The sequence below is a fragment of the Chloroflexota bacterium genome (assembly GCA_023475225.1).
Taxonomy (GTDB): Bacteria; Chloroflexota; UBA6077; order FW602-bin22; family JAMCVK01; genus JAMCVK01.
The window spans coordinates 1-57,671 of sequence record JAMCVK010000019.1; the positions used below are offsets into that span (position 1 = coordinate 1).

Here is a 57,671-nt window from a genome sequence, read left to right on the forward strand (position 1 = left end):
TCGGTGGCCGAGGATTGATAGCGCAGGTATTGCTCGATGAGGTGAATCCTGCCTGCGATCCTCTAGGTGCAAGCAATAAGTTAATCGTTGCTCCCGGTTTGCTTGGTGGCACACCCGTTTCCAGCGCGGGAAGGTTGTCGGTCGGCGCTAAGAGCCCCCTCACTGGTGGCATTAAAGAGAGTAACGCTGGTGGTGTCCTGGGACATAAGCTGGCACGGCTTGATATCCACGGCATTATCGTTGAAGGCACCCCTAAGACAGATCGAATGTATCTGCTCTTCCTAAGCAAGGATAGGGCCGAATTGCAACTGGCTGATGAGCTGAAAGGACTGGGTTGTTATGCCGTAGCCGAGCGGTTACGGTCACGCTACGGAGAAGATATTGGACTGGCTATAATTGGCCCCATTGCCGAGCTGGGTGGGGCAATCGCCGGTGTAGCTATCACGGATATCGAGGGCAGACCATCACGTTACGCTGCTCGTGGTGGGCTCGGTGCAGTTATGGCCGTTAAAGGATTGAAGGCTATCATTGTCGACGACCGTGGTGGGCACAGCCCATCCCTGGCAGATAGAGAGGCTTTTCGCCAGCTCAACCGGGAATTAGCCCGCTTGCTGCGGGAAAATCCGATCACCGGCGAATCCTATCCCAAATATGGTACGGCCGGTGTGCTCAGCTTAGTGAACGAGCGGGGCGGCTTACCGACACGGAATTTCAGTCAGGGCCGCTTCGAGCAAATGGAGCAGATCTGTGGCGAGACCCTGCACGACCTCATCCTCCAGAGGGATGGCGAAGGGCTGACTACGCACGGCTGCATGCCCGGCTGTATCATTCGCTGTTCCAATGTGGTTCCCGATGGGGATGGAAAGGAATCTATCTCCCCCCTTGAATTTGAGACACTGGGCATGTTGGGGAGCAACTGTGGCATAGGCGACATCGATGCTATCGCCGAACTGAACTATATTTGTAATGATCTCGGCATTGACACGATAGAGACAGGGGCAACCATCGGACTGGCCATGGAGGCAGGGGTAAGCAGGTTTGGCGATGTTCAGGGGGCCAAGTGGCTGCTCGAAGAGATAAGAAAGGGGACTACCCTCGGGCTGGTGCTACGCCAGGGGGCGGCCGTCACCGCTAAAGTCTTTGGGGTCAAGCGCATCCCAGTCGTCAAAGGACAGGCGATGGCCGCTTACGATCCGCGTACTATAAAGGGCAACGCCGTAACTTACGCCACCTCACCTATGGGCGCGGACCATACCGCCGGCAACACCATCCGCTTGAGGTGGGAGGGGCTGACAGCGACGGAGATCGTGGCTATGTCACGCAAGGCCCAGATAGCGGCGGCGGCTTACGACTCCCTCGGACTCTGTGTGTTCGTCGGGCCAGTCCTGAGCTCCCGTCCTGAGCTGACGATGGGCTTGTTCAAGGCCCGCTATGGTCTGGAGGTGGGGCCCGACTACTTCACTGATCTAGGGAAGCAGGTGCTTCGGATGGAGAAGGAATTCAACCGCCAAGCCGGACTCACGGCCGATGGACTGCCGGAGATCTTCACCTCTGAGCCGCTGCCTCCACTCAATGTGGTGTTCGACATTCCACCTGAGGAGCTGGCCAAGACGCTAGCCTTCACAGAAAGCTAGTACCCCTTGGGCGCGATAGGGTTAACCCCTTCGTTTTGGCCCGGAGTAGGGGCGAGCGGCCGGTCGCCCCTATCCTGTTAGCCGAGCATTCCCTGAGTGCGGCGGCTGTACACCTCGTCCAGAGCGCTACTCAAGTCACGTAGCTGGCTGGCACGTTCTTGTAGCTCAGCCGTCGCCTGCCGTATCCTATCTCCCTTGAGATCTCTATTAGCAATGACGAGTTGTACATTGGAGTAGAGACTGCTCATCTGGGCCAAGGTAGTCTCGATGGAGGCGGCTATGTCCTTCATCAGGCTGTCCAGCTTATCCAGGTCAGCCAGTTGCTGCTCTTGTGCGGCAGTCAGCTCCTCCTGCCCTCGTATTCTGGCCTCCAGGTGTAATCTCTCCCGGTCACCTTGCAATAGCGTATCGGTCTGGTAGCTCTCCAGGCGTTTGACCAGGCCAAAGATGGCCGCTACAGATTCATCCATCTGGCTGGTGATGGCCGCCAGGGTAGACTGTAATTCAGGCGAAGTCACCTGGCGGATCGCTCGACGGATGGCTGTCTGATAGGAGAGGGCACGATCGATCGTCTGGCGCATGCGACGAGTACGCAGCTGGCTGAGATCAATGCCAGCCGAGAGAGCCTCACGCATTCTCTCGGTGCTCTTGAAACTGTCGAACAGCATCAGGCCAACGGCGATCGTTCCAAAGATGAGCAAAGTGGTGAGGCAGATCAGATTTCGCTGGAAGAAGAACAGGGTGACCATAAGTCCCAGAAAGGTGATGAGGAGTGCGGTCAGCGTCTGCCAGCGCCGCAGGGCATAGAGAAAGACAGCCATCGGAACCTCCGTTGTTCAATGGTCTCGAAGAAGAAAGTTTGTTCTCCAGGTAGCCCGAAGCCTAGGCCTTCTTTAGACGCGCTTCCCTTTCAGCCAGCTGAGCCTCAATCTCATCGCTCTCCAGCAGGGCAGCGATGCGAGCATCGGTGGCGGTAGCAGCAGCCTCAACCCTGCCCTCGGCCAGCTCTGCCTCCTGCCGCGCCCGCTCCAGCATCTCTTCGGTGCGGGTGGTTCCAGGAGTGACCATATGGACACCCGCCTGGGCTTTATAGCGCAACTCGGCCGCCCGCTTTTGCTCCAGCAGCACCACCAGCTCTTCCCGCTTCGCCTTGGTCACCTCGATTTGAGTTTCCAGCCTGGCCCGCGCATCGGCCAGCTTTTGGACCTCGCCCTGCGCCTGCGCCAGATTCTCCTTGAGGTCCTCCAAAAGGCGTCTCTTGGTGTTGAGAAGCCCTTGCCTGGTCGCCGCCAGGCCCCGCTCGTTCTTCTCGAGGAGCCGATCGACCTCGCCGTCCAGATTAGCGCATTCAGCCTCCAGCTCCCCGATCTGGCGGGCGAGGGTCTTGACCCGTCCTCGCTCAACGCCCTCGGCCATCACCAGCGCATCCAGGGAGCCATTCATGCGATTGACGTACTCGTCAAACACAGCCACGCTGTTCAGGCTCAGGGCACGATCCAACAGGCTATTAACGTTGGCACTGACAAAAATACCGACCTTGTCCAAGATTGATTGATACGCTGGCATCTTGCCTCCTCCTCTTGAGAACTATTAATCGACCATCTTGCGCTAAGCCGCTGCGCTCCCACAACCGAGGGCGATAAGAGGATTATTCTAAGCCCCAATATAAATCACTAAAGGGGCTTTGTCAAAGAAGAAGTTGAATATCTTCATAATGGACTGACCTTGACAGGGAGGGGACGAGCTGATTATAATTGTAATTGCTGAAGGGAGAATGGGCCGCTAGCTCAATTGGCAGAGCAATTGACTCTTAATCAATCGGTTGCAGGTTCGAGTCCTGCGCGGCTCACCAAACGTAGAATTCAAGAGGAAAAGGCTGACCAGGCCTCTGGAAAGCCGCTAGTCAGTTGGTCTCTTATCCAGCCCCATCTTCGTTTCTTACCCCCTTTTTGCCAAGCTGTCAAGGTTTTTGTTGTCGCCCAGGTGGAATGATACCTTAAGTGTGCAGCAGAAATGATACCGTAAGCCCGATGGTGTAGCATCTCCATTAAAGGAGGTGCTGCTTTGTGAAGGAAAGAGATTGGCTCAAGGTGTTAGAGAGGCACAAGGTGCTTACATCGGCCAGGGAGAGACGGATAACTTAGAGACAAGCGGTGGAGAGCCTGTGCCCTTCCCAACGAGAGCCAATGGCAGATAACCTTTTAAATTCCAAAAACAATGGCTTTAAGGTATAATGAGCTCATAAATAGAGTGCAAGGTGCTATCTGACTTTGCGAAGAGATATTCAATGGCGACTCAAACAAAAGCTTATCAAAAATCAATTGAGCAACTGAAGAGGGAAATACTGTCCCGCATAGGCGATAGAATAGATTCCATCGTGCTGTACGGCTCTGCCGCAAGAGGTGAGTATCGCCCTCTGGAGAGCGACATAGACATCCTTGTCATTGCTGAGGATGATAACAGTTCTCTAAAGGCCGAAATCTCTTCGGTGATAGGCGAGATAGATCTGAGAAATGCAACAGCTACCAGCCTTGTTTACCTTTCCAGAAGCAATTTCAGGAGCTACCTTGGATGGGGCTCTCCTCTCCTTGAAAGCGTACTCGAGGAGGGTGTCATCCTCTATGACAACGGAACCTTCGAGCTAGTTCGTAGAAGCCTCGTTAAAGCGAGCAAATGAAGCTTTAAGGGGCGCAAGAATCCTGCTCAATGATGGTGAGCTTTTCGGAGCAGTATCAAGAGCCTACTATTGCGTTTTCCATGCGGCCAAGGCTGTCCTCTTTTCCAGAGGCATCACTGCCAAGAGCCACCCCGCTGTCAGGTCTCTGTTCGGCGAACACATCGTCAAACCCGGCATAATGGACAGGCGATTTGCCGACACACTAAGAGATGTTTTTAATGCGAGACAGCTTGGCGATTACGAGGTCTACGCTGAATTTGGCAGAGATGAGATCGAAGCACTTGTAAACCGTGCTGAGTACTTCCTGAACGCAGCCACCGATGTCTTAAAGAAAAGGGGACGAACTGCCAGAATCAGGTTCGTCTGGGGTCACCACTGATGAGGACCCGCTTAAGGCTTTGGATGGGAGATTACCTGAGGTGGGATGGATCGCTGACCGTCAACCGAAGGAATTCCAGGGCTGAGCGAAGTATCCAGTTAATGATGTCATTTATTGGGTATGACAGGGCAGGGTGAAACGGAAACAACTACCCTGCCCGGGCCGACTTTCCACCTCAATCCTTCCCCCCTGCATCTCCACCAGGTTCTTGGTGATGAAGAGGCCGAGCCCAACCCCCTCGATCACCCTGGTGTCCGACAAGCCAACACGGGAGAATGACTCAAAAAGTCTGGGTAAATCTTCCGCTGGAATGCCGATGCCCTGGTCGCAGACGCTGATTTCCACAAACGCCCCACTGTTCCCCAAACTCATGCCAGGCGGGAAGTCGGTTAGGGGACGAGCCATCACCGTTACCTCGCCCCCGGCCGGTGAATACTTGATGGCGTTTCCCACCAGATTGGTGAGGATCTGGAAGAGCCTGTCTTTGTCGGCCAAGACCAGGGGCAAATCCCCTGCTAAGGTAGCCTTAAGGGTATGCTTATCCGTCTGAGATCGAAAGACCTCTACGCAGCGATTGATAAGCGGCCGCAGGTCGAGTGGCTCTTTATGGAGCTCCACCTTGCCCGCTTCGAGGCGAGAGATATCCAGTAGATCGTTGATGATCCTAGTGAGTTGCTGCGCTTCCTGATGAATCGTCTCCAGCCAGAGCTGTTGTGTCTCCGCTGAGACCTGGCGCGTGAGTAAGAGTTCGCTGAAGCCGTTGATCACGGTCATGGGGGTGCGCAGCTCGTGGGAGACGATGGCCACGAGGTGATCTTTCGTACGGTTGAGCTCCTGGAGATAATGCTTGTGCGCCTCCTCTTTTATCCGCTGCTGCTCCATCTTGTACAGGAAATACAGGATCAGCATCGTGACTAGCGCTGTGGGTGCCTCGGTCAGGTCATACAGGAAGGTAAGGATGAGGGAATCGTGGGATAGAAAAACCCCCACCGCGGTATGGATGAGAAAGAATACTGGTATCAGGAGGAAGATAAGTTTGAACCCGGCGCTGCCTGCTCGTCTCAGCTTGAGATAGAGCCACAAGCCCAATCCAAGAGAGGCGAAACCTACTACCAGGTTCGCCAATTCGATCAGGTCTTGGGCATCATCCATTTATGGATTATCTCCCTCTATCGAGTCCGGCTTTTAGTAAGATTATACATCTTTCGCCATTAACCTTCTATAGGTTAGCGTTGCGGAATATTTTAAGGGCTTGCCAGAAGAGGTTCTCCCTAGACTCTTCCAGTTTTATCTTGCACGGGAAGATAGCTAGTTGTATACTACTGGATAGGGGAAGAGAGACCTGGATAGTCTGTAGGTAGCGATGCGTACCTTCAACTTGACTGTTGGTTTGATCTCGTCACTCATTGGGGTGGCTATGATTGTCGCCGTCCTTCATTATCAGCAACACTGGGGGCTGGCGCTTGGCTTTGTTTTGGCCGCAGTCTTTCTCGTCAACGGGCTGGTACGCCTGTGGAATGTCCGGCGGATGAGTCGGACGGATGAAGAGACGAAACGAGGGCGCTTGTAAGGGTACGTTAAGGGCAAGGAGCGAGAGACGATGGCTCAAGGGCAAAAGGATAGAAACCTTTTGCCTTTTATGGTTTGGGCTGGGACTATCCTCAGTAGGGGGGAGGATGAACGATGAAGGTACGTAGGGTTCTCGTGCCAGTCAGCGGAAATAGGATCGATGCTGAAGTAGTGCGCACGGCCTGCAACATGGCTAAGAATAATAAAGCTCATGTTTATGTGATCTATGTGATTGAGGTGAACCGGGCACTACCCCTTGACGCCGAGATCGAGCCGGAGAGTCAAAAGGGAGAACAACTTCTGGATCAGGCTATGCAGATCGCTGAGGAGGCAGACTTCGACGATATAGACACAGAGCTTCTCCAGTCTCGTGACGTCGGTTCGGCGATAGTGGACGAAGCAGCGGAGAGGAGTGCTGACATCATCATCATGGGCATCCCTTATAAGAAACGCTTTGGTGAGTTCAGTATTGGCCGAACGGCGAACTACGTTTTGAAAAACGCTCCTTGCTATGTTTGGGTCCTGAGAGAACAGATCAGTGAGTTGGAATAGATGGTCCACCGAAGCCGACCTTTGTTTATCCAGGTTTGTTTATCCAGGACTGTCTCGGGTTAAAGGAGGGATAAAGTGCGTATAATTATACTTGGTTGTGGAAGGGTTGGCGCCAGGCTGGCTGCCATGTTGGACAGTGAAGGACACGACGTGACCATCATTGATATGAATAGCGAGGCCTTCCGCCGCTTAGGACCAGGCTTCGCAGGCAAAGCTATCGTCGGCATCGGCATCGATGAGGATGTGCTCAAGCGGGCTGGCATCGAACACGCTGATGCCTTCGTGGCGGTCACCAATGGCGATAATACAAATATTATGGCCTCTCAGATGGCCAGCCTGATCTTCAAGGTGCCGAAGGTGGTCACGCGCATCTATGATCCCATTCGCGAGGACACTTATCACACACTCGGATTGGAAACAGTCTGTCCTACAACTATCGGCGCCAACGCTTTTAGGGAAGCCATCCTGAGTTCCTCTCAGCAACAACAGGGGATGAATGGTTAGATGCAGTCGCGTTTAAGGAGGTCACCTTGTATATCATAATCGGTGGAGGGGGAAAGGTAGGTTATTACCTGGCTAAGGCCCTGATAAATGAGGGTCATGAGGTACTGGTGATTGAAAAGAATAAGAGGAAGTGTGATTGGATCGCTGATGATTTAGGCAGTGTTGTGTTACAGGGTGACGCCTGTGAGGCACGGACCCTGGCCGAGGCAGGCACGAACCGAGCCGATGTCGTTGTCGCCGTCACCGGTGATGATGAGGATAACCTAGTGATTTGCCAGATGGCCAAGAAGAAATTCAATGCGCCGCGGGCAATCGCTAGAATCAATAATCCCAAGAACGAGCAGATCTTCAAGATTCTCGGCATCGATGCCACGGTCAGTAGCACAGAATTGATCAGGTCTCAAATTCAGGAGGAGATACCCCGGCCGTCCCTACTTCATTGCCTGAAGCTACGACACGCCGATCTGGAAGTTGTAGAGGCCACCGTGTCGCCCCATTCCCTCTCTGTCGGTAAGTCTCTGCGTGAATTGAGGTTATCCCAGGATTTCGTGGTTCCCTTACTTATCAGAGATGGTCAGCTAATTTTCCCCACGGGGCAGACAATCCTTCAGGCCGGAGACGAGGTCATCGTCTTCACCAAGACGGGAGGGGAGGGACTCATCCGGCGTTTACTAACAGAGGGGACGTAGAGTTAGCGGGATACAGAAGTCAATTGCTAGCCATCTCCCATTCAGGGATGAATTTTTGCCACTCAACATTGAGCTGCAGGTAAGGACGCAAGACGTAGTAAACTGATGCCCGGGGCTGATAGGGCAGGCGCAGGAGGCGCATCCTGGCCTCCTCCAACGTCTTTGAGCCCTTACGATGGTTACAGAACTTGCAGGCGCTGACCAGGTTCTCCCAAACGTGCTTGCCACCCCGATTGCGGGGGACGACGTGGTCGAGGGTTAGATCCCTGGTCTTTGTTCCACAATATTGACAGGTATAGTTATCCCGCAGGAAAACCTCCCGGCGGGATAGTTTTACCTTAGGTCGCGGTCGTTTAATCATATAGACCAACCTGATCACCGAAGGACGGGGGAACTCTCGCGAGGGCGTACGCAGCACGCCCAAGCCATGCTCAAGAACCTCCGCCTTGCCCCGGTTGATCAGGACGATCGCTCGCCTTGTGTTACAAATATTGAGGGGCTCATAATTTTGGTTGAGAACCAGAACCGATGAACCTATTTCACTGAACCCTATGGACATAGCAGTTCTCCTCGCTCATAATGATATTCGTTTCCCCAAGCCGCTGTCAAGAGGGTTTCAGCAGAAATTATGAACTTGATCATATGTGAGGTACAATAGCGACGATGCATCTGGAATCCTTGAACTCTTTCCTGCCTGAGCTCATTACTGAAATAGAGCAGAGCGTTCCCTACGCAGCTGCTCTGGCGACGGCCATTTCCGGCGTTAACATCTTTGTCGATAACCACGAGCAGCGCGTGACCCAACGTGATCCAACGAAGGGGATTGTCCTTACAGTTTATAATGGCCGCTATTTCCAGGAGTACGCTACCACCACCCTGGATAAGGATGCTTTGTGGCGAGAGGCCAGGGGCTGGGCCAAGGGACTGACCAGATTCGACGATGGCCCACCACTTGCCCCTGCCTCTTCCCTCAACCATCATTATGTTTCGCCAATCGAGACCGACCCGGCCAGCGTTGCCTTGTCGGAGAAGTTCGCTTTCGTCGTCGCCTACCAGGCCAGAGCCAGGGAGGTTGACCCGTGCCTCATTAACGCCCAGGTGTCATATAGGGAGGCTGCGGAGGAGAAGGTCTTCGCTGACCGTACCAGGCTCTTATCCCAGGTCTTGAGCCGCACGCTCCTCTCAACGATGCTCTTCGTCAGCGATGGGGTGCGCACGGAGTATGATTGGCGTGTGACTGGTGGGACGGTCGGCTACGAGATCACCCGAGGTCAGGAGGATAAAATAGGGGAACTCAAAGAGTCGGCGCTGGCTCTCCTCTCGGCCGAGCGGATCGAGCCGGGTCTTTACGAGGTCATCGCCTCCCCCGATGTGGCCGGGTTGATCGCGCATGAGAGTTTCGGGCACGGCGTTGAACTGGACATGTTTCTGAAGGGCAGGGCCAGGGCTCGCGAATATATAGGGAAAATGGTCGCCTCACCTTTGGTTGATATGTTCGATGATCCCACCCTAGCGGGGGCCTACGGCACTTACCATTTTGACGACGAGGGGCAACTGGCCAGCCCGACCCAGATCATTCGCGCTGGCATTTTAGAAAGAGGCATCAGTGATCTACATTCAGCCCTGGTGCTCGGTGTACCGCCGACCGGCAATGGTCGGCGGGAGAGCTTCGCTCGCAAAGCTTATGCCCGTATGTCTAATACCTATTTTGCCTCCGCTCAATCAAAGGTTGAGGAGATGATAAGGAGCATCGATAAGGGTGTCTATCTCTGTCGGGCCCACAGTGGTATGGAGGATCCTAAGGATTGGGGCATCCAGCTGGTGGTTCACTACGGCCGGGAAATAGTGAATGGGCAGTTGACCGGCAGGGTCTTCTCCCCCATTGTGGTCAGCGGTTATGTGCCTGACATGTTGCAAAGCATCTCGGCCGTCGGCGATGATTGCACCTTGAGCAGTGGTCTCTGTGGTAAAGGACATAAGGAATATGTCCCTGTAAGTTCAGGAGGCCCCCACTTGAGGTTGAAGGTGAGGTTGGGTTGATGCTGGAGAGGATTAAAGGTGTTCTGGCTCAACGGGCCGATGTACACGACTGGACGCTCCGCTGGCAGATGAAGAAGGGCATCCAGCTCTACCTTGTTGGTGATCAGACGGAGAACCTGCGGAGCATCAGCACAGAACGCATGGTTTTGGACGTCCATCACGACCACAATGGCTTTCGGGGCTCCTCGAGCTTCATCATATTGCCGGGCGAGCTGGACACGCTGGCGGCCAAATTGGACGAAGCCGTCTTTATGGCCTCGCTCAGTCGGAACCCTCCCTATACCTTGCCGAGGCCGGCCGCCTGCCCAGATGTAGCCACCCTTGATGAGAGCGTCGTCGCTGATCCACTGGCCGCAGCCTGGACGATTCGGGATTCATTACTAGAGGCGTTGGCGACGGGGCCCAGGGTGAAGGTAAGCAGCATTGAGCTCTTCCTCAATCAGGTGGATACTCGGCTGCACAATAGCCAAGGGATTGAGGCCATCAAAAGCGGCACCGAGGTGATGGTAGATTTCGTTCTCATCGCCGCGAACGGCCACGTTGAATCAGAGGTGCACCTCGCCTTAGAGCGCCGCCAAGTGGCGGATCTGGATCTTGAGCATATTGCCCGACGCTATGCTCAATATGCTCACGATAGTCTGGGAGCCGTTCTACCGAAGACCGGACGCTATGCGGTGCTTGTCAGCGATGAGACCCTGGAGAACCTCTTTGAACCCTTCCTTTTTCATGCCTCGGCCGCGGCTAAATATCGGCAAATGAGTCGCTTCGCCTTGGGGGAGAGTATCTTTGGGGATCGCATGGTACGGGGAGATAAGTTGACCCTGACCAGCGATGCCACCATACCCTATGGCGTGCGCACCAGATCCTTCGATGATGAGGGTGTAGCTGGTCAGCAGGTCTGCCTGATACGCGCTGGCCTCCTAGAAAGATATTGGGCTACCCAGCGTTATGCTGACTACTTGCAGATAGCGGCTACGGGACAGCTGGGCAACATTGTCGTTGCGCCCGGAAGCGTGCCCTTCGCCGAACTGCGAGAGGGCGAAGGGACCCTTTATCATATCGTAGCCTTTTCTGACCTCCAGCCCGATCCAGTCACCGCTAACTTCGCCGCGGAGATCAGGTTGGGCTATCGGATCGATGGCCATAGCGTGGAGGCGATCAAAGGTGGATCGGTGAGTGGTAACGTCTTTGAGGCCTTCAGCGACGCCCATCTTTCGTCAGAGACTATCATGGTTGGCGCCTATAAAGGGCCGAGGGCGATCAGGTTCAGGGACCTCACTGTTGCCGGCGTGTAAGCTGTGGTCAATACCGCTCGCAGAGTCTTCGACCTAGCAAATCCCCCTTCTCCCGTCCTTCTCCGAAGGACGGGAGAAGGGGGTAGGAGGGATGAGGGTCTCTTTTGGCCAGATTGTTGACCGCCGCCTCTTTATGTTAAAATTCGTCTGCTTGTATCCCAAATATAGAGATCAGATTTAGGAGGATCGATTGATGGCTGCAGTCAAACCATCTGAGAGCGCTTTCGATATCGCCCAGCAGCAGTTCGACATGGCCGCGGATTTGCTTCACCTGGATCCCAACTTTCGTCATGTTTTGCGCGTTTGTAAAAGGGAGCTCACTGTAAACTTCCCCGTCAGGATGGATAATGGGGATATAAAGATATTTACCGGTTATCGCGTCCAGCATAATATCAACAGGGGGCCGGCTAAGGGGGGTATCAGGTACAACCCAGATGTAACCCTCGATGAGGTCAAGGCGCTAGCCATGTGGATGACCTGGAAGTGTGCGGTGGTCGGCATCCCCTTCGGTGGAGCTAAGGGCGGGGTGGTCTGCGATCCCAAGAAGATGTCCCTGGCTGAGCTGGAAAACCTCACGCGCCGTTACACTACCGAGATCGCGCTTCTCTTGGGCCCAGATAGTGATATCCCGGCGCCAGATGTGAATACCAACCCGACTGTTATGGGTTGGATAATGGATACCTACTCCATGCATAAGGGTTACTCTGTGCCGGCCGTAGTCACCGGCAAACCCATCTCTATCGGTGGATCCCTCGGTCGGAACGAGGCTACGGCGCGAGGCTGCACCTTCGTCATCCGTGAAGCGGTCAGACACCTGGGGATGCAACTGGAGGGAGCACGGGTGGTGGTGCAGGGCTATGGAAATGCTGGCTGTATAGCGGCGCAGCTATTAAATGCAGAAGGATGCAGGATTATTGCCGTAAGCGATTCCCAGGGCGGTGTCCACAATCCGAAGGGTCTGGACCCGAACAAGGTGCTGCACTATAAGAAAGAGACTGGATCGGTGGTGGGTTTTCCGGGTGCTGAAGTGATCACCAATGCCACATTGTTAGACCTGCCGTGTGACATCCTTGTGCCAGCGGCCATCGAGGGACAGATTACGGGGCGTAATGCTGACGGCGTCAAGGCCAGGATCGTTGCCGAAGCCGCCAACGGTCCTACCAGCCCCGATGCCGATAGAATTCTGGATGAGCGGGGCATCTTCGTCATCCCAGACATTCTGGCCAACGCCGGTGGGGTGACAGTATCCTACTTCGAATGGGTGCAAGGCTTACAGTCCTTTTTCTGGTCGGAGGATGAGGTCAACGAGAGGCTCAAAGAAATCATGATCAGGAGCTTCTACGACGTGCTCCGCTCCTCTGAGTCCAGGAAAATCAATATGCGCATGGCCGCCTACATGCTGGCTATCTCGCGCGTGGCCGAGGCCACCAGAATTCGGGGGATCTATCCCTAGTCTCCCCTGAAGCCTCCCCCGTATGTCCTCTCCCCTTGGGTGTAGCCTTGGCAAGGCGGGTTCGGTCGAATTCTTCGACCGAACCCGCCTTCATAAAAATAGCCCAAGACGACATAATTTTTGTCTTCTTCACCACTGTCTCTATGTTATAATGCCTGAGAGCAAGGCTATCCCCAGGAGCGTTTTATGGCTGATTTCGCCCACTTGCATGTCCATTCAGAATACTCCCTGCTCGATGGTCTCGGACGAATTGACGCTCTGTTAAAACGAGCCAAGGAGTTGGGTATGGAGGCCATGGCCATCACGGACCATGGCGCGATGTATGCAGCGGTGGACTTCTACTCCGCGGCGAAGGGGCTGGGCCTCAGACCCATCATCGGGTGCGAAGTTTACGTTGCTCCTCATAGCCGTTTCGATAAGCGCTCTAAGCTGGACGCTAATCCCTATCACCTGGTACTCCTGGCCATGGATCACCTGGGGTATCACAATTTATTACAGCTGGCCACCAAGGCCCAGCTGGAGGGTTTTTACTATAGGCCGCGTGTTGATAAAGAATTACTGGCTCAACACAGGCAGGGACTGGTGGCCCTCAGCGCCTGCGGCTCAGGCGAAATTCCCCGTTATCTCCTCCAGGGAGATACTAAAGCAGCCTACGAAGCCGCCGCCTGGTACAACGAAGTATATGGAGCAGGCAATTTCTATCTCGAGCTACAAGAACATGATGTTCCGCAGCTGACAGCGATCAACAAGGAGCTAGTGCGACTCGGTCACAAGATGGGTATACCGTTAGTGGCTACGAATGATGTCCACTATGTCTACCCTGACGATGCCTATGCTCAGGAGATTCTGCTTTGCATCCAGACCAACACTACTATAGAGGATCCCAAGCGGATGCGTTTGGTCGGTAACTCCTACTATGTGCGCTCGCCTGAGGAGATGATAGCCATCTTTGCTGAGGTGCCTGAGGCGATCATCAATACCCGGGCCATCGTGGAACGTTGCGATCTCCAACTGCTGTTCGGCCGTCTTCACCTGCCGGAGTTCCCCATTCCGGAGGGATACACGCCAGATACTTATCTGGAGCAGCTTTGTCGAGAGGGTTTGCGCCGGCGTTACCAGCAAATCACCTCGCAGCTCGAAGAGCGTCTGCGCTATGAGCTCTCAGTTATCGAAAAGACGGGATTCGCCTTATATATCCTTATCGTAGCCGATTTTGTCGCCTACGCTAGAGAGCATGGAATCCTTTTCGGCCCGCGGGGATCAGCGGCGGGCAGCATTGTCTGTCACTGCCTGGGCATCAGCGATATCGACCCGGTGCAGAATAATCTGGTCTTTGAGCGCTTCCTCAATATTGAGCGTAAAGAGATGCCTGATATTGATATGGATTTTGCCGATGATCGGCGAGACGAGATGATCGAATATGTTACCAAAAAATATGGCCGTGACCACGTGGCCCAGATCATCACCTTTGGTACCCTCGGTGCTAAGGCAGCTATTCGAGACGTAGGACGGGCTCTAGGTATGCCCTATGGTGCGGTAGATAATATAGCTAAATTGATCCCCCCATTGCCGGTAGGCATCACTATTGAGCAGTCTCTGCGGGAGAGCCGCGAGTTGCAACAACTCTACGAAACCGACGAGTCCATCAAACAGCTGGTGGATACGGCGCGTAGTCTGGAGGGTGTTGCCCGTCATGCCTCTACCCATGCGGCTGGCATCGTTATCTCGCGTGACCCCCTTATCGAGCATGTCCCTCTCCAGCGGGCGGGCAAGGGTGATAGCACCATGATGACCCAGTACTCTATGAATAACCTGGCCAAGATTGGGCTGCTGAAGATGGACTTTCTGGGGCTAGCCAACCTGACGATCCTGGGGCGGACGACGGAGATCATCAAGCAGGTCAGGGGCACCCAGGTTGATCTACGTGAGATCCCCCCCGATGATAAAAAGGTTTTCGAGATGTTGAGCAGCGGGGAAACGATGGGTATCTTTCAGCTGGAGGGTGCCGGCATGCGTCGGTACATCAAGGAATTGAAGCCGACGAGCATTGACGATCTGGCGGCGATGGTGGCCCTCTATCGCCCCGGTCCGATGGCCCATATTCCCCGCTTCATCCGCAGCAAGGCTGGATTGGAGCAGATAGAGTATCCCCATGCGGCGCTCGAACCTATCCTGAGAGATACCTATGGGGTCATCGTCTACCAGGAGCAGGTCCTGCAAATCGTGCAGGCCATCGCTGGCTATACTTTGGGACAAGCCGATATCCTGCGGAAGGCCATGGGGAAGAAGATCGCCGAGGAGATGCGGAAGCAACGCGGTAATTTCATTGAGGGGGCGAAGAAAAGAGGGATCGATCGAGAGACAGCGGCCAGGATCTTCGATCTCATTGAGCCGTTCGCCGGCTATGCCTTCAATCGGGCCCATGCTTATTGTTATGCGATGGTTGCCTATCAAACTGCCTATCTGAAGACCCACTATCCCATAGAGTATATGGCCGCGGTCCTGAGTACGAGCATGGGCAACGCTGAGAAGGTGGCCGCAGCCATCGCCGAGTGCCACCGTATGGGGATAAAGGTGCGTCCGCCAGATATTAACCGAAGCATGGCAGGCTTCACTATTGAGGGTGACCAGCATGGCCGAGCCATCCGCTTCGGCCTGGCGGCTGTAAAGAATTTGGGCGAAGGTCCCACCCAGGCCATCATTGCTGCCAGAAACCAGGGTGGACCATTTAAGGCGGTGGATGATTTCTGTCAAAGAGTTGATACACACCTGATCAATAAACGAGCGTTGGAGAGCCTGATCAAGGCGGGAGTGATGGACTGTCTCGGGCGGCGCAGCCAGCTGCTGGCGGTTCTTGATCGGATGATCGGGGTTGGTCAACAGGCGCAGCGGGCCGTTCGGAATGGGCAGACCAGCCTCTTTGCTCTTCTGGGAGACGCCGGTGCAGTGGGTATCCTCTTACCAGATATTCCTGAGGTACCGATCAAAGAGAGGTTGGCCGGGGAGAAGGAGCTACTTGGCGTCTACATAACTGAACATCCGATGCAACGGGCAGCTATGGATTTGCAGGATACCATTACGGCCTTCTGTGGACAGATCAATGAAGAGTTCGTTGGACAGCGGGTCACCGTGGCCGGGGTCATCAATGGTGTAAGAACGTTACTGACGAAGAAGCGCGAGAGAATGGTGACTGCCAGGCTTGATGACCTCCAAGGTAGCATCGAGGTAGTCGCCTTCCCTAAGGTTTATGAGCGGACGCAGGATCTCTGGCAGGAAGATAACGTTGCTATCGTGCGGGGCCGTGTTGAATCCAGGGGTGAACGCATCCAGATAGTCTGTGAAGCAGTATCACTACATCAGCCTCAGGAAACCCAGGAACCGAGAGGGGCAGAGCCTCAAGCAGTGAAGACGAGCGATAACCAACTTACCTCTGTGGACCGGCAAATTTCAGCTGAAGCGGCATCGTCGTTGCTGTCAGAAAGCCTGAAGGCGTCTTCAACCCTGTCTGCGCGCAACACACAGGCGGGTGATGTTTCTGAATGGGCTCCTGCTCCGCAGAGGGATAGTCAAGGGGTGGATCGCCCCCGTTATCGATTATCGATAACTATAATCCGCAGTGGGGATAACGAACGTGATTTAAAGCTGCTCCAGGAGGTCTATGCGCTGCTGGAACACTACAGTGGTGGGGCGGATCAAGTGCACCTTTGTATTGCTGCCAATGGGCACGAGCGGGTGGAGCTTGAACTACCTAGCTTGACAATCAGATATAGCAATCAATTGCTGAACAAATTGAGCGGGTTGCTGGGACGTGAGTCCTTAATCATCGAGAAGATCGAAGCGGACAAGGGCTAGCTGAAAGATTAGCTCTAGTCACCATCGGAGGAGAGTCGTGCAAGGGCTGCTACTGCGTTGGCTCATCAATTTTGTGGCGGTGCTCATCGCGGCTTGGCTGTTGCCTGAGAGCATTCGCTATGCGAATTGGCAGGGCGTAGCCATCTTTGCCGCAGTACTGGCCTTACTCAACGCCTTTGTGAAGCCGGTAATCGCCTTGATAACATGCCCCATCAACCTGTTGACCTTGGGATTATTTACTCTGGTGATCAATGCCCTGTTGTTCTGGCTGGCGGCCTATCTATCGCGGGGCTCACTTGACGTCAGCGGTTTTGGGGCCGCCTTTTTGGGAGCACTCATCGTCAGCGTTGTCAGTTTTGTGATGACTCGAACGATCAGGTGAAGATGAATGGTACTTTTTTCCTATTAATTAGTTTCAATTTCTCTTCCCAGGGCTCAGTTTATCTGTTATAATGGGGAACGTTCCGTAAGGTAGGGAGGCGCTTCCCTCCAGACGGAGGCCGCAGACGTAAGGTCAGCCTACGCCACAGATAGCTCTTCGGCCTGCCGTGAACCTTTCCAACATCTTCAATCCGGGATCAAAACGAGTGAGGGGATAGATGAGCTTTTTGAAGTGGCTCTACCCAGGCATGCACATCAAGCGCTGGTTGCTGCTACTACTACTCGGGATAACCTTCATCAGCCTGGGCATCGCCTATCTGATGGCTCATTTGTATCGTTCGCAACCATTTCCAGAATTTGTGGCCGTCCTAACCTTGCAGTTCATCGATCGTCCGATTCGGGGCCTGCTCTTTATCGGCATTGGACTCCTCATCGCTGTTCTGGCTTTTCTGCGGCTCAATCGTTCTATGCTCTCGGCCCTTCTCCCGGACAGCAGCGAGCACATCGTTGAGAGGATCTATCAACACCATTATCTGAAACGTGGCCCGCGCGTAGTGGCCATCGGTGGGGGCACTGGGTTGTCTACGCTCCTGCGGGGGCTTAAGGAGTACACGGTTAATCTGACCGCTATCGTCACTGTCGCCGATGATGGGGGGAGCTCTGGTCGCTTGCGACGAGAGCTAGGTGTCTTGCCACCTGGCGACTTCCGCCAGTGCATCGTAGCTTTAGCCGATGTTGAGCCCCTGATGACGAAGCTTTTTCAATACCGCTTCAGCGAAGGGTCGGATCTTCAGGGACATAGCTTTGGTAACCTCTTCATCGTCGCTATGATGGCTATCACGGGGAGTTTTGAGCGAGCCATACGTGAGGTGAGCCGCGTTCTGGCCGTGCGTGGTCGGATTTTGCCCTCTACCCTGTCTGATGTCACCCTCTGCGCCGAATTGGAAGATGAGGCGCTGGTGGCGGGTGAATCTCAGGTCGGCCAGAGCCAGAAGCCGATTAAGCGCGCCTTTCTGCAGCCGCATCATGTGGCTGCCTATCCCGAGGCGATCCGAGCCATTCTTCAGTCTGAGATGATCGTTGTTGGTCCGGGTAGCCTACACACGAGCATTCTACCGAACCTGTTGGTCGGGGATGTCGTCGAGGCGATTAAGTCCTCTAAGGCAGTCAAGGTGTACGTCTGCAACGTAGCTACGGAGAAGGGTGAGACTGATGGGTTCTCGGCCAGCGATCACCTGCAGACCTTAGTCACTCATCTGAATGACAACATCTTCGATTACGTAATCGTCAATGACAACTTCGCCATTCGAACTTCGGCAGAACAGGAAGTCGATCTGGTAAGGCTGAATGGCGAGCTCGTCGGTGATCACTATAAGGTCCTGGCCGCGGATGTGATCGATGTGCATAATCCTCTGCACCACGACCCCAAGAAATTGGCTCGTTCTCTGATGCGCATTTATTACGATAGGGCCAACGTTCAAAATGGCCGCCGTAACCAGAAGGACAATGCAGCGAAGAAGGGATCGCCCGGAGAACGGAGCAACACGGGCAAGTCCCCTAGCCAATAAGCCATGTCCCTCCCCATTCAGCACCAAGCTGATCAGGCCAACCTGATCGCTTTCAAGGGACAATGGGCGATGCATTTAGAGCAGCCGTGACAGCGCAATGGATCGGTAGTGGGCGGTGCATACGGCTCCTCCTGGTAAATAGCCCTGGTTGGGCATGTCCGCTTGATAAAGCAGATACCCCCATAGCACTGTTCCGGCCGACACCTGGCTGGATCAATGATCGCTTGAGGCACCGATTCCTCCTTTTGTCCCCTCATGAGGCAATGCCAAGATCTTTAAGATTTAGCTCCTTCCCCAAGCAGCTTGGAGAAGCGCCCCACCATCTCGCTCTGGCTCATAGCGCCTGTCTTTACCCCTCGAATGACCCCGTCTCTATCAATGAAGAACGAAGTGGGGATGGCCTCAACGCGATACACATCGCCCACTTTCCCCGTTGTGTCCAGAAGCACGGGAAAGGTGAGGTGACGCTCAGCAACAAAGCTGGCCACCTTAGAGCGATCCTCACGTAGGTTCACAGCTAGAACGACCACACCTTTATCCCTGTACTCGCTGAAGAACGCCTCCAGGTCCGGCGTTTCAGCCCGACAGGGTGGACACCAGGTCGCCCATACATTCAGGAGGACGAGCTGGCCCTTGAAATCGCTCAAGCGCACCAATTTACCATCGAGGCTAGATAGAGCAAAATCAGGTGCGGCCTGGCCGACTAGCGGTCCCCTATCGACCTGACAGGAGATGACGAGAAGCACGATGCCAATAAGCACTGTTAGGAGGAGATAGTTATACTTCATGGTCATTCCTCATCTGATTGTTCAGATGGTTCCTCGATGATACGGTATCTGGTGGTGATATGGGCAGACTTGCCTAACGTGGCCATGCTGGAGCAGTATTTGGTGTTAGAGAGCTCGATGGCCTTCTTTACAGCCTCCTCCGCTACCCTTTTGCCGCGGATCACGTGCTCGACAGTGATGTCGGTATAGCGATGAGGATGCTCTGTGGCCTGTTCACCTTTAACTATAAGCTCATAGCCGCTGATCTCCTGTCGCATCCTGTGCAGAATAGAGATCACATCCATCCCTGTGCAGCCACCGAGAGATACTAGCAGCAACTCCATTGGTCGGAAGCCAGCGTTTTGGCCGCCCACCGCGGGGGCGGCATCCATCAAAAGGGAATGGCCCGAATGCGTGGCTATCCCCTCAAATTTCATACCCTCAATGAGCTTGACTCTGGCCTCATGTGTCATTTTGGTCTCCATCCTTTCTGAAATTGGGGCTGTTCTGTGCCCAAAAATCCTTGACATACGGATACCCCGTATGGTATTATAAACATTGTTCACCTTGGGTGTCAATATAAATCAAAAGTAAGCCCTTTGGCAATTGTTTCAGGGTGCCAGTGGTGCTTGAGCATGCGGTTAATGGCGAGAGGTGGAGCCTGTGGAACTGAGATTGACGGTTGGTTTGCTTGCAGGGGGAGCGTCTGAACGCTGACCTGCAATCCCTATGTCGGTGCTCTCTACGGGGCAGCCATAGGGTTGCTTATGGCCCTGGGTCAGGGTCATTGAACAGCGAAATTAATGAAGGAGGATAAGGGCATGCCTCTTTATGAATACAAATGTATGAATTGTGGGCAAAGGTTTGAGAGGGTTATCCGAAGCAACGAACCGGTCAAGATTGAATGTCCCGACTGTGGGAGCGAACGCGTACAACGGTTGGTCTCTGTTTTTGGCCGTTTCGGTTTCTCCACGCCCTATTCGGGCAATTGTAGCCCACCAACTGGTGGCTGAGGGATTTAGAGGGAAGACAGGTCGTCTTCCGCACTAGCCATCGAATCCACCTCCCCCGCAGGCAGGTCAAGGAGGGTGCCCCTCCTTGGAGGGTCCTAGGGCTCCGCCCTCGCCCCTACTTTCGCATTGCGGGAGAGGGGGATGAAGGGGGTGAGGACACTTTGCCATCAACCACAGAAATCAAAGAGAGATTGAAGAAGATTGAGGGACAGGTTAAGGGCTTGCAGAGGATGATCGATGAGAGGCGGCCGTGTGAGGAGATTCTAACGCAGTGCCTAGCAGCCTGTGCGGCACTGGACCAGGTGGCTGCTCAGGTCGTTTTGAATCACATCGAAGACTGCTTGGCTAATCGCCCTCTTGAGGAGGCCAAATCCTCTATAGGGCGTGCCCTTCAACTGCTCCGTCGGTTCCCTTAACCTGTCAGCCGAATCTGCCTTTAGGGTGCGCCGTGGCGCTCCAACAGGCATTTTGTCGCTATCTTCACCCCTAATACGCCGCACAAGGCCTAGATCCTCGACTTGTGTCTCGAGAACTGGTGCAGGTACGAAGCTTAACTAGAATAGCTCCTTTGCCTGCATCTAGGGAATCGAGGGCCTGTCCCAGTCGACCGCTATCTCCTCCCAGAAGGCGTTGGTGGTGGGCAGGCGTAGGGCCGGAGCGAGGGGTAGGCGTAAATAATGACACTTGATGACCGTGTTGGTCACTTTATGGGCAACGATGCAGATCAACTGTTGGTGATGCTTAGTGATGATCTCCTCTATAGCGGCGAGCACTCTTGCCTGTAGCTCAACCACGCTCTCTCCTCCGGGCAGATGGGTGTTAACCGGATCGCTGATCCAGCGTTGATAGAGGGCCGGGTAGCGGTCGATGATCTCCTCAAAGCGGAGTCCTTCCCATTCCCCTTGATTGATCTCATTCAGTCGTTCATCCTGGATCACTTCCAGGCCATGGGGGGCGGCGATGATCCTTGCTGTCTCATAGGCTCGTGCCAGGGCGCTGGAATAAACAGCGGCTATGGGCTGCTCCTGGAGCTGTTTGGCCACGCTGATGGACTGCTCTCGCCCCATTTCGTTCAAGGGTATGTCAGTCCGACCTTGATAACGGCCGGCCACATTCCAATCAGTCTGGCCGTGACGTACGAGTAGCAGCCGCGCCGCGTAATGCTTTGCGTCGCTCACGATATTCGCGCAGGGTGATGATGGGTGGCCGCTCGTAATCAGCAATTTCCTTCACTTCCAGGAAATAATCAGCTTCAGTCAGGGAACGAATCAGCTTCATGCTCTTATGGATATCCTCTAAGAGGCGCAGGCGATGTTTATCCTCCAGACGCTTGACAAGGATCTGAATGATGGCGAAAGACATCTGGCTCAACGCCGCCAGGGACTGGTTGCGATGAATCCGCTCCTGAAGATCGGATTGGGCGATGGCCTGCAGCCCGAACTTACTGAAGATATCGAGCAACAATCCGGTTTCCACACCATAGCCGGTAAAGAAGGGGACTCTCTCCAGAACAGTACGTCGTCCGGCATATTCCCCGGAAAGGGGCTGGATGATGCCCGAGAGCTCAGGGAAGAACAGGTTGAATAAGGGCCGGGCGGTAAGCTCAGTGACCCGCCCGCCACCCGTGGCCCAGACCTTTCGCCCATACTTAAGGGGACGGCGGTAAAATCCCTTCACAAAGCTGATCTTAGGCTCCTTCAGCAAAGGGCCAATGATGCCATAGACGAATCCAGGGTGGATGTTCTCAATATCCGTATCTATCCAGGCGATGATGTCCCCCTTCAATATGTAGAGGCTCTTCCAGAGGGCTTCGCCCTTCCCCCGATAGGAGCCATATTCGGACAGTATATCCTGGTGTAGGTAGACAGGAAGGCCAAGACGGGTGGCGATGCGCACAGTAGCGTCAGTGGAGCCTGAATCGATGACGACGATCTCATCAAGGAGGGGATACCTCTCCATGAACTCGCTTTTCATCGTGTGGATGATGTTCCCGATCGTTTTCTCCTCGTTAAGCGCTGGCAGGCCCAGACTAATGGTCAGTCCCTGCTTCTGTTTGAGCTCAATTAGGCGGGAGATGTCGCTGAATTCTCGGCTGTGGAAGGTATTTTCGGCAAACCACTTATCAACCATCGTGGATAGACGTTGTCCGGCCGATTGCGCTGCTTCGGTCTGCTCGACCCGCCGGCGATAGATGGCTAAATCCAGCGGCCGACGCGTCTTGACGATCAGGATAGGCTTATCTGTGCGGCGGGCGACTGTTTCGGCGATCGGGCCCAGAGCGGAGGGGGTATGGCCAAAGCGGGCGGTAGCCCCCATGATGATGATGTCATGGTAGCGTGCTTCCTCCAGAATATCATCCTCGATGGAGCCAGTGGTGGATGGCCTGGCCCGCATCTCGACGGGTAGGTCTCTCAACAGCTCACGGAAGGCCAGGAAGGGCTGGTCACCGAATGTTTGTCCTATGGCTTCCCCGGCCGGCCCACCGACCGTATGCGTTATGGTGATCCTAGCGGAAAACTTGGATGCCAGAGCGATGGCCAGGCGAAGGGACAGCTCGGCGTAGGGGCCGCCTCTCACCGGGAGGAGTATTTTGCGACACGATGCCAGCCCCTTGCCCTTAACTACGACGACGTCGCAGGGAGGGTTTCGCATGATCTCATCTATGGTAGTTCCGTAGATCTTTTCTGGCGTGGTCGTGAATCCTCGCCAGCCTAGCAGTAGCAATTGGCAACCCTCTTCGATGGCCGTGTCAACGATGCCCTGCCAGATCTGATGAGAGACACGAACCATCAGGCGGAGGTCAACTTGATCCTCCAGCATCTCTATTATTTTATCGAGTGAAGCCCTGTATTCACGGGCCAGAGCAGCGCCTTCGCTGAGCGATTTCTCCTCCGGTACTTCTACTATCCCCAGCGCCAGTATGCGGCCCTGCCGTCCTTGAAGCATAGCCGTAGCCACGGCCAGGAGCTCCGGGGCCATCTGGAGGTCAGCGATGGTCACTAATATGCGGTAATCATCGCTCTTCTGTAGCACAATATCCTTCCCGAACCAAAGGTTCGATCCTCTCGCGGAAGATCACTGACCAATTATAGCCTTGTCTCACCCGCTTGGACAAGCGTTGGGATTGATCATCTTTGACGAAAGTGATGAGGCGCTCGGCGATGGCTTTGGGGTCATCATTCAGGGCGAAGTAATAGACATCGTTCTGTCCGACTTCTTTGAAAGGGGCGATATCCGAGCAGAAAACGGGTAGGCGAACCAGGCCCGCCTCCAGGATAGGGATGCCGAAGCCCTCCTGGGCACTGGGGAAAAAGAGGAGATCGGCGAGGGCGAAGAGATCGCTCATCACTCGATCGCTCACGGCCAAAGGCCGACCTCTGGCATCCTTCTCTTCGCAGAGAAAGACTACCTCCGCAGTCAGCCCCAGATCGTGCCGTAGGGAACGCAGGGACTCCAGGTAATCGGTCGAGCGCACGTTATGCGGTCCAGGCGGCCCGGTGATGAGCATCTTGGCCCGGTATCCCAGGGACTTGATGGCGGCCATCACCTTGATAGCCAGCTCGATATTCTTGCGTTTGGTGATACGGGCGGGCAAAAGGAGTACCAGGTCCTGGGAAAGGAGATGGTGATTCTCCACGATCCGTTTGGTGGTTGCTCCTAACTTGAGAAACCTGGCCGGGTGAACACCATTGGGCACGAAGTGCAGACGTTTGGATTCGACGCCGAATAGTGCGGCCAATTGCTCCAGCCGCTGTTTGGAGACCACTGCGTAGGTAACGCCTTTCCAGGGACGTTTGAGGAGGGTCCAGGGGAAGGCCTCCCGCATCAGGGGGATATAGAGTGGATTCATCCAGGAGAGGTCATGGCACCAGCCGATGAGGCGTGGTTTGCCTTGTTCCTCATTGATGGCATGTAAGGCCGCGGTCAGGGGCAGGTTGAAGTGTAGAGAGAGCGCATTGTGCACGATGCAAACATCCAAGTCGGCCAGCTCGCCTTTTAGGATGGAGTGTATTTGCCCTTGTAACTGCTCAAAACGGGCGCTGACAATTCCTTCTTGAAGCTCCTCGTTGATTTGGAGCAGCGTGGGATACTTAGAATCGAGTTCTGGGATTAGATTCAGGGGTATTTGGGGATGAAATGGCCTGCCCCGTCCGGCGTAGACCCTGACCTGATAGCTGTGAGCGGCGAACAATTCAGCTGTAGCCTGTATGACCGCTTCTACCCCACCAACGATTGGTGGACTTGTGTAGTGGAGGATACCGATGGTTGGTTTATACATCTTGGGTATACCCTCACCCCCTGTATCCCCCTCTCCCGTCCTCCTTAGGAGGACGGGAGAGGGGGACTAGAAACTAGGGCGGAGCCCTAGAACCCTCCAAGGAGGGAGTGCCCTCCTTGACCTCCCCTCGCTTGCGAGAGAAGGGGGGTGTTAGGCTAGGGCGGAGCCCTAGAACCCCTCTTGACCTACCCCTTACTCCTCATGCGAAGAGACGCCCTCACCCCCTGCCCCCTCTCCCGTCCTTCCGTGGAAGGACGGGAGAGGGGGGAATAAAGATTTGGGGATACCCCAAGCCCCAGCAGAGGGGCCTTGTCCCTCTGCACACCCCATCCTATGGGAGAGGGAAAGGAGTCCAGAGCGAAGCCCTAGTTGCGGGATCAAATGACCCTCTCGGTATTGTGGTGTAGTGGTGTAGGGGCAGCCCCATGTGGCTGTCCAGAACGGCCTACCCAATGGCACCCCTACGCTACATCATTCCCAAAGACCTCAATTGTGAGTGCCCTAGAACCCTCCCAGGAGGGCGCGCCCTCCTTGTGACCCTCCCCACGGAAGAGAAATTCACGGCTAAGGATGTCCCCTGCTCACCCTGACCCGGCGACGCCGTACTAATCGATCACCAAACAGGTGAGGGTCTCGTGCACACCAGGAATCGTCTGGAGTTTCGTCACTACCGTCTCTCCGATGGTGACCAGGTCTGGTGCCTCAATCATTGTGATGACATCGTAAGGGCCGGTTAGGGCGTGGGTATGCTGGGTGTACTTGATCTGGGAGATCGCCTGGGCCACTTCCCTGGGCTTGCCAGGGGCAACTTTTATGAGAACATAAGCGGCAACAGCCATAATATCATCCTCCTTAATTATTTGTAGGGTCGGGCCAGCCGCGCCCGACCCTACATTCAGCCGCATTAGAAATCGAGAATTGTCTCCATCGCGTCTCTATCGGCCTCCTGGACGGTGGGGATGCCGGTAACTTGGCTGGCCCATTCGGTTAGGGCGACGATGTCGCTGCGATCGAGCAGGTCGAGGCGCCACTTCCTGGCACCGGCCAGCAGTTGTTTTAGTCCGATCCCAATCCTCTCTATAAAGTAAGTATATAGCCCTACAGCTGACCAGGGTATTGTTTTGCCGAGACCATCGCCGCTAATGCTTCTTAAGTCGCTGGCGGAGATGAAGAATTGCTCAGGGCTGGAGCCGTAGAGGTCGGCGAAGCTGCGCGGCAGTTTGCCCTGGGCAGCCAATTCGGTAAAATATTCTGACTTCATAACGGCCAGTAAGGGTGCCCTGGACATACCGATCGCCTTCACATAGGGGCCGTGTCCATCACCGAGGTTACTCATGGCGATGGCCTTAAATATTTGCGCTTCGTTCACGAAGCCACCGGCGATCGCGATATCCGGTATGAACCTGCCCTTCTTCTTGAGTAGGCGGATACAGTCCAGCACCTGGGCAAGGAGGTAAACGGTGGGGGTGCTGCATTCATTCATCATCGGCACAGGGCTCATCCCGGTTCCCCCGCCGGCGCCATCGAAGGTGACCAGGTCTATCTTAGCCAGAGAGGCGCATTTCAGTGTGAAGGCCACCGCAGCAGCGTTGTAGGCCCCGGTCTTCAAGAAGACCTTTTTAGCCCCTTGGGCCCGCAGCCAGGCGATGTCTTCCACGAAACTCCTCTCCTCGGGCATCCCTACCCGGCTGTGTCGCTCAAAGGTACGGAAGGCCCCTTTGCGGAAAGCTTCCTGCACTGTCTCATCTTCCGGGTCCGGCAGCACGATGTAGCCTCGGCCTTTCAGCATTAGGGCCCTTTCCAGGGAATTGACCCTCACCTCACCACCAATGGCTTTAGCGCCTTGTCCCCACTTCCTCTCAATGATGTTTACTCCCAGTTCCTTAAGGGCGTAGAGGTCAACCCCAAACCTCGTATCCTCGACGTTGGTCTGTACGGCGATGTCACCATGGCGGCCATCCCAGTACTGGCGGAACTTGTTAACCCTATAGGACAGGTCCTTGGAATAGGTGACCTTCCCATCGCTGTTGAAGCGAGCCTCAGGGTCCATCCCACAAACGTTCTCACCGATTGCCTGGATCACCCCTGATAGGGCGGCGCCCATGGCCAGGCCATCCCAATTTCTCTTGGCCACATCGGTTGAACCCAGGGCACAGATGATCAGCGGTACCTTCAACGGTACTCCCCCGGCTACGCTGGACACATCGACGTTGGGGAAGATGGCCTTATCCGGATTCGCCTCGATCCCTTCGGCCCCTCTGACCTCGACCTGAATCTGAAAGTGTGACCAGTCCAGGAAGTATTCCTTGTTGGAGGCCTGAGTGCTTTGTCCGAATTCCTCCGGACTGGGATAGAGCACCTCTCTGCCCCTGAAGGCCGACTTGCCCACTTCACACATATGGGCGCACTGTTTGATACAGATGGGACACATGCCACTGACGGGGGAGACATCCTTTAAGCGTGTTGTGGTCCCCGTCGTTGATCTGGCGTTCTCCAGAACTCCTGACATTTTTCCTCCTTTTCTCCTTAGAGCAAAAAATAAAAGATGACCTATCTAGTTTATTTTGGATAGGTCATCTTTGATTGACTACAGGCGCATAGATGAGCGATCATCTTCTGCCTCTCCTGGGGCACTGGCCAATAGAACAGCGCTGTCTCTAATTTGCTTAGCCCCATTGTAATTAGGGGTAGGGCCATTGTCAAGCCACGATTTTGGCATTACATACGATAGCCAAGCCAGATCGATACGGCCCTGGGGGAGTGAGCAAGGCTTACTTGTGATAAGTCTGTTATCGTGCTACTATGAGACTGGAATGATGCTCTAGGTCTTATGATGATGAGCTACTAAAGGGCACCGTTAGGGGAATGGAAGCCTCGCGCGCTAGCTTGATCCAACACCTCCAGCGAGAGGGGATCAGTGATGAGGCTGTACTAGCAGCTATGGGCAAGGTGCCTCGTGAGCTATTCGTGCCCCCTTCAACCCAATATCTCGCTTATGCCGACATGCCCTTGCCCATTGGGCAAGGGCAAACCATCTCCCAGCCGTATATTATCGCCTTAATGACCCAGGCCCTGGCCCTCACTGGTAAGGAAAAGGTCTTGGAGATAGGTTGCGGTTCTGGCTATCATGCGGCTATTCTCGCTGAGTTAGCCGCCTGGGTCGTATCCCTTGAGCGCTTGGAATCGCTGGCTAGCCAGGCCAAACGACTGCTAGACAGATTAGGATATAGGAACATTGAGATCCACGTGGCTGATGGTACCCTTGGTTGGGAAAGGGAGGCTCCCTATGAAGCTATCATCGTCACCGCCGCTGCCCCTGCTGTTCCTCCACCTCTACTCGACCAGCTAGCTGACGGTGGGACACTGGTCATCCCCGTGGGCTCACTCTATAGCCAATCACTGTATGCGATCAGCAAAAGAGACCGGAAGATCCAGCGCAGGGACCTGGGATCCTGCCGCTTCGTGCCTCTGGTGGGCCAATTTGGCTGGTCGGAAGAGGAAGTGGCTGAGTGGGAAGGCTACTAAGAGGCTACGCCCCCCTTGGAACCCCCGTTGCTCGATAGTCTACATCCTCTAGTTTACTTTTGCTGTGCTCCTATGCTATACTCACAGCCAACAAGGAAGTGAGTCAAACAACAGGAGAGCGAGATGGGTGGTAAGCTGAGGGCTATTGTCAGCCAGATCTGCCTCGTTGATGGCCTCCGCCAAGACTATGATCAATGCCCCAGCGTGATGCAGCCAACTTCCCCCCAGCGGATCAAGGCAAACAAGGGTCGCCTCTACCTGATCTTGGAAGCCGATGGAGGTGATTCTTTCTCCTATAGGATGGTCCGCGAGACGATCGCTGCTGAGTATTTTGCTGATCCATCGCTCTCCGTCACCTCCGGTCTGATGCGCGCTATTCATACGGCAAACCGTAGGCTCTACGAGGAGAACACCAGCTCCTTACCTCAGCGACGCGCTCTCTTCGGCATCAGCTGCGCGGTGCTGCGTGATAACGATCTCTACCTGGCCCAGGTCGGTCCTTCTTTGGCTTATATCCTACACGGGGGTCAGCTGCAGCGCATTGGAAAACCGAGCAGTGAGCGGGGAAAGACAACCATTCCCAGCGATGTCCTGGGGGTGAGCCACACTGTAGAGATCAGTTTTGCCCATAGTCCCCTCGCTCCAGGAGATGTCATCGTCCTTTGCTCTAGTAGTTTCGCTTCAATGGTGACCGAGTCCCAGATGGAGGATGCCCTCTATCGTCAAAGTGCCAGTAGCGTGACGGAGAACCTTTACTATCTCTATCAAGTGAGTGAGAATCCACAGGACTTTGCCGCGGTCGCTCTCGAGATGGTAGGAAGGGCTGCTACGGAGCCAGCACCCATTCGTAATGCCCTGAGGGAGATGGCTCTCGCTACGTCAGCCAAAGCCCCAGCTGCTACCCCAGCTGTTGAACAAGATTATGAGGAGCTGGAAGAAGCGTGGGGTTGGAGCGAGGAGTCTGAGGTTGGCACGCTTCTTCCAGAGCGCTTGCTGAGCTTCCTCAAAAGGGTCACCTCTAAGATGGAGAGGGCTGAGACGGCCACCGAGCGCCCCGCTCACAGGACTGGACGTCCATTTAGTCTATGGTTGTTAGCTATCGTGACCTTGATCGCAGCCCTGTTGATGCTTGTGTTAGCGATGCGCTTCTGGCAGGGTCAGGAGCTGGCTGCCAATGCTCGTCAACTGTTGCAGAAAGCTGAGTCATACGAAAAGGAGGCTTTGGGAGCTGGTGATGCTACTGCGAAGCGCAGACTGTTGGCTGAAGCAGATAGATTGGCCAGCCGGGCAGTGGTGGCTCTGGACAATGACAAATATGCCCTGGACAGCAGGGCACGTATCCGCGAAGAGTTGGATAAGCTCGATAATGTAGTCAGGCTGCGGAAGGCCACTAAACTGGTTGACCTCAGCAATGAGGCCTGGAATAGCGATCCTTCTCAGCTTATCCTAGATGGGAACAACCTTTACATACTGGATAAGAAGGCCAATCGTGTCTATAAGTACTTGCTCGATGATTCCGCTGAGGCGATCCTACCTAATCCCAACCCAATCTTAGTGCGGAAGGGAGATAGGTTGGGGGATGAAACGGTGGGCGATTTGCTATCCCTCACCTTCATGCCCAGCGGCGGTGCCCGCTTAACCAGTGCTCTGCTCATCCTCGACAGCAGCGGTCGCCTATTCGCCTATGACCCCTACAAGGGGATCACTCCTTTGAGGATTAAGGCCGATGGCTCTTGGGATCAGGTGAAGTCCACGGCCGGTTACGCCGGCAATCTGTATCTGCTTACCTCAAAAGGCGAGCAACTATTCTGGTACCCTTCGACACCTGGCGGCTACGATCGGGCCATCTATCCATATGTCAATCCGGAGGCGAGGATTGACTTGAGCACGGCCATCGCCCTGGCTGTGGATGGAGACGTATACATCCTGCATTCGACCGGCAAGATAGACAAATTCTCCATCGGTCGCCCCCAACCCTTCGCCGGTGTGCCACCAGATGTTCCTCTACACAAGGCGACAGCTCTCTTCACCACTCCAGGCAGCAAATCGCTCTATGTGCTTGATGGTGGAAATAAACGGCTGGTCGAGTTCGACAAGGACGGACGCTACACGCGGCAGTTTCGTTATGAGGGGAAGGAGGACCTCTTCGCCGATCTGCGGAGCATATCCGTGGACGAGACAAGGGGTAGATTGTATGTCCTCAGTGGGAGGGGGGTCTACCTCTTGACTCTTGGAAAATGAACGTATTGGGCATCGAAACTTCCTGTGATGAGACAGCCGCTGCGGTAGTGGCTGATGGACATTGTATCCTGGCCAATGTCGTCGCCTCCCAGGTGAAGATGCATGCCGCTTTTGGCGGCGTCGTGCCCGAGGTAGCCTCCCGCCAACATCTTCTCTGGTGCATTCCGGTCCTGAAAAGAGCCCTGGCCGAGGCCCAGGTGCATTTGTCCGACTTAAGCGCCGTGGCCGTTACACAGGGCCCGGGCCTGGCCGGGTCTTTGTTGGTTGGCGTCAATCTGGCGAAGGCTTTGGCCTTCGCCTATCACCTCCCCCTGATAGGCGTGAACCACCTGGAAGGACATCTTTACGCTAACTGGCTAACCGAGAGCGAGCCATCCTTCCCTCTACTCTGCCTGATCGTCTCCGGGGGGCATTCAGACCTGATCCTGATGACCGACCACGGAAAATATCAGCGGCTGGGTCGCACTCTGGACGATGCTGCCGGGGAGGCTTTCGATAAAGTGGCCCGTATTTTGGGGTTAGGTTACCCCGGCGGGCCAGCCATCCAGGCTGCAGCCAAAAGTGGAGATGCGACGGCCTATCGTTTCCCCCGAGCTTGGCTCGGCCAGAGTTATAATTTCAGTTTTAGTGGGCTGAAGACGGCTGTCCTTCGCCTGATGGAAGCCCGCGCTGTTGAGCAGCAGGGCTCAGGTGGGGGGATCAGCCCTCAAACAGGGCGGGTTGGGGGTAAGCGATCGCTAGCCGAGCTATCGATCGCTGATCTGGCGGCGAGCTTTCAGGAGGCGATAGTCGACGTCCTGGTGGAGAAGACAAGACGCGCCGCTGTGGAGCATCGGGTCAGACAGGTCGCCCTGGGTGGTGGTGTGGCCAGCAACGTGCGCCTACGCCAGCGGATGAGAGAGCGGATTGAGGTAGCGGTGATCTATCCCCCACCCCTCCTGTGCACGGACAATGCGGCTATGATCGCTAGCTGTGGCTACTTCCGCTGGCGGATGGGCCGAGTGGATGGCCTGGACCTGGATGTGATCCCTAACCTCAGATTCACTTAGCCTTAACCTGCTCCCTCCAGGACCTGGAGCGTTTCCTCCGCACACCTCTGCCAGGAGAAAAATTTGGCCCGTTCCAGGCCATGTTGCTTGAGCTCAGCACGTAAGGCAGCATCGTTCACCACTCGGGCCATAGCCTCGGCCAGAGCAAGGGGGTCGTGGGGATCAATGAGGATGCCAGCCTCGCCAATTACTTCCGGCAATGAGGAGGCATTTGAGGCAACGACGGGTGTGCCGCAAGCCATCGCCTCCACGGCTGGGAGACCGAACCCCTCATAGAGAGAAGGGAGCACAAAGAGGGTAGCGGCGCTGAACAGGCTGGGGAGGTCGTCATCCGCCACATAGCCGGTAAAACAGACCCTTGCCTCTAAATCTAGATCTTTGACCTTCTGCCAGACGGTTTCCGCTGACCAGCCTGGCTTGCCGGCGATGACCAGCGTGTGCTCCAGTCTCATCTCTCGCTTCAAGATAGCGAAGGCTTCCAGTAAGCCGGCAACATTTTTGCGGGGCTGTAGGGTACCCACATAAAGCAGGTAATCACCTCGTATTCCATAGCGGGACTTGATGTTCTCCAGGAGGGTGACGTCCGTCACCGGGCGAAAGGCCTCAGCGGGGGCTAGATAGACGACGCTGATCTTCTGTGGCTCAATGCGATACCATTTGATGAGATCTTCCTTAGTCACCTCCGAATCGACGATGACGCTCGTGGCCACTCTAGCACTGTAGTAGGTAGACAGGTGGAGATAACACCAGTTCAAAAAGGGATGCGCTTCCCTGTAATACAGGTAACCCAGATCGTGCAGGGTAACGACCGTCCGTTTTGGATGGTAGAGGGGGATGACATGGGCTGGCACGAAGAGAAGGTCAGGGGAGTGAGCGATCATCTCCCAAGATAGCCGTAGGTGTGTCCAGAGCCGAGGAAAGGGTATAACCCGTATTTGCAGGTTCTGGCGCGGGGGAAACAAGCCTGAAGCAGGGGGGCGGTCGAAGTATAGTGTATAGCGATGGCGGCCAAGGCGCAGCAGCTCCTGGATGAGACGCAAGGAGTAGGTCTCCGTTCCCGTCCGTTGCCTGCGCCTGGCGCGACTGGCATCGATCCCGATGTGCATAAGGAGCCGCTCTCCAGAGAGATTTGAAGCTATCGACTCCCCTTAATATAACATTGAAGCAGAACATAAGCAATACTGAGACTAATTAAAAGAAAAAGAGAGAAAAAGATAGCAAATTACATTTAAATGCCCTTAAACGTCCTACAACTGTTCTAAACATATTTGCCCCTGGGTTAACCCTCTATTATGATGGGCGCGGATTAGCACTCTCGGGGTTAGAGTGCTAATGAATTGCTGGGCAGGGTCGTTCACACCCCAAAATAATCCGCGGATGGAAGGAGGTATTGATCAGTATGACTACGCATCTCAAACCACTTGGTGACCGGGTGGTGATTAAACCTTCGCCACGTGAGGAGGTTACCAAAAGCGGCATCATTCTGCCAGACACAGCCAGGGAGAAGCCCCAGGAGGGAACGATCATTGCCGTAGGTACCGGTAAGCTACTCGATGATGGCAAGCGGCTCCCTATGGAGGTCAAGGAGGGTGATAAGGTCATTTATGCCAAGTATGCCGGCACCGAACTGAAGATGGATGATGAAGAGCTGTTAATCCTCAAGGAATCGGATATCCTGGCTATTGTTAGCCGAAGCTAAATGACAGAAACGATGTTTGTCGGCTATTCTGTGATCCAATGGAGACTAAATCTAACGGAGGAGGAAACATATGGCTAAACAACTCATATTCGATGAGGAAGCGCGTCGCTCCCTGAAGAAGGGCATTGATATGATGGCTGAGGCGGTAAAGACCACCCTTGGCCCGAAGGGGCGCAATGTAGCCCTGGACAAGAAGTTTGGGGCGCCAACAGTGACCCATGATGGGGTGACGGTGGCCAAGGAGATCGAGCTGAAGGACCCCTTCGAGAACATGGGGGCGCAGTTGTTGAAGGAGGCTGCCACCAAGACCAACGATGTGGCTGGTGATGGCACAACCACGGCCACGGTGCTGGCCCAGTCCATCGTTACCGAGGGTTTGAAGAACGTGGCTGCGGGGGCCAACCCGATGCTGCTGAAGCGGGGGGTTGAGAAGGGAGTCCTCGCTGTGGTGGGGGAGATCCGGCGGATGGCCAAGCCGGTGGAGAGTCGGGATGATGTGGCCCACATTGCAGCTATCTCGGCCAACGATCAGGAGATTGGAGAGCTTATCGCCGAGGTGATGGACAAGGTAGGCAAGGATGGCGTGATCACCGTTGAGGAATCGAAGGGCTTGCGTTTCGAGACCGAGTACGTGGAGGGGATGCAGTTCGATCGGGGCTACATCTCCCCCTACTTCATCACCAATCCGGATCGGATGGAGACGGTGTTGGAGGAACCTTACATCCTGATCACAGACAAGAAGATCACCGCCATCGCCGACATCCTGCCAGCACTGGAGCGGATGTTGCAGGTGACCAAGAACTTGATGATCATTGCCGAGGATGTGGATGGGGAGGCGTTGGCCACACTGGTAGTGAACAAATTGCGGGGGACACTGAACTGTCTGGCGGTGAAGGCCCCTGGTTTTGGGGATCGGCGTAAGGCCATGCTGGAAGATATCGCCATCCTGACGGGAGGTAAGGTGATCTCTGAGGAGATCGGGCGCAAGTTGGACAGCGCCACCGTCGCCGATCTAGGACAGGCGCGCCGCGTGGTGGCGAACAAAGATGAGACGACGGTCATCGAGGGGAAGGGCTCTGAAGAAGCGATCAAGGGACGTATCAAGCAGATCAAGGCCCAGATCGAGGAGACAACCTCGGACTATGACAAGGAGAAGTTGCAGGAGCGCCTGGCCAAGTTGGCTGGTGGGGTGGCTGTGATCAAGGTTGGAGCAGGGACGGAGGTGGAGCTCAAGGAGAAGAAACACCGTGTGGAGGATGCCCTCTCGGCCACCAGGGCGGCGGTAGAGGAGGGAGTTGTCCCCGGTGGAGGCGTGGCCCTGCTCAATACCATCACCTCCCTGGGTAGCGTGCAGATCAGTGGCGATGAGGCCACCGGTCTCAACATCCTGCGGCGGGCCCTGGAGGAGCCGATGCGCCAGATCGTGGAGAACGCCGGGCAGGATGGCTCCGTAGTAGTGGAGGCGGCGCGTCGTTTGCAGAAGGAACAGAAGAACCTGAACATCGGCTACGATGTCCTGGGCAACGAGTATGGGGATATGGTATCCAAGGGAATCATTGACCCGGCCAAGGTGACGCGCTCGGCCCTGGAGAATGCGGCCAGTATTGCGGCCATGATCCTCACCACAGAGGCTCTGGTCACCGATATTCCGGAGAAGGAGAAGGCACCGGGCATGCCCCCTGGTGGGATGCCAGAGTACTAGAAATATCTGACTCGAAAGCCCTCGTTCCCTGCCAACGGGGGCTTTTTTATTAGATTGAAAATGCCCTCATCCCCCCTTACCCCCCTTCTCCCGCTCCGCGGGAGAAGGGGGGAATAGAGGCTAGGGCTGTGCTCTCCTTGACCTCCCCCGCTGTTTATCAGTCTCTAAGAGCCCCTATTTTTGACGATGCATCTTCAGCTATGCTAACATTTCTTATCTGGCCGTATCCTCTCACCTCTTTCGGTGTTCTCTAATGAGAGGCACTTTAACAGGACTGGCCAGGGAAAGGACGTTTCCCGTGACGCTCTCTGAGCCGGATGAGATTCTGGTGGAACGAGCCAAACAGGATATAACCGTTTTTGGGCTCCTCTACCAACGACATCTGCACCGCATCTACAATTATGTTTTCTACCGAACAGGCAATGTAAATGACGCTGAGGATCTTACGGCGAAGACGTTCTTTCAGGCATTGAGTCATCTGGGAGGCTACCAGGTCAGGAATGTTCCTTTCTCTGCCTGGCTCTTCCGTATCGCCCACAATTTGGTGGCCAACTGGCATCGTGACCGCCACCGTCATCAGACAGTGCCCCTGGAGGAGATGGGCCGACCGGGGAGGGTCGCTGAAGAGACGTCCACCTTAGAGGAACAGGAGCAACGTCTGGCCATACGGGCGGCCATGGCCAAACTGCCGCTTGAGCACCAGCAGCTGCTGATCCTCAAGTTCGCCGAGAGAATGAGCAATGCTGAAATCGCCACCACTATGGGCCGCAGCGAAGGGGCAGTGAAGGCCATGCTGCATCGTACGCTTTTGTCCCTTAGAAAGGAGCTCTCCCGTCATGAAAAAGATAAGATACGCTAACAATGGGGTCAGGTCACCAAACAGGAAGATGCCCTTCCTAAAGCCTCAGGGTAGATATGCTGAGGATCATACCGAAACGAGGGGGTAACGATGAATCAAAATAAATTGGCTGAAGCACTAGCCCAATACATAGATGATCTACTGGATATCAAGAAGAGCAAGGTGGCCCCATCGCCATTGCTACCCCCTGACCTGCAACGTGCCCTCGGGCCACTCTTCGATCTGGCCAGATACCTTCGGCGTGCCCTCGCTCCCGTAGAACCAGCCGATGCTTTTGTCCAAGACCTCGCTACCCAGCTGCTGGCGGCGCGGCCCGAAACGAGCCGGACGAAGACGCTCGTCCGAAGCGGCTGGCTGAGCCGAGGCCTGCTCATCCGGACGGTGGCTGTGTGTTCCCTCGTGTCCGCCGCAGCCATCGTGGCTATAGTTCGCGCCCGCTCTAACCCTCAATCCAAGTCGGCTGCTTAAGGCGTCGTCAGCAACCGCTGGATGTTAGAGCCAAAAATAATGATGCCCACCAGCGTGGCCATAACAGCTGTCACCAACACCGCCCCGGCACTAACGTCCTTAGCCACTTTAGCCAGGGGATGATACTCGGGTATATTGAGATCCACCAGGGCCTCGATGGCGGTGTTGAACAATTCACTGACGAATACCAGGGCGATAACCACGCAGATGAGAGCGATCTCCCCCAGGCTAAGCCTCAGCAACAGGGCTGCCAGGAGGACCACTACGGCCGCTAGGAGATGAATCCGGGCATTGGGCTGCGTTTGGAGAAGGTGCCATAAGCCGGCAAAGGCTGCTCGAAAACTATCCACCAGGTTTCGACTTTTCATCGAGGCAGGTCCCTCAGGGATGTCTCCTCCTTGGCCCGCATCTGCGCTTGCTCCTGTCCCTCCTCATGATCATAGCCTAGTAGATGAAGCAGTCCATGAACGGCCAGATAGCTCAATTCCCGATCCAGGGAATGGCCATAGTCTGCTGCTTGCTCTGCGGCCCGTGGAAAGGAGACGACCACATCCCCCAGATGTAGAACGCCATCAGGAGGCTCGACAAAATCGGCTGTGCTTTGTTTCAGAGGGAAGGCTAATACATCGGTCGGACGGTTCACCCCTCGATAGGTAGCATTCAGGCGTTGAATCTCTTCATCATCGGTGATAACAACACTGACCTCAGATTTACCCTCCAGTCCTTCGTCAGCCAGGGCCCTCTTTATAACGCTGGAAAGCATAACCCGGTCAACCTGAGGCACAAAGCGGGGATCAATCCGAAAGTTGATTTTTACCATCAGACAGCGCTTAGCCACTCTATTCACCTAGCACCCTATCCAAGACCGGCTCGGCCGCTGCATCTGCCATAGGCCTGGTCATCTGTGGATACTCGATGCGGGGATGATAGATGCCTTGCAAGATGCTACTGAAGGCACGCCTGATGCGATCCAGATCACGCAGACTCAGGTCGCATTCATCGAGTTGTCCCTCGGCCAGACGCTCGCTGATGACCTTCCGAATCAACTGATCGATGTGTTCTGGTGAGTGGTCACTACTGCAACGTGTAATCGCCTCGACGCTATCAGCCAGCATAACGATCGCTGCCTCCTTGCTTTGCGGACGTGGGCCCGGGTAGCGGAATTCCTCCTCATCCGGAGGCTCGCCAGCGGCGCCGACTGTGGCCCGATGGAAAAAATAGGTGATAAGACCGTTCCCATGATGCTGAGCGATGATATCCCGCACCTTGCTGGGCAAGCCATGCTTCCGGGCTAGTTCCAATCCCTCCTGCACGTGGCTGGCGATGATTTGAGCGCTTGTCTTGGGATCAAGCTGGTCATGGACATTCTGCCCCTCAATCTGGTTATCAACAAAGAAATAGGGACGAACAACCTTACCTATATCGTGGTAGTAGGCTCCCACCCTGGCCAGGAGAGCATCAGCCCCAACCGCCTGGGCAGCCCTCTCGGACAAATTGGCGACAAGGACACTGTGATGATAGGTACCAGGCGCGTCCAATAACAGGCGACGGAAGAGGGGTTGATTAGGATGGGCCAGTTCCAGCAGGCCAAGCGTCGTCGTTATGCCGAAGATGTGTCCCAAGAGTGAGAAGGTACCCAAGGCGAGAGCGGCGGAGAGGGCCCCGTTGACCAGGGCAATGAAGGCCAACATTGCTACCCGCTGGGGTTCCAGATCACCGCTGAACAGGCGGAAACCTATGATAACCAGGAAGTTGGCCACGGCCACGGCCGCTCCGGCGACGAAAATGGTATTAAGACGCTCGATGCGCCGCACCCCAAGTAAGCCCACCAGCCCGCCTACCAGGGAGAGCGTGGTCAGCTCAAGTGAGGCGTTGGCTATTAGACCCAGGCAAAGAGCCACAATGATGGCCGCTAGGACAGCCAACTGTGTATCCAAGAGGGCAGCTACCAGCATCGGCACCACCGCTGCTGGAAAGATATAGGCGAAGATGTCACGTCCCGGGATGGTCAATTTGGCGGCCAGAACGGCTACCACGATAATAAAACCAAGAAGGAGTAAGCGTCGCGGGTTGGCCACCAGATTACTCTGAAACAGGTAAAGGTAGCTGGCCAGGATAAGAACCAACATGCCCGTGACCAGGGATACACCGATGATATCCGGCCATTTCAGCTGCGGGTTGCGCAACCCCACCACCTCCAACTTTTCCAGATCAGTGGCCTTGACTATGTCTCCATCACGGAGGATCGTTTCCCCCTTCTCTATCGTATAGCGAACTGGTTGAACGCTGTCACGAGCCTCCCGCTTGGACTTCTCTGTTGCCTCCGGGTCATAGGCGTAGTTCTCCTTGATAAAGGATTGCGCCAGTTGCATGATGACTGCTGTCTGTCTCTCATCCAGGTCAGCACTGACCAGGTTGCCGACCCCATTCTTGACTTCGGCCAACTGATCACTGCTGATCCTGCTCCTCATCACAATGCCGAGGATGCGGACGGTTTCGTTAACGACCGCCCGCCAGCTGGGTTCATCAAAGGAAAGGATGTACGAGACGATATGGGGGGGCAGGCTCAGTGCGGGAATCCTTTTAATAGACTCCCGCTTCTGCTCTGTCGTTGTTGGGTCCTGCCTGATCTCGGTGATGCGGCGGGTCACCTCGATGGCCTTTTCGCGCTGCTGAGTTACGACATTGGGATCAAAGGTATAGACCGGCCCCACCGCCGCCACCGCCCGTTCTCGCTCCTCCCTGGTCTTAACCTGGCTGATATAGGAGACCTTTTGGGGTGACTTAATGTTATAGACGGAGACGTCCCCCTCATTTAAGTCATAACGACTGGGCAAGAACTGGAAGGTGAGGATAAGCACCAGAGAAGAGAAGAGGATGAGCGCAAAAAGGGTCAGGCCAGCCAGCCGCCGCCAATCCTCCCTATTCAAAATGGGCCATCGCTTTTCCTGGTCAATCACTGTTCCACCAAGGGCTGGGGTTACGTCTTGGTCAGAAGCTGACGCACGATCTGGTTCGCCAGGCGTCCATCAGCCCGCCCCTTGATTGCAGCCATCAATTTGGGCATCACTCGACCGATATCGCTGAGCCCTTTCGCCCCAACCTCAGCAATGATGCTGCGGGCCAGGGCTTCGATCTCCTCTGTTGCCATCTGTGGAGGAAGATAACCCTCCAGTATCTCTAGCTCCGCCTGCTCCTTAGCTACCAGATCCGACCGTTTGGCTTTGTCGAACTCGGTGATAGATTCGTGTCGCTGCTTGATCTCTTTACTGATAAGGCGCAGGACATCATCATCGTCAAGGGGGCGTCCCTGCTCGATCTCCGCATTCTTGATGGCTGCCCTCGCCAGACGGATAACAGAACGACGCCGCTCATCACCACGTCGCACAGCCTCCTTCAGGTCCTCCATCAGCCGTTCTTGAAGATCCACTTGCTTCTATCCTCTAAACTGACGCTCCTTGTGACGCCTTTGCTACATAGACGTCTACCAAGGAGCGTCTCTACCGTACCTATTTGGATCGATTTTCTTTGACCGTTCAATGATTGAGGCTGCCACTCTTCCGTCTCTTGGCGGCCTCCTTTTTCTTTCGCCTGACACTGGGCTTCTCATAGTGTTGCCGCCGCCGGGCTTCAGCAAGGATTCCCTCCTGCTGTACTTTCTTATTGAAACGTCGCAAGGCGTTCTCAAAAGTCTCGTTTTCGCCTATGATGACCTCCGTCACATGTTTCCCTCCCTTCTTCCCAGTTGCTAGCCATTAGAGAAGGGGCAATCGCCTAACCACCCTTATAACATCATTTCTTGGCTATAACTGTTATTTTCGGGTCAATTATACTGCCGAGGGCCAGGGGGTGTCAATGTTTTTGCTGAGGCCAGATCCTGTCCCGCCAGCTTGCTTCCTTGATTAATTGATTGAGATCTGCTATACTATCCTTACCCGGGGAGGGGATGAATACTATGGCAAGAGGACTAAGACCAATCGATATTAGCAACGTACCCGAACTATTGCGCATTGTCGAGGAGGTACGAAGAACCGACGAGGCCCGCGTCCTTAGACGAGATGATGAGGACCTGGCTATTTTGATGCCAGCCAAACCTGGTTCCAAGCATAAGCCAAAGCCGATCAAAACAAGGGCGGACTATGAAGCTTTCTGTTCGGCCTTCGGAGGTTGGAAAGGTATTGTGGATGCCGATACCCTGAAGAGGGACTTGGCTTCCGCACGCGGCTCCGATCGACCCCCGGTTAGGCTATGAGCTATCTCGTTGATACGGATTGGGTTGTTGACTATCTCACAGGACAGAAAGCAGCTGATGATCTTTTTACAAAGCTCTTGCCAAGCGGTATCGCTATTAGCATCGTCTCCTTCAGCGAAATTTACGAAGGCATCTATGGCAGTCACGATCCCAATCTTGCTGAAGCCGCTTTTCGCGCTTTCTTAAGACAGGTTACTGTGCTTGGGATAAGCTGTGGCCAAACGGAATGGCCAAATCCGCGGGGAACCACGCCGTCAACGTCGTCAGATCACACAGCGGGCTTTTGATCTTCTTATCGCCGCCACTGCCCTGGAACACGACCTGACCCTGGTTACCCACAACTTCGACGATTACTCCGATATTCCCAACCTCAAGCTTTACAAAGAAGACAAGGCTGCTAACTAAGGCGCTAAACAACGTGAGGCGATATGATCAGCGGGCGAAGATAAAGGGTGTGCTCGTACAGGAAAGGAAAGGGCAGCAAGGCAGTCGGCACCCTGGCGGTTTTGAGATCCTACCATCTGCAATAGCTGGCGTGCTCTTTGCCCATATTGTTTATAATTAAGTGTTGTGCCTCAACCTCACGCCGATGATCACACTCCTGCGCATCTTACCGGGAAACGCTAAGGATAATATCATCTACTGATTTGCTCAATGTCCAGGTCAGCGAACAACGACTGCTGCACTATCCATCCGGATAGATTACATTGTCCTCGCACTAATCAGGCAACCATCCAAAGAGGATTTTTCACTGGTGACCTTCCTCGACCATGGGGTAAACAATTATCTCGGTCACGCGGGAGTTCTTGGGCTGGGTTACGGCAAACAGCACTGCATCTGCTATAGTTTCCGGCTTTAACCGATCCAGACCTGCTACCTGCTCCTTCTCTAGGCCGGTTCCGATGGCCCAATCAGTGTCCACTCCTGCCGGACAGATTGCACATACTTTAATGTTATGCTCCCTGAGCTCCAAGTCTAGTGAGCGTGAGAAACCGATGACGGCAAACTTTGACGCACAATACACACTTGCCCGAGCGAATCCTTTTAACCCACTGATTGAAGCGATATTCACGATATAACCATTGTGTTGGGCAATCATTGATTTGACTACGGCACGTGAGAACAGAAAAGTACCCTTCATATGGGTGTCCATAGTTAGGTCATAGTCCTTTGTGGACAAATCCCCTAACAAGGCGAGAATACCTATCCCTGCGTTATTGACGAGAATATCTACTTTCCCGAATTCTCTAAGTGTTTCGGACACAACTCGTTCCACATCGGCTTCGACAGTTACATCGCCGGGAATCGGCATTGCCATGCCCCCAAAGCTTCTGATTTGTTCCATCAGCTCGTCCAACTTGGACTTCGTTCGGGCCATGCAAACTACGGCAGCCCCTTCCCGAGCTAAGGAAAGCGAAATTGCACGACCTATTCCCTTGCTTGCGCCGGTTACGATTGCAACTTGGTCTTGTAGCTTCATCATTCGATTCGTTCCTTTCGGAAGAGTTATTGCGCGTGTCAAGGTCGAGGGAGGGGGGCGAAGCCTCCCTCCCTCTAGCAAAGGCGGAGACTTACTTGGGGAAGATTTTATCGATGGTATCCTTCCAGACGAGCTTGAAAGGAATGTCAACGATAGGAGGAACTTTCTCCCCATTCAGAACTTTGAGCGCCGTCCGCACCGCTTCACGGCCCTGGGCGTCGGCATCCTGAAACACCGTGGCGTTTATGCCACCCTCCCTAAAACTTTTGACAGCATCCGGCGTCGCATCGACACCCATGATCACCTTGAATTCGCTTTGACGCCCGGCTGCCTGAATTGCGGACAGCGCACCAAGTGCCATTTCGTCACTTTGAGTGACGACTGCCTGGACCTCGTTGGGCTTATACTTCGTAAGCAGGTTCTCCATGATGGTCTTAGCTTCGGCCCTGGAGCCGTGGGCTTCTAGTTCTGTGACTATCTTTATCCCCGGGTAGTCACGAATTACTTCTGTGAAGCCCTGTTTGCGGAGATTTGTCGAAGCACCACCATATTGGCCGACAAGGTAGATCACGTTCCCTCGACCATTGAGCTCCTTCACCAAGAAGGTACCTTCGATCCTGCCAGCGGCCACATCGTCCGACCCCACATACGTGACGAACTTCCCGCCTTCGGCTTGAAAACTGGGGGAAAGCTTTGTATTGAGCAAGATCAGAGGAATGCCCGCCTGGTTTACCTTCTTTGCCGCAGCAATGCTTCCATCCACATCGACAGGGATCATGATGATCAAGTTGACCTTTTGGGTGATGAGGTTCTCAATTTGACTCAGCTCGGTGTCCGTCTTCTGCCGCGGATCAAGCGAGATCAAGTTGACCCCAAGCTTCGAGGCCTCATCTTTCATCGACTCGCCGACTGTTACCAGGAATGGATACTGTAGGCTCAGAAGCGTGACTCCAATGGTGTACTTGCCGCCGGTGCGTGCAGCTGGTGCGGCTGTAGGAGCGCTGGGCGCCGCTGTAGGAGTAGGAGCACTAGGAACGCAGCCCACCAACAAGGTGAATACCGCTAGCAACAAGATGCATGCTAGCAAAACAGAGCTCAATGAACTCAAACGCTTTCTTCTGTAGAACATGGTTAACTCTCCTTTAAATTCTTCATTCTGTCTTCGGTTTCTGAACCTCCGTCCAGCTAGAGTAGGCTGAGTGACCTCTCATGCCTCCTTTGGCTTTAGACCTGATAAAGGGACACTACCGGCATTTCATCATCCAAAACTACCCCCCTTTCTGCGATATTTGGACCTCTACTCTATTGTGACTTCCAGCGATCCATGATTACGGCGGCGACCAAGATGAGACCCTTGATGATCTGATGATAGTAGGAGGAAACATTCAAGAGGTCGAGTCCATTAACGACCATTCCAAGAAGCAGGACACCTAAGACAGTGCCCCACACTGTGCCGACCCCACCGAAAAGACTTGTCCCACCAATGACCGTTGCCGCAATTGCATCGAGCTCGTAGCCCGTCCCTGCCAAAGGATCGGCGGCGTTCACTCGGGAAGTCAATACAACACCCGCGAGGGCAGTGAGTAGCCCACTGATCAGGTAGACCTTGAGCTTTACTACTTGCACCTGTATGCCAACAATGCGCGCTGCTTCTTCGTTCCCGCCGACCGCGTATACATGTCGACCGAACTTAGTCCTAGACAACAGGAACCCCGCGACGATAGCAACCGCCAAAAAAATCAAGATGGGAATCGCAACGCCATTGAAAGAACCCTGTCCAATTAGTAGGAATGAATCGTTCAGTCCGATGACCGGGTATCCTTGTGTGTAGATAAGGGTTACGCCACGGACTGTAGCCAACATGGCCAAGGTTGCCAAGAAAGGAAGAATATGACCTTTAATGACTAGAAAAGAATTGACCAATCCTACTAGGATGCCGACACCGAGTCCTACTAATAGGGGCAAGGCCCACCCATGGAGGGCCGACTTGGCGACGGTAGCTGCGATCGCCCCCGCGAACCCCGCGACTGCACCCACAGACAAATCGATGCCAGCTGTAATCATGACAAATGTTTGCCCGATTGCGATAAGCCCGATTATCGAGGCCTGTAGCACGATGTTCATAAGGTTCCGGGGAGTAAGGAAGACATCAGATGTTACGGACATGAATACAAAATAGGCGGCAAAGATCACAAGCAATCCATAGTCTCCCAGAAAGGTAAGAGCTAATCTCTTACGTGAACGGCGATGGGCTATGACCTGGTCCAGATCGGCTGGGTCAGCAGGATTGTGCGTTCGGTTGACTCGTTGGGAAGGATCATGCATCTATCCGCCCCCCTTCCACGATGAGACGCCTCACATGAGATTGAGTGACCTCCTTAATCAGAAAAGTTCCAACGTCCCTGCCCTCTTTCATTACGGTCACGTGATCCCCTATTTCGAAGATCTCATCTAATCGATGGCTGATGATGATGACAGCAACATTCAGCTCCTTCAAACGTCTGACAAGTGCCAAAAGTTTTCCCACCTTTCCCACTGCTAGACTGGCCGTAGGTTCATCCATAATGACCAGCTTGGCGTCAAATGCGACCGCCCGACCTATTGCCACAGCTTGTCTCTGTCCGCCTGACAATCGACGAACCTTCAACCTCGGATTGATCTCAAGATCCAAGAGATCGAGAACTCGCAGCGACTCCTCTTCCATCTTGCGATTGTTGAGGACCCTGACTAGCCCTCCAAAGTATCGCCTTTCTATCTCCCTGCCCAAGAAAATATTAGATCTGACGTCCAGGTTTTCGGCCAGCGCGAAATCCTGATAAATCATCTCAATTCCATGCCTGCGCGAATCCATGGGCTCACGGAAGTGCAAGGGCTTTCCTTCGAAATAAATATGTCCCTCATCGGGCTGGTATACTCCTGTCAACACCTTCATCATGGTTGACTTCCCCGCGGCGTTGTCGCCAACAATTCCAAGGACTTCGCCGGGCAGGACCTCACAACTCGCTCCACGGAGCGCTTGTACCGCTCCGAAACTCTTGTAGATATCCTTCATTCTTACTAGCGGTTGTATCTGCAATTGCTACCCCTCCAAAATTGGGGCGTTCAAAATGGCTCGCGGATGAGGCTCATGCGAAATTCGTATTGATTCGGGTTGTACACTGACCGAACTGCCTCCACAGGAGTGCTGTCGGCCAAGAAGGCAATCCTGTTTCGAACTATAACTGGTATACTAGAGTGCATTGCGAGAATCTTTCTCTCAAATTCTACGGGGACATGCGCAAAGAGGAAATCGCTAGCCTGAGCTATAAAGATCCCAAACTTGCTCTCAAGAATACCATAGAGGGATTGGGAAAGATCTTCCTCAAGTAGCCCTCTACACAGCTTCTCTGGAAACCACTCGGTTTCCAAAATAGCTGGTTCCGAATTGATAAGCCGTAGACGAACCACTTCAACAACCTTCTCCCCCGGGTTCAGCTCCAAACCCTCACGGACCCACTCGGGTGGTTCGTTGAGTGCCTTGGAAATAGTCCTGGTTTCAGGCCTTAGCCCGGCGTGCCGTATGGTTGCGGTAAAGCCATCGAAACTTTGGGTGTTAACTACTACTTTTCTCTTGCTGACAAAGAGCCCCTTCCCTCGCACTTTATAGCAGTAGCCCGCGCGAGACAGCTCCCTCATTGCTTGGCGAACGGTCATTTTACTAACGCTCAGCTGTTCGCTCAATTCTCGCTCGGATGGTAATCTGTCGCCTACCTGGAACTCGTTGGCTTCTATCCGCTCCCTGACAGCATTCATGATTTGACGATAGATCAGCGAGGGGGACCTCGCATCCAGAACGAAATTCAAGTTTCTACCTGCCATGTCTCGGATCTCCGTGCAGTTGTCCAAGTCCCCCCGCTAGCAACTCGTAAAAGTCGACGTAACGGCGGTAACTTCCCTCATACTGCTCTGCCAAAGACAACACTGGCTCCTCTCGCTCACCAAATGAGGGATTTGCTTCATAGCCATCTTGTACGGACTTCCACCAGCCGACACCGACCCCTGCAAGCAACGCCGCACCAAAAGATGCCTCTCTATCTATTCTTTCTATTGGCAGATTCAGAATATTGGCCATGATGCTCCGCCAGAGGTCACTCTTAGAGCCTCCTCCCGACATGCGCACTTCTTCAACCATCATCCCCTGTTTGATCCATGCATTGAGCATACGCCGAAACTCAAATGCCACCCCCTCCAGTAGAGCCCTAACAAGGTGACTGCGATCGTGTCGAACACTTAGGCCAGTGTAACCCGCGGGCACCGAAGAGCCGATCGATTCCCGCCCTCCGAGAAGGAAAGGGAGAAAAATAAGACCAGAACTTCCCGGCGGGGCGTCTATTGCGAGAGAAACCAAATCATCGTATGAGACCTCGGGCAGAAAGCTCTCGCGATACCAGCTAAGACAGAGGCCAGCTGCGTACACTGAGTTTAGCTGAAGCCACCGGTGACTTATGGCATGGCAGAACGAGCCAACCACTGGTGAAGTTTGAGTCATCATAATGACACCGGATGTTCCGATTGTGATACCAAGAATCGCAGGTACTGTTGCGCCCATAGCGACCGCTTGTGCAGCTTGGTCCCCAGCCCCGCCAACTACAGGGATTCCCGGTACTAAACCTAAATCTTCGCCTGCAGCGCTCATCAGCAATCCAGTTATCTCCGTTGAGGAGACACATGGCGGCAGCCAGTCCAGAGGTATGCGTAGCAGCTTCAAGATCTCTGGAGACCAGGTGAGGTTTGTAACGTCAAACATAGCTGTCCCGGAAGCATCAGACGGTTCTGAGAAAAGTTCGCCCGTCATGCGGAACCTGATGTAGTCTTTAGGGAGAAGTACCCAGCGGATTCTGCTGTAGACCGATGGCTCATTGTCTCGGACCCAGAGCAACTTTGGAAGGGTAAAGGCGGGTATTAGACTGTTCTTAGTGATTGATTCGATTGTAGGTAATTGACGAAGAGTATGATGGCATTGCTGAGACGAGCGATGGTCGCACCAAAGTATAGCTGGCCTGAGGAGTCGGTAGTCGTCGTCTAACAAAACCAGCCCATGCATCTGTCCGGATAACCCAATGGCTGCCACATCTCGCTCTCCACAGCCTGCCAATTCGATTGCCCGCCTTACTGCTTGCCTGACCGCGCCCCACCAGTCGTCAGGGTTTTGCTCGGCCCATTGATCCTGAGGAGTATGTAAAGAATAGGGGTCACATTCAGCCGACAAGGCCTGTCCGTCGGATGAGAGTAGTGTCGCCTTGCAGGTTGATGTGCCGAGATCAATGCCTAGCAAGTACTGCATGGACTCATTGTCCTATCGCGCTTGTGGTATAGTGGACAAGTGGACTAGTCCACTATACCACATTATAACACGCTCGGTGGGAGATGTCAATAACTCAACGAGGGTTTTTTTGTTGATGTTCTACGATTTTGACAGGGCTTAAGTGTTCAGCGAAAATATCACCCTATGGAAGAGAGGGCGACATTGAACAAGAAGTAACAGAAGAAGATTATGGTCCTGAATTCGGTTATCGGTGGGCCTATGACAGCCAATCCAACATCGTTTCCATAATTGAACACGGAGGGATCCCCATGATTCCCTTGAACCCTCGTAACGAGAAGGAGCCACCCGGAATTACCAACACCCTGGGCACGCCCCTGTGCCCCATCGGCCTGCCGATGATGTTCTGGGGTCGGGACGGGCACTACCTGAAGTATCGTTGCCCAGAGAAGTTCGAAGAATCTTCGATCTGGCCTGTTCTGCTGCCTCGTAGAGCACAAGAGGACAGTACGCCGGACTATGGCCTGGTAGTCAAGCTCAATATGAGTGATGATCCTTGCCGTTACGTCCCTGTCCCTTGGGAGACTAAGAAGTAGAAGCGCCTGTACAAGATGAGAACAGCACACTCCCACCACGGCTCTCGAGCATCTTGCCGAACTCCAACCCATCATTATGCAAGAGGCCCGGCCGACCGATGTTGGCGCCAGACGGCCTTTTCTGCTATCATAGAACGGTGTGCTTGCCTAAGGTTGAGCCGATACTCCTTAGGAGCAACTCTATCAGGATGAAGGTGAGGCCGCCATGTCCCCGGAACATGAGGTAGTCATCATCAGCGCGGTGCGTATCCCTACCGGCAAGTTTCTCGGAGCACTTTCTCCCTTTTCCGCTACCCAACTGGGCTCCATTGTGATCCGTGAGGCGGTCAGACGGGCCGGGATCAATCCCCAACAGGTGGACGAAGTGATCATGGGCAACGTCGTCTCCGCCGGCTTAGGTCAAGCCCCGGCCAGACAGGCCGCTATTCACGCCGGGATACCCCCCGCAGTCCCAGTCCTCACCATCAATAAGGTGTGCGGCTCTGGACTGAAAGCCGTGATGTTGGCCGCCCAGGCAATCAAGGCCGGGGATGCCCGATGCCTCGTTGCCGGAGGGATGGAGAGCATGAGTAATGCCCCCTACCTTTTGCGTAATGCCAGAAATGGCTACCGCCTCGGAAACGGGGAGTTGGTTGATGCCGACATCTGCGATGGGCTGTGGTGTTCGTTCGAGAACTGGCATATGGGCGATGCCGCCGAGTTCATCGCCGCCCAATTCGGTATCAGTCGGGAGGAGCAAGACGAGTTCGCCCTGGAGAGCCACCGTAAGGCTCTAATGGCCAGTGAGAGTGGTAAGTTTAGGGACGAAATAGTTCCCGTCGAGGTGCCCCACAAGAAGGGCACGATCATCTTCGATACCGATGAGACGCCCCGGGCAGATACCAGCCTTGAGGCCCTGGCCAGGCTTAAGCCGGCTTTCCAATTCAATGGAACGGTTACACCTGGCAATGCACCTGGACTCAGCGATGGGGCCGCTGCCCTCGTCGTAATGGAGGGCAAAGAAGCGGAGCGCAGCGGACGGCCACCCTTAGCACGGATCACTGCTTACACGGCGGTGGGCATCGAGCCCAGGTTCATCTTTGCCGCACCACCCCTGGCCATCCGAAAACTGCTGAGCCAAACAGGGCTCTCACTAGCCGATTTCGACCTGATCGAGGTCAACGAGGCCTTCAGTGCGCAAATCCTGGCCAACGGCAAGGAGCTGGGGTGGGATTGGAACAAGATAAATGTAAATGGCGGAGCGGTGGCCCTTGGGCATCCTATCGGAGCCAGCGGCGCCCGCATCCTAACAACCCTAATCTATGCCTTGCGCGCCCGTGGGGGAAAGAGAGGATTAGCCTCCCTCTGTCTCGGCGGTGGTAGCGCCATAGCTATGAGCATTGAGGTGATAGAGCGATGAAAGAGACGGCTAAGGTGGGTGTGGTAGGGGGAGGCACGATGGGCAACGGTATCGCTCAGGTCTTTGCCCAAGCAGGCTTTAGGGTGACCCTGGTCGATGTCGATCAAAGACAGTTAGACAAAGCCTTAGCGACCATCAGCCGGAATCTGGCCCGCGGTGTGGAGAAAGGACGTCTCACCGAGGAGGAGAGTGAGGCTACCCTGCGGCGAATCACGACCTCGCTCGAGCTCAACGATCTCGCCGAATCGACTATCGTGATCGAGGCCATCATCGAGGATGCGGAAGCAAAGATGGACCTCTTCCGCAGGCTGGACAGTCTCTGCGCCCCGCAAACCGTCTTAGCCTCAAATACCTCATCTATCTCTATCACGCAGTTGGCGGCGGCCACAAAGCGAGCCGATAAGGTCATCGGCATGCACTTTATGAACCCGGTGCCGGTGATGCAGCTGGTTGAGGTTATTCGAGGAATGTCTACCAGCGAGGAAACGACCGCTTTCGTCAAAGCCCTGGCTACGAAACTCGGCAAGATAGCGGTTGAGGTGAACGATTACCCGGGTTTCATCTCCAATCGTATCCTGATGCCGATGATCAACGAGGCCATTTATGCCCTTATGGAGGGCGTAGCCAAGCGCGATGATATTGACACCGTGATGCGCCTGGGCATGAATCACCCCATGGGTCCGCTACAACTAGCAGACCTGATCGGACTGGACGTCTGTCTGCACATAATGGAGGTGCTCTACGCTGGCTTTGGCGATTCGAAGTATCGGCCCTGTCCGCTCCTTCGCCGTATGGTCCAGGCTGGTCATCTTGGCCGTAAGAGTGGACAGGGGTTCTATAAATATTAGGGAGGAAGGACGTGGATTTTGAACTGACTGCCGATCAGCGCCTGATCCGCGATACTGTGCGTGGTCTGGCCACGGCCCAGTTACAGCCGATGGCGGCGCGCTACGATGAGGCCGAGGAGTACCCCTACGAGAATCTGCGGAAGTTGGCGGAGCTGGGGCTGATGGGCACGTTCGTCCCCGAGGAGTACGGTGGTGCTCACATCGATACAGTAAGTTACGCTCTGGCAGTGGAGGAGATCTCCCGCGCCTGTGCCGCGACCGGATTGATTATGTCCATTCATAACTCTTTAGTTTGCCATACCATCCTCCTCTTTGGTAATGAGAAGCAGAGACGACGCTTCTTACCGACGTTGGCCCGAGGGGAGAAGATCGGCGCTTTTGCCCTCACCGAGCCCAACGCTGGATCTGACGTGGCCTCCATGGAGACAACAGCTGTGTCGGCAGGTGAGCAATGGGTCATCAATGGTTCTAAGATATTCATTACCAGCGGAGCCGTAGCCGATGTCCTCATCCTGTTCGCCTCCACAGATAGATCACTTGGGGCCAAGGGCATCAGCGCTTTCATCATTGAGAAGGGCACTCTTGGCTTTTCCATAGGATCCAGAGTACGTACCATGGGGATGCGAGCCTCCGGCACTGCCGAGCTCGTTTTCCAGGACTGTCGTCTGCCGAAAGAGAATCTTCTGGGGGAACCTGGAGGTGGTTTTCGGCTGGCTATGCAGGCTTTGGATTGTGGCCGAATAGGCATAGCCGCCCAAGCAGTGGGCATCGCTCAGGCCTGCTTCGAAGATTCAGTCAAGTACGCTAAAGAACGGCACCAGTTTGGAAAACCGATCGCCGAATTTCAAGCCATCCAGTGGCCACTGGCGGAGATGGCTACCGAAATAGCCGCCGCTCGTCTGCTCACCCTGTACGCTGCTAGCCTGAAGGATAAGGGACAACGCTTCACCAAAGAGGCAGCGATGGCCAAGCTCTGTGCTTCGGATACAGCTATGCGGGCGGCGACCAGGGCCGTCCAGATCCATGGTGGCTACGGCTACGCACGTGAGTACCCTATTCAGCGCTACTTCCGTGATGCGCGCATCACTCAGATCTATGAGGGCACCAATGAGGTGCAACGTATGGTTATTGCGGCCAATATCCTCAAATAGTTAGCGTTTTTTTAACGGCAGAGAGAGGAGAGGTATTATCTTACCATGATAGAAGCCAAAATTGAGCGACTGCGCCAGATGTGGCAGGAAGCCCTCCTGGGGGGTGGCCGAAGAAGGATAGAGGAGCAACACGCTAAGGGCAAATTGACCGCTCGGGAGCGTCTCGACCTTCTCCTCGATGAGGGCAGCTTTCAAGAGTTGGATGCCTTCGTCACGCACCGAGCTACTGAATTTGGCCTGGAGAGACGAAGGTTCTTGGGAGACGGCGTCGTTAGTGGCTATGGCCGGATCGATGGCCGTCTCGTCTATGTCTACGCCCAAGATTTTACGGTCTTCGGCGGGTCCCTGTCTGAAACTCAGGCAATGAAGATCTGCAAGATCCTCGATATGGCCCTGAAAAATGGCGCACCGGTCATCGCTTTGGCCGACTCGGGCGGGGCGCGTATCCAAGAAGGGGTGGATAGCCTGGGAGGCTATGCCAGCATCTTCCTGCGTAACACCCTGGCCTCCGGTGTCATCCCCCAGATATCGGTCATAATGGGGCCATGCGCGGGGGGGGCCGTCTACTCACCCGCCTTAACCGATTTCATCTTTATGATTAAGGGGACAAGCCATATGTTTGTCACCGGCCCCACAGTGATTAAGGCCGTCACGCACGAGGATGTTACTTTTGAACACCTTGGTGGGGCAATGACACACAATGCCATCAGTGGCGTGGCTCACTTCGCCGCCGAGAGCGAAGAGGAATGCCTATCATTGGTCAGGCATCTGCTCAGTTTCATCCCTCAGAACAACCTGGAGGATCCACCGGCTGTTGAAACCTCCGATGACCCGGCCCGCGTAGACGATGGGCTGAATATGATCATCCCTGATAACCCTATCAAGCCTTACGATATGAAGGAGATTATTCGCCTGGTCTTTGACAACGGCCAATTCTTTGAGATCCAGGAGCACTTCGCCCAAAATATTATCATCGGCTTCGCCAGGCTGAATGGCCGCTCTATAGGCATCGTCGCTCAGCAGCCCAGCGTGTTAGCCGGCGTGTTGGATATCAATGCCTCAATAAAGGCAGCCCGTTTCGTGCGCTTCTGCGACTGTTTCAATATCCCTATCATCACCTTCGAAGATGTGCCCGGCTTTTTACCCGGCGTCGCCCAGGAACATGGTGGCATCATCCGCAACGGAGCCAAGCTGCTCTACGCTTACTGCGAGGCCACTGTGCCCAAAATCACGGTGATCACGCGCAAATCTTACGGCGGCGCCTACTGTGTCATGAACAGTAAGCACGTTCGCGGCGACATAAACTATGCCTGGCCATCAGCGGAGATAGCCGTGATGGGACCCGAGGGTGCGGTGGATATAATCTTCAAGCGAGAGATCGAGAGAGCAGCCGACCCCGAGGCTATGCGACAACAGCTTATTGAAGAATACCGCGAGAAGTTCGCTAGCCCCTACATTGCGGCCGCCCGCGGCTACATCGATGAGGTGATCGAGCCAAGCCAGACTCGTCCTAAACTGATCGTTGCCCTGGAGATGTTACAGAATAAGCGTGATAATAACCCACCCAAGAAACACGGTAACATACCTCTATAATTGTGGAATCTGCTATGAAAGAGAATCCGGTCAAAGTAACGGACACCGTCCTCAGAGATGCTCACCAATCCCTCCTGGCCACACGCCTGCGAACCGAGGACATGCTCCCCATCGCCACCCGCCTGGACGAGGTCGGCTATCACTCCCTTGAGGTTTGGGGGGGAGCAACATTCGATACCTGCCTGCGCTTCCTCCACGAGGACCCCTGGGAAAGACTGCGCCAGATTAAGTCCCATATTCGCAAGACACCCCTTCAAATGCTGCTGCGTGGCCAAAACATCGTCGGTTACCGCCATTATCCCGATGACATCGTCGAGCGCTTTGTCGCCAAGGCGCGCCAGAACGGCATCGACATCTTCCGCATCTTCGATGCTCTGAACGATATCCGTAATATGGAGTTGGCGATGAAGGTCGCCTGCCGAGAGGGGGCTCACGTCCAGGCAGCCATCTGTTACACCCTCAGTCCCGTACACAACATTGACCTGTACGTTCAATTAGCCAAGCAGTTAGAATCCCTGGGAGCTCATTCTATTTGTATCAAGGATATGGCCGGCATGCTCGCCCCCTACGAGGCCTACGAGTTAATAACGAGACTTAAAGAGAGCCTCGACCTACCGATCCAGTTGCATTGCCACTATACCAGCGGTATGGCGCAGGCGACCTATCTTAAGGCCGCGGAGGCGGGCATCGATATCGTTGATACGGCCATCTCCACCATGGCCCTGGGCAGCTCACAACCACCAACGGAGAGTTTCGTGAGCATGTTAAGGGGCACTCCTAGAGATACAGGGCTCGACCTGACCTTGCTCTCCGAGATTGCCCAATATTTCGCTGAAGTACGGAGGAGATATCGAGCCTTCGAGAGTGAGTTTAGCGGGGTAGATACGAATGTGCTCGTCTTCCAAATACCCGGAGGCATGATCTCCAACCTGGCCGCTCAACTTCAGGAACAGGGTGCGCTGGATAAGATGCCTGAGGTGCTACGGGAGGTGCCACAGGTGCGCCAGGAATTGGGTTATCCGCCACTAGTCACCCCATCCAGTCAAATCGTCGGTACACAGGCCACACTGAATGTTCTGCTTGGAAAGCGCTATAAGGTCATCCCAAAGGAGGTAAAATCCTACATCAAGGGTCTCTACGGCCGTCCGCCAGCACCGGTAGATGAGAGGATCAGGCGGCTGGCGATCGATGATGAGGAAACCGTGGAGCAGAGGCCAGCTGATTTGTTGCCTCCTGAATACGCCCAAGCGGCTAAGGAGAGCGCAGCATACAGCCGGAGCGAAGAGGATGTGCTCTCCTATGCCCTCTTTCCCTCCATAGCCCTGGAATTCTTCAAGGGGAGAGCGGCTGGGGAGCAGCTGGAGCAGGAGGTTGTGGCAGCCATCGCGGCAGCTATCAGCCACTCAAGTGGGCCGAAACCTCCCACTTCGGCCGACCGTTCACTATGGAGAATGACCGGGCGCCTTCGTTCAACGGCCCTTGATGAGTTGCGCTGGATCAAATGAAATTAAATATAGATGGCAAAGCATACTATGTTCAGTTGAATCAGGATACGGTCAGCGTTGATGGGAACTCCTTTAAGGTGCAAGTGCGAAGGGAGGATTCCCAATTCACGATCCAGGTCAACGGGCGCCCCTATAAAATAGAGCTTCAGGGACGCACCGTACTGGTCAATGGAAAAGCCTATCGGGTGGAGACGCTAGGAGCAGGCGTGAGGACCCCTACTCCACTTGCCCCCAAAACCGTGCCCAGGGTGCCTGACTTTGGCGTCGTGAAGGCACTTATGCCCGGTAGGGTCATCTCTATCAGGGTAAGAGAAGGAGCTGAAGTAAAAGAGGACGCCGTCTTAATGATCATCGAGGCGATGAAAATGGAAAACGAGATTCGTGCCCCACAGGGCGGGATGGTGAAGAGGATCGCTGTTGCTGAGGGTACGACCGTTAACAACAGTGACGTGCTGATAGTGTTAGAATAAGGTCATGTTTCGCAAGGTACTAGTGGCCAATCGAGGGGAAATAGCCGTCCGTATCCTACGAGCCTGTGCTGAACTGGGCATCTCTACCGTAGCGGTCTACTCAGATGTAGACCGCAACTCGCTCCACGTACGCTATGCCGACGAGTCCTACCCAATTGGTCCAGCGCTGGCGAAGGACAGCTATTTGCGCGCGGATAAGATTATCGAAGTGGCCAGGCGATGCCAGGCGGAGGCCATCCATCCCGGTTACGGCTTTCTAGCCGAAGATGCCACCTTTGCCCAGTCCTGTCTTGACGCAGGGATCATCTTTATCGGCCCACCACCACAAACGATCTTGGCTATGGGCGACAAGATCACAGCCCGCCGGACTATGCAGGCAGTGGGCATCCAGGTTGTTCCCGGTAGCTATGCGGAGCTACGTGATGCAGACGAAGCTGCGGCTGAAGCAGAACGTCTCGGCTTGCCGATAGTGATCAAGTCTGCCGCCGGTGGTGGAGGAAGAGGGATGCGCATCGTGCGGCATCTAGAGGACCTACCTGCGGCCTTCGACTCTGCCTACCGGGAGTCCATCGCTGCTTTTGGGCGAGCCGGTCTCTACCTGGAAAAGCATCTTGATGGCGTCCGTCATATCGAATTTCAGTTACTGGCTGATCGCTATGGCAATATCGTCCATCTGGGTGAACGCGAGTGCTCCATACAGCGTCGACATCAAAAGCTGATCGAGGAGGCGCCCTCAGCTGTGGTTGACGAGGAGCTACGCCAGAGGATGGGAGAGATGGCAGTGGGGGCAGCCAAGGCGGCCCACTATGAGAGCGTCGGCACGGTTGAGTTTCTGCTGGATAAGGATAAGAACTTCTACTTCCTGGAGATGAATACACGCCTCCAGGTCGAACATCCGGTCACAGAATTGGCAACCGGGGTCGATATCGTCCTGGAACAGTTGCGTATGGCCGCAGGACGCAAGCTACGTTACGCCCAGGAGGATATCAAGATCAAGGGCTGGGCCATCGAGTGTCGCATCGCCGCCGAGGACCCCTATAACAATTTCCTACCCTCCATAGGACGGGTGACGGCTGTTTACGAACCGAGTGGATCTGGTGTGCGTCTGGACAGTGGTATTTACGATGGCTTTGAGGTATCGCTATACTACGATCCTTTGATCGCCAAGCTAGCTGTCTGGGGGGAGACGCGTGGACAGGCTATCCTGAGGATGAGAAGGGCCTTGCGTGAATACAAGATCATCGGCATCCAGACCAATATTCCCTTTCATCTAAGCGTGATGGATACGGCCAGTTTCATCGGTGGTCGGTATGATACCAGCTATTTAGATAGCCGTCCCCCCACTGCGGATGAAGCGGAGAGAGACCAACAACGCCATATTGCCGCGGTGGCCGCCGCGGTTATAGCCCACCAGAACAGACAGAAGGCTTTTGTCAGGCACCATGCGGAGAGGTTAGGGTTCATAGGCTGGAAATCGGCAGCCAGACGGGAAGGGCTGAGGCCAAAGTGAAATATTTCGCCCAGGTGGATGACGAAGAGATCGAAATCGACATCGGTGAAGAGAAGGGTGGCATTGTCCAGGTTAAGGTCACCGATCGCCCGCTGATCATAGATCTGCAACAAGTGGCTGATACCTCCCTCTATTCCCTAATCGTGGATCAACTATCCTATGAGGTGTTCGTTGAACAGCAAGAGGGCGAATATACCGTCATCATTGGCGGGCAATTATACCGGGTGCAGGTACAGGACGAGCGAGCCAAGCGGCTTTCGGCCGTGGTGAGGAAGGAAAGAAGAGAGGAGGGCGAGCTGGCCCTAAAGGCGCCGATGCCTGGCTTGATCGTCCGGCTGGACGTTCGTTCCGGCCAACGGGTGGCTAAAGGCGAGCGGCTGCTCGTGCTCGAGGCGATGAAAATGGAAAACGAGCTGCGCTCGCCGCGGGATGCGACGGTGAGAGCCATTTACGTTCAAAAGGGGCAGAAAGTAGAGCACGGAGGCCTTTTGCTTTCGCTAGCCTAGCGCTAAAGGGGAGAAGGAATATGTCAACACCCGCTGATCTGGCAGCCAAGGAAAGGGGAAGGTGGGAGAAGGAAACGGTCGGGCCAACTGTGCAACGTTGTCCTGAACGCCAGGAGCATTTTGCCACCTCTTCCCAAATCCCCATTCAACGACTCTATGGCCCGGACGATACGGCCCAAATGGATTACCTCTCTGACCTCGGCTTTCCAGGCGAATATCCCTTCACCAGGGGGGTACAACCGACTATGTATCGGGGGAGACTCTGGACGATGCGTCAATACGCCGGTTATGGTACCGCCGAGGAGTCCAACCGGCGCTACCGCTATCTCCTCGAAGAGGGGCAAACAGGGCTTTCGGTAGCCTTCGACCTACCAACCCAGCTGGGCTATGATTCCAACCATCCCTTAGCTCTGGGTGAAGTAGGCAAGGTCGGCGTAGCCATCGACTCCCTAGAGGATATGGAGCGTCTTTTTGACCAGATCCCCCTTGATAAGGTCAGCACCTCGATGACGATCAATGCCACAGCAGCGATAATCCTCGGCATGTACATCGCCGTGGCTAAGCGCCGAAGCATCACCTCAGCGCAGCTTATGGGTACCATTCAAAATGACATCTTAAAAGAATACATCGCCAGGGGAACCTATATCTTTCCCCCGAAACCATCGTTGCGCCTGGTGACCGATCTGATCGCTTACTGTAGCGCCCACCTGCCCCGTTGGAACTCCATTTCCATTAGCGGCTATCATATTCGGGAGGCCGGGGCGACGGCCGTACAAGAGCTGGCCTTCACTCTGGCCAACGCCATCACCTACGTCGAAGCAGCCTTGGCGGTGGGACTGGACCTCGATGACTTTGGGCCGCGCC

At 54.7% G+C, this 57,671-nt stretch carries 57 protein-coding genes, 1 tRNA gene and 1 pseudogene (1 of these 59 running past the window's edge); 34 read left to right on the forward strand and 25 right to left on the reverse strand.

Annotation, left to right across the window (positions count from 1 at the left end):
• On the forward strand, positions 1-1,634 hold a 1,634-nt coding region (locus tag M1136_03630), incomplete at its 5' end, for an aldehyde ferredoxin oxidoreductase (protein ID MCL5074731.1).
• Between the two features lie 77 nt (positions 1,635-1,711).
• Here M1136_03630 and M1136_03635 read toward each other — a convergent pair.
• Positions 1,712-2,455 carry a hypothetical protein gene (locus tag M1136_03635; GenBank protein MCL5074732.1) on the reverse strand — a complete coding sequence of 248 codons (744 nt, stop codon included), beginning with the start codon at positions 2,453-2,455 and terminating at the stop codon, positions 1,712-1,714.
• A 61-nt stretch (positions 2,456-2,516) separates the two neighbouring features.
• Positions 2,517-3,200, reverse strand: a complete 684-nt coding sequence (locus tag M1136_03640; protein ID MCL5074733.1) for a hypothetical protein — start codon at positions 3,198-3,200, stop codon at positions 2,517-2,519.
• 210 nt (positions 3,201-3,410) lie between these two features.
• Here M1136_03640 and M1136_03645 point away from each other — a divergent pair.
• Both M1136_03645 and M1136_03650 read left to right on the forward strand, forming a co-directional pair.
• Positions 3,411-3,486 (forward strand) — tRNA-Lys (locus M1136_03645).
• Between the two features lie 435 nt (positions 3,487-3,921).
• Positions 3,922-4,311 carry a nucleotidyltransferase domain-containing protein gene (locus tag M1136_03650; GenBank protein MCL5074734.1) on the forward strand — a complete coding sequence of 130 codons (390 nt, stop codon included), beginning with the start codon at positions 3,922-3,924 and terminating at the stop codon, positions 4,309-4,311.
• 490 nt (positions 4,312-4,801) lie between these two features.
• Here the strand turns inward: M1136_03650 and M1136_03655 are convergent, their stop codons facing one another.
• Entirely contained in the window at positions 4,802-5,842 is a 1,041-nt protein-coding gene (locus tag M1136_03655) for a HAMP domain-containing histidine kinase (protein MCL5074735.1), read from the reverse strand.
• A 211-nt stretch (positions 5,843-6,053) separates the two neighbouring features.
• Between M1136_03655 and M1136_03660 the strand changes: the two genes are divergently transcribed.
• The 4 genes from M1136_03660 (at position 6,054) to M1136_03675 (ending at position 8,004) form a co-directional block, all read left to right on the forward strand.
• Positions 6,054-6,260, forward strand: coding sequence for a hypothetical protein (locus tag M1136_03660; GenBank protein MCL5074736.1), 207 nt, complete (start codon positions 6,054-6,056; stop codon positions 6,258-6,260).
• A gap of 113 nt (positions 6,261-6,373) precedes the next feature.
• Complete coding sequence (locus M1136_03665; protein MCL5074737.1) at positions 6,374-6,811, forward strand: universal stress protein; 438 nt, start codon at positions 6,374-6,376, stop codon at positions 6,809-6,811.
• A 75-nt stretch (positions 6,812-6,886) separates the two neighbouring features.
• Positions 6,887-7,315, forward strand: coding sequence for an NAD-binding protein (locus M1136_03670; protein ID MCL5074738.1), 429 nt, complete (start codon positions 6,887-6,889; stop codon positions 7,313-7,315).
• 26 nt (positions 7,316-7,341) lie between these two features.
• On the forward strand, positions 7,342-8,004 hold the full coding sequence (locus tag M1136_03675; protein ID MCL5074739.1) for a TrkA family potassium uptake protein: 663 nt from the start codon (positions 7,342-7,344) through the stop codon (positions 8,002-8,004).
• Positions 8,005-8,023: 19 nt separating this feature from the next.
• Here M1136_03675 and M1136_03680 read toward each other — a convergent pair whose 3' ends face one another.
• Positions 8,024-8,563, reverse strand: a complete 540-nt coding sequence (locus tag M1136_03680; GenBank protein ID MCL5074740.1) for an HNH endonuclease — start codon at positions 8,561-8,563, stop codon at positions 8,024-8,026.
• A 104-nt stretch (positions 8,564-8,667) separates the two neighbouring features.
• On the opposite strand from M1136_03680, the gene M1136_03685 reads away from it, so the two are divergent.
• The 6 genes from M1136_03685 (at position 8,668) to M1136_03710 (ending at position 18,593) form a co-directional block, all read left to right on the forward strand.
• Positions 8,668-10,044 carry a TldD/PmbA family protein gene (locus M1136_03685; GenBank protein ID MCL5074741.1) on the forward strand — a complete coding sequence of 459 codons (1,377 nt, stop codon included), beginning with the start codon at positions 8,668-8,670 and terminating at the stop codon, positions 10,042-10,044.
• Positions 10,044-11,339 carry a metallopeptidase TldD-related protein gene (locus M1136_03690; protein MCL5074742.1) on the forward strand — a complete coding sequence of 432 codons (1,296 nt, stop codon included), beginning with the start codon at positions 10,044-10,046 and terminating at the stop codon, positions 11,337-11,339. The genes M1136_03685 and M1136_03690 overlap by 1 nt, the downstream gene beginning before the upstream one ends.
• A 193-nt stretch (positions 11,340-11,532) precedes the next feature.
• The gene (locus M1136_03695; GenBank protein MCL5074743.1) at positions 11,533-12,792 is read left to right on the forward strand and encodes a Glu/Leu/Phe/Val dehydrogenase; all 1,260 of its coding nucleotides are present in this window, start codon (positions 11,533-11,535) and stop codon (positions 12,790-12,792) included.
• Positions 12,793-12,978: 186 nt separating this feature from the next.
• Positions 12,979-16,644 carry a DNA polymerase III subunit alpha gene (locus tag M1136_03700; GenBank protein ID MCL5074744.1) on the forward strand — a complete coding sequence of 1,222 codons (3,666 nt, stop codon included), beginning with the start codon at positions 12,979-12,981 and terminating at the stop codon, positions 16,642-16,644.
• Positions 16,645-16,681: 37 nt separating this feature from the next.
• Positions 16,682-17,026, forward strand: a complete 345-nt coding sequence (locus M1136_03705) for a phage holin family protein (GenBank protein ID MCL5074745.1) — start codon at positions 16,682-16,684, stop codon at positions 17,024-17,026.
• A gap of 217 nt (positions 17,027-17,243) precedes the next feature.
• Positions 17,244-18,593, forward strand: a complete 1,350-nt coding sequence (locus tag M1136_03710) for a YvcK family protein (GenBank protein MCL5074746.1) — start codon at positions 17,244-17,246, stop codon at positions 18,591-18,593.
• A 32-nt stretch (positions 18,594-18,625) separates the two neighbouring features.
• Here the strand turns inward: M1136_03710 and M1136_03715 are convergent, their stop codons facing one another.
• The 3 genes from M1136_03715 to M1136_03725 are packed head-to-tail and all read right to left on the reverse strand — an operon-like array spanning position 18,626 to position 19,833.
• Positions 18,626-18,826, reverse strand: a complete 201-nt coding sequence (locus M1136_03715; GenBank protein ID MCL5074747.1) for a 4Fe-4S binding protein — start codon at positions 18,824-18,826, stop codon at positions 18,626-18,628.
• Positions 18,827-18,868: 42 nt separating this feature from the next.
• Positions 18,869-19,387 carry a TlpA family protein disulfide reductase gene (locus M1136_03720; GenBank protein MCL5074748.1) on the reverse strand — a complete coding sequence of 173 codons (519 nt, stop codon included), beginning with the start codon at positions 19,385-19,387 and terminating at the stop codon, positions 18,869-18,871.
• Positions 19,384-19,833, reverse strand: a complete 450-nt coding sequence (locus M1136_03725; protein ID MCL5074749.1) for an OsmC family protein — start codon at positions 19,831-19,833, stop codon at positions 19,384-19,386. The genes M1136_03720 and M1136_03725 overlap by 4 nt, the downstream gene beginning before the upstream one ends.
• A gap of 348 nt (positions 19,834-20,181) precedes the next feature.
• Between M1136_03725 and M1136_03730 the strand changes: the two genes are divergently transcribed.
• Together M1136_03730 and M1136_03735 are read left to right on the forward strand one after the other, a co-directional pair.
• Positions 20,182-20,373 (forward strand): zinc ribbon domain-containing protein, encoded by a 192-nt coding sequence (locus tag M1136_03730; GenBank protein ID MCL5074750.1) that lies wholly within the window; start codon positions 20,182-20,184, stop codon positions 20,371-20,373.
• A gap of 161 nt (positions 20,374-20,534) precedes the next feature.
• Positions 20,535-20,789: a metal-sensitive transcriptional regulator gene (locus tag M1136_03735; protein MCL5074751.1), complete on the forward strand. Its 255-nt coding sequence runs from the start codon at positions 20,535-20,537 to the stop codon at positions 20,787-20,789.
• 162 nt (positions 20,790-20,951) lie between these two features.
• On the opposite strand, the gene cobC is transcribed toward M1136_03735, so the two are convergent.
• From cobC to M1136_03765, 6 genes and pseudogenes are all read right to left on the reverse strand, one after another.
• The gene (gene cobC / locus M1136_03740) at positions 20,952-21,551 is read right to left on the reverse strand and encodes an alpha-ribazole phosphatase (protein MCL5074752.1); all 600 of its coding nucleotides are present in this window, start codon (positions 21,549-21,551) and stop codon (positions 20,952-20,954) included.
• Positions 21,493-22,503 carry a glucosyl-3-phosphoglycerate synthase gene (locus tag M1136_03745; GenBank protein MCL5074753.1) on the reverse strand — a complete coding sequence of 337 codons (1,011 nt, stop codon included), beginning with the start codon at positions 22,501-22,503 and terminating at the stop codon, positions 21,493-21,495. The genes cobC and M1136_03745 overlap by 59 nt, the downstream gene beginning before the upstream one ends.
• A gap of 147 nt (positions 22,504-22,650) precedes the next feature.
• A pseudogene (locus M1136_03750) lies at positions 22,651-23,352 on the reverse strand (universal stress protein).
• Positions 23,353-23,386: 34 nt separating this feature from the next.
• Positions 23,387-24,652: a glycosyltransferase family 4 protein gene (locus M1136_03755; GenBank protein ID MCL5074754.1), complete on the reverse strand. Its 1,266-nt coding sequence runs from the start codon at positions 24,650-24,652 to the stop codon at positions 23,387-23,389.
• A gap of 605 nt (positions 24,653-25,257) precedes the next feature.
• The gene (locus M1136_03760; protein ID MCL5074755.1) at positions 25,258-25,491 is read right to left on the reverse strand and encodes an Lrp/AsnC ligand binding domain-containing protein; all 234 of its coding nucleotides are present in this window, start codon (positions 25,489-25,491) and stop codon (positions 25,258-25,260) included.
• 65 nt (positions 25,492-25,556) lie between these two features.
• Positions 25,557-27,161, reverse strand: a complete 1,605-nt coding sequence (locus M1136_03765) for a glutamate synthase-related protein (protein MCL5074756.1) — start codon at positions 27,159-27,161, stop codon at positions 25,557-25,559.
• 356 nt (positions 27,162-27,517) lie between these two features.
• Here M1136_03765 and M1136_03770 point away from each other — a divergent pair, with 356 nt between their 5' ends.
• The 3 genes from M1136_03770 (at position 27,518) to tsaD (ending at position 31,467) form a co-directional block, all read left to right on the forward strand.
• A complete protein-coding gene (locus M1136_03770) occupies positions 27,518-28,177 on the forward strand; it encodes a protein-L-isoaspartate(D-aspartate) O-methyltransferase (protein MCL5074757.1) in 660 nt (219 codons plus the stop codon).
• Positions 28,178-28,300: 123 nt separating this feature from the next.
• Positions 28,301-30,418 (forward strand): hypothetical protein, encoded by a 2,118-nt coding sequence (locus M1136_03775; GenBank protein MCL5074758.1) that lies wholly within the window; start codon positions 28,301-28,303, stop codon positions 30,416-30,418.
• The gene (gene tsaD / locus M1136_03780) at positions 30,415-31,467 is read left to right on the forward strand and encodes a tRNA (adenosine(37)-N6)-threonylcarbamoyltransferase complex transferase subunit TsaD (GenBank protein MCL5074759.1); all 1,053 of its coding nucleotides are present in this window, start codon (positions 30,415-30,417) and stop codon (positions 31,465-31,467) included. The genes M1136_03775 and tsaD overlap by 4 nt, the downstream gene beginning before the upstream one ends.
• 2 nt (positions 31,468-31,469) lie before the next feature.
• Here tsaD and M1136_03785 read toward each other — a convergent pair whose 3' ends face one another.
• On the reverse strand, positions 31,470-32,573 hold the full coding sequence (locus tag M1136_03785; GenBank protein MCL5074760.1) for a glycosyltransferase family 4 protein: 1,104 nt from the start codon (positions 32,571-32,573) through the stop codon (positions 31,470-31,472).
• 293 nt (positions 32,574-32,866) lie between these two features.
• On the opposite strand from M1136_03785, the gene groES reads away from it, so the two are divergent.
• The 4 genes from groES (at position 32,867) to M1136_03805 (ending at position 36,195) form a co-directional block, all read left to right on the forward strand.
• Positions 32,867-33,166, forward strand: a complete 300-nt coding sequence (gene groES / locus M1136_03790) for a co-chaperone GroES (GenBank protein MCL5074761.1) — start codon at positions 32,867-32,869, stop codon at positions 33,164-33,166.
• Positions 33,167-33,236: 70 nt separating this feature from the next.
• Positions 33,237-34,868 carry a chaperonin GroEL gene (gene groL, locus M1136_03795; GenBank protein MCL5074762.1) on the forward strand — a complete coding sequence of 544 codons (1,632 nt, stop codon included), beginning with the start codon at positions 33,237-33,239 and terminating at the stop codon, positions 34,866-34,868.
• A 253-nt stretch (positions 34,869-35,121) separates the two neighbouring features.
• Positions 35,122-35,727, forward strand: coding sequence for a sigma-70 family RNA polymerase sigma factor (locus M1136_03800; protein MCL5074763.1), 606 nt, complete (start codon positions 35,122-35,124; stop codon positions 35,725-35,727).
• Between the two features lie 90 nt (positions 35,728-35,817).
• A complete protein-coding gene (locus tag M1136_03805) occupies positions 35,818-36,195 on the forward strand; it encodes a hypothetical protein (GenBank protein MCL5074764.1) in 378 nt (125 codons plus the stop codon).
• Here M1136_03805 and M1136_03810 read toward each other — a convergent pair.
• The 5 genes from M1136_03810 to rpsU all read right to left on the reverse strand — a co-directional run bounded on the left by M1136_03810 (position 36,192) and on the right by rpsU (position 39,917).
• Positions 36,192-36,563 (reverse strand): diacylglycerol kinase family protein, encoded by a 372-nt coding sequence (locus tag M1136_03810; GenBank protein MCL5074765.1) that lies wholly within the window; start codon positions 36,561-36,563, stop codon positions 36,192-36,194. The two genes, M1136_03805 and M1136_03810, sit on opposite strands and share 4 nt — an antisense overlap.
• Complete coding sequence (gene ybeY, locus M1136_03815; GenBank protein MCL5074766.1) at positions 36,560-37,033, reverse strand: rRNA maturation RNase YbeY; 474 nt, start codon at positions 37,031-37,033, stop codon at positions 36,560-36,562. The genes M1136_03810 and ybeY overlap by 4 nt, the downstream gene beginning before the upstream one ends.
• 1 nt (position 37,034) lies before the next feature.
• On the reverse strand, positions 37,035-39,155 hold the full coding sequence (locus tag M1136_03820) for an HDIG domain-containing protein (protein ID MCL5074767.1): 2,121 nt from the start codon (positions 39,153-39,155) through the stop codon (positions 37,035-37,037).
• 20 nt (positions 39,156-39,175) lie between these two features.
• Positions 39,176-39,625, reverse strand: a complete 450-nt coding sequence (locus tag M1136_03825) for a GatB/YqeY domain-containing protein (protein ID MCL5074768.1) — start codon at positions 39,623-39,625, stop codon at positions 39,176-39,178.
• Between the two features lie 106 nt (positions 39,626-39,731).
• On the reverse strand, positions 39,732-39,917 hold the full coding sequence (gene rpsU, locus M1136_03830) for a 30S ribosomal protein S21 (GenBank protein ID MCL5074769.1): 186 nt from the start codon (positions 39,915-39,917) through the stop codon (positions 39,732-39,734).
• Between the two features lie 233 nt (positions 39,918-40,150).
• On the opposite strand from rpsU, the gene M1136_03835 reads away from it, so the two are divergent.
• A complete protein-coding gene (locus M1136_03835) occupies positions 40,151-40,447 on the forward strand; it encodes a hypothetical protein (protein ID MCL5074770.1) in 297 nt (98 codons plus the stop codon).
• 213 nt (positions 40,448-40,660) lie between these two features.
• Positions 40,661-40,852: a type II toxin-antitoxin system VapC family toxin gene (locus M1136_03840; protein ID MCL5074771.1), complete on the forward strand. Its 192-nt coding sequence runs from the start codon at positions 40,661-40,663 to the stop codon at positions 40,850-40,852.
• A 343-nt stretch (positions 40,853-41,195) separates the two neighbouring features.
• Here M1136_03840 and M1136_03845 read toward each other — a convergent pair whose 3' ends face one another.
• The 6 genes from M1136_03845 to xylB form a co-directional block, all read right to left on the reverse strand.
• Positions 41,196-41,930: an SDR family oxidoreductase gene (locus tag M1136_03845; GenBank protein ID MCL5074772.1), complete on the reverse strand. Its 735-nt coding sequence runs from the start codon at positions 41,928-41,930 to the stop codon at positions 41,196-41,198.
• An 88-nt stretch (positions 41,931-42,018) separates the two neighbouring features.
• Positions 42,019-43,056: a sugar ABC transporter substrate-binding protein gene (locus M1136_03850; protein ID MCL5074773.1), complete on the reverse strand. Its 1,038-nt coding sequence runs from the start codon at positions 43,054-43,056 to the stop codon at positions 42,019-42,021.
• A gap of 173 nt (positions 43,057-43,229) precedes the next feature.
• Positions 43,230-44,252, reverse strand: a complete 1,023-nt coding sequence (locus M1136_03855; GenBank protein ID MCL5074774.1) for an ABC transporter permease — start codon at positions 44,250-44,252, stop codon at positions 43,230-43,232.
• Positions 44,245-45,003, reverse strand: a complete 759-nt coding sequence (locus M1136_03860) for an ATP-binding cassette domain-containing protein (GenBank protein MCL5074775.1) — start codon at positions 45,001-45,003, stop codon at positions 44,245-44,247. Before M1136_03860 ends, M1136_03855 begins: the two co-directional genes overlap by 8 nt.
• A gap of 26 nt (positions 45,004-45,029) precedes the next feature.
• Entirely contained in the window at positions 45,030-45,785 is a 756-nt protein-coding gene (locus M1136_03865) for a GntR family transcriptional regulator (GenBank protein ID MCL5074776.1), read from the reverse strand.
• Positions 45,775-47,250, reverse strand: coding sequence for a xylulokinase (xylB, locus tag M1136_03870; GenBank protein ID MCL5074777.1), 1,476 nt, complete (start codon positions 47,248-47,250; stop codon positions 45,775-45,777). The genes M1136_03865 and xylB overlap by 11 nt, the downstream gene beginning before the upstream one ends.
• A 290-nt stretch (positions 47,251-47,540) precedes the next feature.
• Here xylB and M1136_03875 point away from each other — a divergent pair, with 290 nt between their 5' ends.
• From M1136_03875 to M1136_03920, 10 genes are all read left to right on the forward strand, one after another.
• On the forward strand, positions 47,541-47,825 hold the full coding sequence (locus M1136_03875) for a hypothetical protein (protein ID MCL5074778.1): 285 nt from the start codon (positions 47,541-47,543) through the stop codon (positions 47,823-47,825).
• A 205-nt stretch (positions 47,826-48,030) separates the two neighbouring features.
• On the forward strand, positions 48,031-49,224 hold the full coding sequence (locus tag M1136_03880) for an acetyl-CoA C-acetyltransferase (protein MCL5074779.1): 1,194 nt from the start codon (positions 48,031-48,033) through the stop codon (positions 49,222-49,224).
• Positions 49,221-50,072 (forward strand): 3-hydroxybutyryl-CoA dehydrogenase, encoded by an 852-nt coding sequence (locus tag M1136_03885; protein ID MCL5074780.1) that lies wholly within the window; start codon positions 49,221-49,223, stop codon positions 50,070-50,072. The genes M1136_03880 and M1136_03885 overlap by 4 nt, the downstream gene beginning before the upstream one ends.
• A gap of 11 nt (positions 50,073-50,083) precedes the next feature.
• Positions 50,084-51,223, forward strand: a complete 1,140-nt coding sequence (locus tag M1136_03890; protein MCL5074781.1) for an acyl-CoA dehydrogenase — start codon at positions 50,084-50,086, stop codon at positions 51,221-51,223.
• Positions 51,224-51,268: 45 nt separating this feature from the next.
• A complete protein-coding gene (locus M1136_03895; protein MCL5074782.1) occupies positions 51,269-52,816 on the forward strand; it encodes a methylmalonyl-CoA carboxyltransferase in 1,548 nt (515 codons plus the stop codon).
• A gap of 14 nt (positions 52,817-52,830) precedes the next feature.
• Positions 52,831-54,321 carry an oxaloacetate decarboxylase subunit alpha gene (locus M1136_03900; GenBank protein MCL5074783.1) on the forward strand — a complete coding sequence of 497 codons (1,491 nt, stop codon included), beginning with the start codon at positions 52,831-52,833 and terminating at the stop codon, positions 54,319-54,321.
• On the forward strand, positions 54,318-54,791 hold the full coding sequence (locus M1136_03905) for an acetyl-CoA carboxylase biotin carboxyl carrier protein subunit (protein MCL5074784.1): 474 nt from the start codon (positions 54,318-54,320) through the stop codon (positions 54,789-54,791). The genes M1136_03900 and M1136_03905 overlap by 4 nt, the downstream gene beginning before the upstream one ends.
• 4 nt (positions 54,792-54,795) lie before the next feature.
• Positions 54,796-56,301, forward strand: a complete 1,506-nt coding sequence (accC, locus tag M1136_03910) for an acetyl-CoA carboxylase biotin carboxylase subunit (GenBank protein ID MCL5074785.1) — start codon at positions 54,796-54,798, stop codon at positions 56,299-56,301.
• Positions 56,298-56,807 carry a biotin/lipoyl-binding protein gene (locus M1136_03915; GenBank protein MCL5074786.1) on the forward strand — a complete coding sequence of 170 codons (510 nt, stop codon included), beginning with the start codon at positions 56,298-56,300 and terminating at the stop codon, positions 56,805-56,807. The genes accC and M1136_03915 overlap by 4 nt, the downstream gene beginning before the upstream one ends.
• 20 nt (positions 56,808-56,827) lie before the next feature.
• On the forward strand, positions 56,828-57,671 hold the 5' portion of the coding sequence (locus tag M1136_03920) for a methylmalonyl-CoA mutase family protein (protein ID MCL5074787.1). The gene runs 836 nt beyond the window's last position; only the first 844 of its 1,680 coding nucleotides appear in the window; its start codon is at positions 56,828-56,830; its stop codon lies beyond the right edge, outside the window.

Bases quoted from the DNA above. Each gene is read 5' to 3' on its own strand.
- M1136_03635 (MCL5074732.1), bottom strand. From the start codon at position 2,455: ATGGCTGTCTTTCTCTATGCCCTGCGGCGCTGGCAGACGCTGACCGCA.
- M1136_03640 (MCL5074733.1), bottom strand. From the start codon at position 3,200: ATGCCAGCGTATCAATCAATCTTGGACAAGGTCGGTATTTTTGTCAGT.
- M1136_03650 (MCL5074734.1), top strand. From the start codon at position 3,922: ATGGCGACTCAAACAAAAGCTTATCAAAAATCAATTGAGCAACTGAAG.
- M1136_03655 (MCL5074735.1), bottom strand. From the start codon at position 5,842: ATGGATGATGCCCAAGACCTGATCGAATTGGCGAACCTGGTAGTAGGT.
- M1136_03660 (MCL5074736.1), top strand. From the start codon at position 6,054: ATGCGTACCTTCAACTTGACTGTTGGTTTGATCTCGTCACTCATTGGG.
- M1136_03665 (MCL5074737.1), top strand. From the start codon at position 6,374: ATGAAGGTACGTAGGGTTCTCGTGCCAGTCAGCGGAAATAGGATCGAT.
- M1136_03680 (MCL5074740.1), bottom strand. From the start codon at position 8,563: ATGTCCATAGGGTTCAGTGAAATAGGTTCATCGGTTCTGGTTCTCAAC.
- M1136_03685 (MCL5074741.1), top strand. From the start codon at position 8,668: ATGCATCTGGAATCCTTGAACTCTTTCCTGCCTGAGCTCATTACTGAA.
- M1136_03690 (MCL5074742.1), top strand. From the start codon at position 10,044: ATGCTGGAGAGGATTAAAGGTGTTCTGGCTCAACGGGCCGATGTACAC.
- M1136_03695 (MCL5074743.1), top strand. From the start codon at position 11,533: ATGGCTGCAGTCAAACCATCTGAGAGCGCTTTCGATATCGCCCAGCAG.
- M1136_03700 (MCL5074744.1), top strand. From the start codon at position 12,979: ATGGCTGATTTCGCCCACTTGCATGTCCATTCAGAATACTCCCTGCTC.
- M1136_03710 (MCL5074746.1), top strand. From the start codon at position 17,244: ATGAGCTTTTTGAAGTGGCTCTACCCAGGCATGCACATCAAGCGCTGG.
- M1136_03720 (MCL5074748.1), bottom strand. From the start codon at position 19,387: ATGACCATGAAGTATAACTATCTCCTCCTAACAGTGCTTATTGGCATC.
- M1136_03725 (MCL5074749.1), bottom strand. From the start codon at position 19,833: ATGACACATGAGGCCAGAGTCAAGCTCATTGAGGGTATGAAATTTGAG.
- M1136_03730 (MCL5074750.1), top strand. From the start codon at position 20,182: ATGCCTCTTTATGAATACAAATGTATGAATTGTGGGCAAAGGTTTGAG.
- M1136_03745 (MCL5074753.1), bottom strand. From the start codon at position 22,503: ATGGTTGATAAGTGGTTTGCCGAAAATACCTTCCACAGCCGAGAATTC.
- M1136_03755 (MCL5074754.1), bottom strand. From the start codon at position 24,652: ATGTATAAACCAACCATCGGTATCCTCCACTACACAAGTCCACCAATC.
- M1136_03760 (MCL5074755.1), bottom strand. From the start codon at position 25,491: ATGGCTGTTGCCGCTTATGTTCTCATAAAAGTTGCCCCTGGCAAGCCC.
- M1136_03765 (MCL5074756.1), bottom strand. From the start codon at position 27,161: ATGTCAGGAGTTCTGGAGAACGCCAGATCAACGACGGGGACCACAACA.
- M1136_03770 (MCL5074757.1), top strand. From the start codon at position 27,518: ATGGAAGCCTCGCGCGCTAGCTTGATCCAACACCTCCAGCGAGAGGGG.
- M1136_03775 (MCL5074758.1), top strand. From the start codon at position 28,301: ATGGGTGGTAAGCTGAGGGCTATTGTCAGCCAGATCTGCCTCGTTGAT.
- tsaD (MCL5074759.1), top strand. From the start codon at position 30,415: ATGAACGTATTGGGCATCGAAACTTCCTGTGATGAGACAGCCGCTGCG.
- M1136_03785 (MCL5074760.1), bottom strand. From the start codon at position 32,573: ATGCACATCGGGATCGATGCCAGTCGCGCCAGGCGCAGGCAACGGACG.
- groES (MCL5074761.1), top strand. From the start codon at position 32,867: ATGACTACGCATCTCAAACCACTTGGTGACCGGGTGGTGATTAAACCT.
- groL (MCL5074762.1), top strand. From the start codon at position 33,237: ATGGCTAAACAACTCATATTCGATGAGGAAGCGCGTCGCTCCCTGAAG.
- M1136_03800 (MCL5074763.1), top strand. From the start codon at position 35,122: ATGAGAGGCACTTTAACAGGACTGGCCAGGGAAAGGACGTTTCCCGTG.
- M1136_03805 (MCL5074764.1), top strand. From the start codon at position 35,818: ATGAATCAAAATAAATTGGCTGAAGCACTAGCCCAATACATAGATGAT.
- M1136_03810 (MCL5074765.1), bottom strand. From the start codon at position 36,563: ATGAAAAGTCGAAACCTGGTGGATAGTTTTCGAGCAGCCTTTGCCGGC.
- M1136_03835 (MCL5074770.1), top strand. From the start codon at position 40,151: ATGGCAAGAGGACTAAGACCAATCGATATTAGCAACGTACCCGAACTA.
- M1136_03845 (MCL5074772.1), bottom strand. From the start codon at position 41,930: ATGATGAAGCTACAAGACCAAGTTGCAATCGTAACCGGCGCAAGCAAG.
- M1136_03850 (MCL5074773.1), bottom strand. From the start codon at position 43,056: ATGTTCTACAGAAGAAAGCGTTTGAGTTCATTGAGCTCTGTTTTGCTA.
- M1136_03855 (MCL5074774.1), bottom strand. From the start codon at position 44,252: ATGCATGATCCTTCCCAACGAGTCAACCGAACGCACAATCCTGCTGAC.
- M1136_03865 (MCL5074776.1), bottom strand. From the start codon at position 45,785: ATGGCAGGTAGAAACTTGAATTTCGTTCTGGATGCGAGGTCCCCCTCG.
- xylB (MCL5074777.1), bottom strand. From the start codon at position 47,250: ATGCAGTACTTGCTAGGCATTGATCTCGGCACATCAACCTGCAAGGCG.
- M1136_03875 (MCL5074778.1), top strand. From the start codon at position 47,541: ATGATTCCCTTGAACCCTCGTAACGAGAAGGAGCCACCCGGAATTACC.
- M1136_03880 (MCL5074779.1), top strand. From the start codon at position 48,031: ATGTCCCCGGAACATGAGGTAGTCATCATCAGCGCGGTGCGTATCCCT.
- M1136_03885 (MCL5074780.1), top strand. From the start codon at position 49,221: ATGAAAGAGACGGCTAAGGTGGGTGTGGTAGGGGGAGGCACGATGGGC.
- M1136_03895 (MCL5074782.1), top strand. From the start codon at position 51,269: ATGATAGAAGCCAAAATTGAGCGACTGCGCCAGATGTGGCAGGAAGCC.
- M1136_03900 (MCL5074783.1), top strand. From the start codon at position 52,831: ATGAAAGAGAATCCGGTCAAAGTAACGGACACCGTCCTCAGAGATGCT.
- M1136_03905 (MCL5074784.1), top strand. From the start codon at position 54,318: ATGAAATTAAATATAGATGGCAAAGCATACTATGTTCAGTTGAATCAG.
- accC (MCL5074785.1), top strand. From the start codon at position 54,796: ATGTTTCGCAAGGTACTAGTGGCCAATCGAGGGGAAATAGCCGTCCGT.